This is a genomic window from Paraburkholderia sp. J10-1 (assembly GCF_905220165.1).
GTDB lineage: Bacteria > Pseudomonadota > Gammaproteobacteria > Burkholderiales > Burkholderiaceae > Paraburkholderia.
Genome location: NZ_CAJMYW010000001.1, coordinates 335,866 through 393,536, shown reverse-complemented (window position 1 = coordinate 393,536; position 57,671 = coordinate 335,866). Strand labels below are relative to the sequence as shown.

Sequence of the window (57,671 nt, the reverse complement as noted above, 5' to 3'; positions counted from 1 at the left end):
TCGTGCCTCTTCAGGCTTCCTCACGACGCGGACGCGGGACCATCCGTTCCCTTCGGCGGTCGCGTCTGAATGAGGAGAACTGACTGATCGAGGTTCGCCCGCGCACGGCGAAACAGATATCAGAGGCGCAGCGGAAATGATCGGGCCGATCCGCGCTATTGCTTAGAGGGAAACGTGAAGGACGAGAAGTCGGAAGATGGAATATATCGCTAGCTTACGCCTGTTTCGCACGATCGTGGAGGTCAAGAACTTCAGACGTGCCGGTGAGATGTTGGACCTTTCGCCATCAGTCGTTTCGAGGGCGATTGTGGCTCTCGAGGAGCGACTGGGCGCGCGATTGTTCCATCGTTCTACGCGCCAGTTTTCGCTCACGGACGCGGCGGAGCGGTTCTATAGCGGATGTTGTCAGATCCTCGACGACCTGGACAATCTCGAAGCTTCAACGGCGGGTCACGGCCGGGTGCCAACGGGCGTATTGCGCTTGGTCGCTCATACGACGGCTGCACTGACCTGGCTCGCGCCGCTGATCGCTGCGTTCAGGAAAAAGCATCCCAACGTCACATTGGATATCACACTGACGGAGCGCCCCGTTGACCTTACGGCCGATGGCTATGATCTCGGCATCGTGCTGCCGTTCATGCTGGCGACGGACCTGGCCGTAACACGACTGCTGCGGCGTCTGCCCCTGGCTATCGTTACCACGGAAGCTTATCTCCATGGGCGTCGCCGGCCGAGACACCCCGCCGACCTCGCTGAGCATGTGTTTGTCGCCGTTCCCCCATCGATGCACAAACCATCCGTCACTTTCCGCGTCGGTCAGCAAGACGTCGCTGTCCCGATCAACTACGAGATCGCGTCAAATAACCCGATACTCAATCGCGATATCGTGCTAGAGGGAGTCGGTATCGGCTTACTTCCGATCACGCTCGTCGATGAGTATATTCAGACCGGGCGGCTCGTGCGCTTACTCGAAGACTTCGAGATCAGTGACGACGCAGCGGAGATCAGATTGGCGTACATCGGTCGCGCACTGTTGCCCGCGAAAGTCAGGGCATTCATCGATCACTGCACCGGGTTCTTCGAGGCAGGCATGCAGGGGTGTGCTGCTGATCGCTGATAGCGGGGTGCGAAGTCGGGCGCGCCTCAGGCTCAGGTGTGTCCGCGCCATCTTGTCTATCTCGGCTATCGGCGTAATTGTGACGGGCTAGCATCCGGGAGAACCAGGGCCGTCGCCTCGCTTGGCCCCGGTGCCGGACTGGAGCTCCCTGTAGGAGCGCACTCATGCATAAGGTGTCCATCCTGGTTCTTGATCGCCGTCTCAACTGTTCAAAGCTAGCCGTTGCGGTGAAATTGGTTTTCGGAATGGCGCGCGGTTTGTTCCATTTTTCGATTTAACATAAGTAAAGTTATCAACCTCGAATTTGGGATGTGATTATGTCAACTGGGCGTCATATCGCGACCCGACATGCTTCCCGCGTTATGTTAATTTCGAGAGCCGTGATCGGGCACCTTCCTTAGTCGCTGCGCCTTCAACGCGGCATCCCGATTTCTACCGTGGCACCGATGATTTTGCGTCGCTACGCTTGTCCGCTCACGTCATCGACGCGGAGCTGCCCGATGGATCACTGGCGACTGGCATATCTCGGGATCCGGCAGGTACCGCGCGAGCTGAGCGAATTTGAGCTCAGCACATTCTTTACTTTTTCAAAACGCGAGCGCACTCAGATCGATTCGCGGCGCACCGATCTTTACCGGTTGGCCATCGCGCTGCACGTCGGTTTCCTGCGAATGACCGGTCGGCCGCTTGATTCTTACAGGCAGATCCCAACCATTCTCTGGCGACACCTTGGCCAGCAGCTTGGTGTCCAGCCGCCGGACGTTGGGACGCTGCGGTCGATCTACGACGGTAACTTCAAGACGCTGTCGGACCACCAGGGCTTCGCAAAAACCATCGTAAGTTTCCGGTCGATCGCCGAACATCAGCGTCGGTATGTAATTCGCTGGCTCAAGGAACAGCTTACCGGCCGCCCAGAGCGCGGCCAGCTAATGAGCGATCTGAAGCGCTGGTTTTACGAACATCGTATCGTCATACCGCCAGATCGCAGCCTGAGGCAGTTCGTCGTTCAGGCCGTACACGATATCGAGGACTCGCTGCACGGGACGCTTGAGCAGGCGCTCGGCATCGACAAGCTCGAAAGCTGGGCGCGTCTCCTGGCTCAGCCTCATGGAGACCACACGAGTCTGCAGCGATGGCTGTGGGCTGTCCCGCTTCGTGGCTCGACCCACCAGATGAGTGAGGTGCTCGACAAGATCAAGCTGCTCACGATGCACGGTGTGGCCAACGGTTGGCCAGCCGGGTGCAACGATGCGATCGTGCGGTATTACGCGCGGCGCTGCGCCAGCCGGCCACCTTCGATCAGCAAACGCATCGAGCCGCACGGCCGACGACTTGAAGCGGCGTGTTTCATGCGTTATGCGCTTTGTACCTCGACCGATCAGGTACTCACAATGTTGCGTCGCTGGGTGCTAAGAGTCGTCAACGATGCGTCACGTGACATTGAAACCGCTCGATTGAAAGCCGCAGACCAGCTTCGTGAATTCGCCCTCGCAGTAAAGGCACTCGCGACTGACGTATCGCTCTCGCGTGAAGATCTCGGCAGAGAGCTTTGCGTGCTGGCAGATCAGATCCTCCAACCACATCCACCCAGCCGCCGCAGCGAGATCCGTCAGTGTCTGCTCCGGAAGCGCTACTACGCGCGCAACCTGCTGATGCGTATCGTCCAGTTGCCGTTCGAGGCCGAGACTGCTCATCCGGTGCTGGATGCGATCATTTTGCTGCGAGGTCTCTACCGACGCCACGCCTACCTGTTGCCCGACGGCGTAAGCATCCGGCTTGGGCGCGCCTGGCGTGAATCGATCGAAGGTTACGACCGCCTGAAGGCGATGGTGGCTTTCGAATGGGCCACGCTTTTTGCGTTGCGCGTCGCTCTACGCAACGGCACGATCTTTGTCGAGCACAGCTTTTCCTTCCGGAGTCAGGCACATATGCTGATCCCGGCCGAAGAGTGGCGGACGAAGCGGAACAACTTGTATGGGCATCTTGGGCTGCCGCAGGACCCTCAGGAGTTTCTGGGTCCGGTTCTGGCCCATCTCGACCAGCGCCTTGATCTGCTGGATCGTGCAGCGGATGAAGGCAGGGTGCACATCGATACGGCGGTGCATCTCGATCCATTGGAAGCCCAGCCTGAAAACGTCGAAGCCGATCGCCTGCGACGCGCTATTTTTGAGGCCCATCCGCCCGGCCAGCTACCGGAGATCATCCTCGAAATCGACAGCGCAACGCGCTTCAGCTGGATCCTGCTTGGGCGCGAACCTCGATCGCGGGTCGAACTGCTCATGATGTATTCGGCTGTACTGGCGCACGGAACCTCGCTCTCGGCCGCGGAGATCTCCCGAATGGTCCCTGAGATTTCGCCGGCCGCCATCCGCCAGATGATGAAACGACTTGAGGATGAGAGAATGCTTCGGCTTGCTGCCGATGCGGTCCTCGAATTCATGCATGAGCATCCCGTCGCCGCTCACTGGGGCCGCGCCGATCTGGCATCCTCTGACATGATGTCGCTGGAGACGACTCGAACAGTATGGCAGGCGCGTGCCGATCCGCGGCGCCGCACCGCATCCATCGGGATGTACACGCACGTGCTCGATCGATGGGGCATCTTTTACGATCAGCCCATCGTGTTGAACGAGCGTCAGGCCGGCGCCGCGATCGAGGGAGTCGTCCGGCAGAGTGCAGCCGGCGACATCGCGCAGCTCGCAGTCGACACGCATGGCTACACTGATTTCGCAATGGGTCTGGCACGGGCACTAGGATTCGATCTATGCCCTCGCCTGTCACACCTTCGTGACCGACGGCTTCATGTCCCTCGAAACCATGAAGTCCCACCGCAACTGGCTGCGGTCACTGACCGCGATGTGAGGCTCGAGCTCATCGTGGATGTCTGGGACGAATTTGTCCGGATCGCCTCATCCATACGTTCCGGAAAATGTACTGCAGTCGACGCCCTGGCTCGCTTCGGATCAGCAGCGCGTGGGCAGGCCGTATATGAGGGCGGCGTTCACATCGGACGCCTGTTCCGAAGCATCTTTCTGATCGACTATTTTACGAATGCCCCGTTCAGGGCGGAGATGCAGCATGTCCTGAACCGTGGAGAAGCAGTCCACAACGTTCAACGCGCGATCCATATCGGCAAGATACCTGTCGAACTGGCACGCCGTCACGAATCACTCTCGGCGGTTTCTTCCGCGCTGACACTCCTCTCGAATATCCTGATGGCGTGGAACACCACCCACATGCAACGAGCCCTTGAAGAAATACTGGCTACGACGGGCAAGGCACTGGAATCTGAACAGTTGAGAAGAATCGCGCCGACACATCTGGAGGGGATCAACTTGCGCGGGACGTTCAATTTTCCGGTGGCTCGATACGCGCACCGAATCCTTCCGAGTCTCGAGGGTGATCCGCACGCTTCGACCGCAAGTCGCCGAGCCTGAACTGAAGTCCAAAACGCTGAATCGATAATGCAAACAGCGTCTGCAGCGCACGGGGTAGTCAGCAGGAGTTTGATTTGAAACGAAATTTATACAGGGCCGCAAGGCAGTCCCGCGCCAGGCATAGGTGTGCCTAACCGGAAATCTGCACGAAAATCAAGGGCACCCCAATATGGGTTTACGGAGCGGGACATTTTCGGTCGCGGGCGGGGCCGCCCGCGAAGGACTGCCGCGGGTGTCTTGCCGCCCAAATATCGTCATCCGAAGACGGGGGCGACGTGGTCGGGCAGGGGACGGGCGCCTGACTGGATCAAGAACGCAAAGAACCGCGACAGGTTTCTGATCTCGCCCTGAAGGACCGCTTCGGTGGCAAGGCAACGGGCAACCTGCCCACAAATTCGGAAACCCGACTAGTCCATTGAACCAATGAAATTGCACTGATCTAATAGTGCATGGGCAAAATGAATCTGAGTGAGACCGTGCGCGAAGAACTGATGTCGATGCAGCGCAGCCGCACGATGGCCGTTGGCCAGGTCAGGCGTGCGCGGTTGATCCTGCTGCTCGACGAAGGTGCCTCGCGCGCGGCGATCATGACTGAATTGCGATGCGATTCGCGTTTCATCACAACGTGGCAAACGCGCTTCACCAGTGAGCGTTTGGCTGGCCTGTTCGGCAGACATCTAGGCCGGGCGCCGCGACCTGACCTGGCGGGCCTTGAAGCGAGAGTGATCGACTACACGCTGCGACGCAAGCCGGCCGACGGCCCGACGCACTGGAACAGCCGCAAACTGGCGGCACAGTTGGGCATGGCCTTCATGACCGTGCAACGTATCTGGCGCAAGCACGACATTCGGCCACATCGTCTCGATACCCACATGGTGTCCAACGATCCCGACTTTGAGGCCAAGGCAGCCGATGTGATCGGGCTGTACCTGAATCCGCCGTTGCACGCCGTGGTGTTCTGCGTGGACGAGAAGACGGCCATCTAGGCGCTGGATCGCAAGGACCGGATGTTGCCGCTCTCGCCCGGGCGTGCCGAGGGTCATGGCTTTGAATACAAACGCAACGGCACCCTGAGCCTGTTCGCCGCATTGAATGTCGCCACCGGTGAAGTGCTGGGCAAAACTGCGCCACGCCATACCAGCGCCCAGTTTGTTGCATTCCTCGCCGAGGTGGTATCGGCCCAGCCACGCGGAAAGGAGATTCACGTGATCTGCGACAACGTGAGCAGCCACAAAACTGACGGCGTTCAAACATTTATGGATGACCATCCGAAGGTCTCAATACATTACACCCCCACATATTCGTCATGGCTGAATCAGGTCGAGAACTGGTTTTCCCGCATCCAGCGAGACGTCATTGCGCGTGGCGTATTCACCAGCACCAAGGATCTCGACAAAAAGCTCATGCGTTATATACGTCAATACAACAAGCAGGCACTCCCATTGAAATGGAAGTACTCCGATCTATCACGGAGAATCCGGTGCAATTCATCCGGGTCAATGGACTAGTTTCGCTATTCACACGCCGTCGGGACGAAGACTCTCGCTTTCGCAAAGGCGAACAGCTGCACAGTCGAGGCTGAGAGTTACGGTAGCTCCTGCGGGCGATTGCGCAGGAGGAGCGTGGTTCACGGCGCCAAACCCAATGGGTCATATCGACCCACAACTGCCCTTCGACAGAATGCAACCGCCAAGGCAGCTTCCAAACTGGAATAGCTGGCTCACGGCGTGCCGGGCACCCACTAACACGGAGACGGCGTCGAGGACCGGCCGGTTTCGGCGCCAACGGACATTCGAAGCGGCAGATAACCTTTTCTGCATTTAATCCGGGGGTATCAAGCTTCGGCCCACGCTGTAGATTCGACGCACGGGTCGAGCGCTTCAGCGATAGTCGATAGATTTTGACATCACCGCATCGCGTTCGGCCTTCAGAAGATCGATGAAGCGTGCTGCGAGGCTATCTGGTGGCCTCCCGCCCGGCCGGATAAGCATCGTCTCAATGGGCAAACGAGGCTGGAAGGGCCTCAGCACGATCGGCAAACCGGTCAATTCGCGGGCCGGCAGCGGGTCGACAATGGCGACTCCCATCCCTTCCGCCACAAGGCCGCACCGCGCTGCCGTGTACTGCGCCATCAGGACAAAGCGCGGCTCAATGCCCGCGCGCATAAATGACTCCTCAATCGACTGCTGGAAAATACCTGGGGTACCTGCGATCAAAGGGACGCCCACAAGATCGGACACGGTGATGGTCCGTTTGCGAGCCAAAGTGTGCCGCTGTGGCAGCACACACACCGCGTCGACGGTAAGGAAAGTTTCGCACTCGACACCGGGGTAGCCAGAGCGCGGCCGCACGAGGCCAATGTCGCACTGCCCAGTCGAAACCCGTGACCAGATCGTGTCGGGACTTGGCACATGAAGCGAGACACGCACTCCAGAACTCGCCAAATCTAATTTTCGGATCGCGCGTGGCACGAACCGGGAGGCTAGCGATGGCTGGCATGCCAGACGCAACAACCCGGTTCCGATTTCCCTTATTTGACGCCCCGCCTGAATTAGCTGATCGAGCCCGGCATAGGTACGCTCGACTTCGCGCAAGAATGCTTCTCCCTCCTTTGTCGGCAATGCGCTTCCATGCCCTCGTACAAATAGCGGAAAACCAAGGTCCTCCTCGAGCCGCGCAATTGCGCGACTGACATGAGGCTGTCCGACGCCAAGCGCTTGCGCTGCTCTCGTCATGCCTCCGTGACGCATCACGGCACGAAACAGGTCGATATGGGCCGGGTTCATCATGCCTCATTTGCATGGAAACTGTAAATTCCGGCATTTGACAGCATGTGCCGGCGTAGCGTCAAATCGCAGTGACGAATCCGGGAAAGGTAATCGCCGATGCCCAGCGTGCTCTTCTTTTCGACCCTCACCATTCTGGCTGGGGCCAGCGTGGCTGTTCAGCAGGTACTGAACGCGAGCCTCCGCGCCGCCCTGAACTCGGCCGCCTGGTCGGGCTTCGTGAGCTACTTCGTCGGGGTCACCTGCATGGCGCGCTGCTCGCGCTTGCCATGCGCGATCCCATCCCTTCTATGGCCGTAGCGGGGCGCATCCCCTGGTGGGCGTTTAGCGGCGGACTATTTGGCGCAATCTTCATCGCCCTAGCCATCTTGCTTATCCCGACGCTCGGAACGGCGACCTTTGTCGTCCTGCTTGTGACCGGTCAGATGCTCGCATCGGTGACGATCGACCATTTCGGATGGTTGGGCCTTCCGGAACACCCAATTGATCTTCCTCGTCTCATCGGGACCGCGCTCCTGATCGGGGGATGTGTGCTCATACGGCGGTAAGAGGGCACCATGAATCGACGCGAACATCACGACGCGCGTGAACCGTTTGTCCAGATCCGCGCAAGAGCTTCGGTCGACCACAGGCCAGAACCGTGCGGCAGATAAAAAACTATTGCTGAACACAGCCAGGAGGTTTCATGAGAGCCACACAAACTCTTACTCGCTATAAAGCCTGGGCGGACGAGCTATTTCTGTCAGTTGTCGCTTCCGTTCCCGCTGCAGAGCTTACCGCACCGCGACCAATCAGTTTTCGCAGTCTGATTGGGACGCTCAACCATTCGTATCTGATGGACTACGTCTGGAAGTGTCACCTGCTTGGCAAGCCTCACAATCTGACTACGCGCAATCCCGAGAACTGGCCGACATTCGAGGAATTAGCGATTAACCAACAGAGCATTGACGAGTGGTACATGAGCTACGCCGATGCGGCTACGGAGGACGAACTGGCAGAAACTGTGCAATTTGAGTTCATTGGCGGGGGTACAGGACGCATGACTCGTCGGGACATGGTTTTGCACGTCGTCAACCACACGACCTACCATCGTGGCCAGGCAGCGGCCATACTTTACACGCTCGACATATTCCCGCCAGCCACCGATATGCCGGTGTTTCTTCGGCAGCTGTCTGTGAGTCGCTGACAGCATTATTCGGTTTGGTGCCGGTCGCGGGTGTCGCAGCGATTCGCGCAACCAGAGGCTGTTATGTACGTTGCCTGAGAGATGGGGCAGTAGAAGGGGCAACGGTTAGCCGAAAAACGAAAAGCCAACGTTGTCGATAGGTACCCTTGCTAACTGAAAGCGGTCGTTCATACAACATCTGCAAGTAACTGGAAGTGGCCGCCATCTCCCAGATGTAGTCGTCCCTGGTCGACCCACTTCTGCCGGTCGAACCGGCCTGTCCCCAACGGCGGTTTCCAAAGTACAACTGCCGTTTGAGTGACAAGATCGGCCAGCCGAGTCCGAGCCATCGGCAAAGTGCTGAGTAGAAGCGATTTGCGGTCCGCTTTTACAGCCCGCGGACTCCTAATCCTTATGGCATGAGTTGGACTTCTACGCCACCCGTGGTCGTCGGCGGGGTGGGACACGGTTAATCCTGCCTGCTGACGGGAACTGGGTATCAGTCTTCCAGGCGATCCTCGGTCCTGTCACTCAGGCGGCCGCTTAATTCTGCACTTGTTAGTTGCGTGTGCAACGAATAACGAATAAGATCGGGATCCGCCGCATCGATAAGACAAAACAAGACGGGGACCAAATTGAGAAAACGGGGATTCGGGGCCGCACTGCTCGGCCTAGCGGTTGCTACGCCTGCGTTGGCCGATCCGGTCATAACGCAGTCTGCGACAGATCAAGCATCGGTCCTCACGGCGCAAGACGCTGCCGCCCGAATTAAGGACGCTTTGTCGAGTTGCGCCATCCCTATTCGATTAACTATCGCGCCTGCCATCCGCGTATCAGCAGTCCCTGCCATGCCTGTACGGATCGGTAACGGCCTGATGATGGCCGATACCATCAATGCCGTGACGCTGACCCTCAAGAAGGCATTGATCGAGCGGACGCTGGGCGCTGAGATAGCAGGATCTGGGCTATCGGTCCGGCGCTGCCAAACCTGCCGCGGTCACTAACCAGCGAAACGGCACGGACGCAAAGACCGTTCTGGCCGTCTGCGAAATTTTCTTAACGCGTCTTATGGAGTCACTTTGGAAAATAGATTATCGAAAGCGGTCGCCGCAACGTTTTTGACTATTGGATTTGCTTTGAGTTTGGGCGGATGTGCTATTTCGCCGGCGGCTCAACAGAGAGCAAGGGAAGACGCGGCATTAAACAAGGCTAAGGTATATCCTTCCAGTTCGGCCTACACTTTCGCATTGAAGATTCAACGAAAAGACGAGACGACTAGCCAGGATTCGGTGGAGACGATCGCCGCAACAAGCAAGCATTACGGCATTGGAAATGAGGTATTGCGCTTTTGGAGATTGGATGAGAAAGACGGTGCGCCGCTGTACGTGAATATTGTGGATATTGATTCAATCCATTTTGACGCCACTGGAAAGGCAACGTCGTACGTAACGCTCAAGGGCGACGGCGCGCGTATCCCGGTTGCTTCTCCTGCTTCGTTTTTCGCATGCGACCGTAGGCAGGCTAGAACTTGCACTCGCTGGGGAGGGGGCATCGGCTTGACAAAAGTGCGTGTACGTGTCCTCCATGAAACATTAGTGACCAAAGAGACGACGTATAAGGATTTTAATAACCTGGCGCAAAACGTATTTGATTGGGATCTTTTTCCAGCGCAAGGCTCAAAAATCGTTGATGTATCCGTGTTGAAATTTGCCGATATTTCAAAGCTTTATGATGATACCATCGTGGCGTCCGAGAAAGCTGATTGCATTAAAAAGCAGGCCGAATTTGAAAAAGAACACGCGCAGGCCAAGGTGCGTCAGGAGGAAATACTTGCGAGGTTGCACGCGATTTCGCAGCAGCGCTTCCTTACTGCTAGCGAGCAGGTCGAATACCAAAGAGCAATGAGAATTGACGATCAGCATTTCTCATCTTTTTCGGAGTGCCACGTCGAATAGTGTGGCAGGCCGCTCGAGGTTAGATTTACCGGCATTCAGGCCACGACTTTGTATTTGAGTACGCCTACACATATCGACGAGAACTCAGCGCCTCCCGGCTGTCATGTAGCCGGGAGTTCCGCGCATGTATCGTCCTTAACGTGACAAGCTCAACATAGCCGATATAACTGGTAGACCTATCAACGTCTTCCTGAACCGGGGCGCCGAAAGGTCGTTTCACCAGTAGTGGATCATTCCCAATGTCTTACCCATAGGGATCTCTTTGATTTTCGCGCCGGCAGCCCCCGCTGCTGACGCACGTGGCGCCAGCAAAGGTTCACTGTCGATCGGCGGCGTCAATCTCACCGAGCTTGTTGACGGCGGCTAGATAGCGGTAAGTGGCTGCATTGAGTGCTGACGTCAGCAGCAGGATTTCGCCAGGTCTATCAGGATCCGTTCCCTCGCGAGCGTGACGTTCAAATTGACCTCGTGCGGCATGCATGTCCCGGTATGCGGCACAGAACTCCTCAAGCGTGCGGCCCATAACATTCACCTAACGATGTGATGCACGAAAGTGTGCGCCTCGAATCACAAACTGATCGCCGACGGCCGGCAGAAAAAGAACACTCGTAGGCGAGGCATTACTGGTCCGGATTCGGCATTCGCCGCGTCGGCGGCTCGCCCTGCCTGGCAACGTTCTCGGCGTTCGGCTTCTCTGCACATTTCATGACTATTGCAAAGAATTCTTTCTTTCGACTTTCAAGGATTCTCTGGTGAGCAAGTGCACGCGGTGCTCAACCGGATGGGGAAGATTCGCAGAACCTGGTTGCGCACGCGGGATATATCTGCAATTATTTTTGTAGCCTTAAACACGCAGATGGTTTGCGAACATGGAAGGAAAAACCGGGTTTCGCGGGCCGCCGTGGACAGACCGGCGCATTATCGCCGCGGAGATGCTGGAGGCGGGGCAGAGCATCCAGCAGGTAGCGGCAGCACTTAAGCTTAGCCCTGCTACGGCTCGCCGTTATGCTGCCCTGTTCAAGGCCGGCGGCAAGCATTCGCTTTTACGGTTGAGAGACGTCGGGCGCCGCAGGCAGCTTACTGCAGAGGGTCTGAGTTGGCTCATCGCCGCGATCAAGCATGCACCTGCACTTCACGGATTTCCGACTCCACGCTGGACCAGGGAGGCCATTGTCGAACTCGTCGAGCAGAAATTCGGCATCCGGTACTCGCGGTCACACATCAACCGCCTGATTCGCGACCATGGGCTGCAGGAACACTTTTGAGCGTCGTGAAAACTTCCGACGATGAAGCCCGTACCGAACTGCTGTGCTTCCTTGTGGTGGGCCAGTTCTTCGCTTTTGCGCGTGAGGGCGTCTGGTTGCGCACGGATCATCAGATCAAACCAGCGCAGAGCTGGATGAGTTCAAACGGCGTAGAGTGCGACCGGCTTGAGCGCGCGAGGCTGGTGGAGGCTGCGCGTGTGATCGCGGAGCAGGAAAGTGCGCGTCCGTTTCCGAAGGATGTTGCCGATCTGCACAAGCTCTTCAACCTGCGCACCGGATGGTATCCCGACTACCGATCGCCCGTCGTCCAGCGAATGCACGCGCTTTGTACGGCCTGGTTGAAACCCGGGACCGGCAAAGGGCGAGGTACACGAAAAAAACTGCCACTTCCGGGGGAATGCGGCGGCCTTTAAGCACTGTCTTCCAGTGTTGGGCGTCGCTGGAGATTGCGGGGGTGTCGGCGCAACCGGATTGAAAAGGTAGCAGGCGAACCACAATTCGCCCATGTTCCCAAACTTTATTGGGGATCACAGCGTGGATTTTGTGGTTGGGCAGTTCACAACCTGGGTCGCCTGTCAGGCATCGGCATGAAAAAGCCCGCCGATTCCGGGGGAATACGGCGGGGCAAGGAATCGAGAGCCGTTGCGATGGCTCTCGAGGGCTGGGCGCGCTTCGGGTGACGCGCGCCCGGTAGTGAAACTAGCAGGCACGCTTGATGATGTCCATACGATGATTCGACATGATTGATAGGTGTATATAAATCAAGCGCTTACGGTCTTGCCTGTAAACCGCTTTGTACCAGTCTCTTGTACTGCTGCTGTGCCGGGGAGGATGCCGCGGCGGGTCCGTCTCGGGCGGATCCACGCGCGGAATTCCCGGCTACATGACATCAGCCGGGATTTGAATTCGGTGGTCGATTTCATTCGCGCGGCGCGGCAGTCGCTGCGTGGAGCTATCGCTGATTCCGAAGGTGCAGACCGGCCATGAAGAATCTCGCACGCACTCTGCCCATCTGAGTGCCCGCTCGCTCCTCATCAATAGGATGCCTACCAGCCAGTGATCGCCGTGTCGACTGATCTTTAACCGAGTCGCGCCGAAATGGCGCCGGAAAATTTAGCTAGAAAGATTCAAGCGAGCCTTAATCTCTTCGCGCTGGCGCTTAATTTTCCCTTTCAGAAGAAGAGTTGCGAATAGGCAAATCAACCCGCCCGGTACGATACTGTAAAGTTGATCGACCCCGTAAATCTTCCAAAAAATAAAATAACTGATAAAGAAAATAATATTAAGTGCCGTCATTAAGCGGCCCAGCGGAGTCTTACGCTCCACGGTTTTTATCTTTTTTACCTGAGCCCAGTCTGCAACCCCGTAATCACGGAGAGCCCGCCTTCTGGTAATTTTTCGAGAATAGATGCTAACAACCAGTGCGAGAACCACTGCAGCGCCGACCATTACGTACAATCCAATGTCCATCTCAATCACCCTTTATTTATTGATTTTATATAACGAACATATCCAAGATCACACAAAGCACTCCTTTAATCTCTTTGTCATCTTTTGCGAATATCACCGCGGCGCCGCAATTCTTCTGTCCGAGGCGATCCGATGAATTTCGCCGTTGTTACAGCGAAAAGTTAAGAAATCACACTCCGACGATATTACGAATAAAAGCTGGGAAGCTAAACCGCTGGTATCGATCTCGTAGCTGGTCATACTTAATCTTCAGGTTGAATGCTTTTGATTAGCTGCTTCGCATCGACGATGGTATTAACGCTATCGAGGTACTTAGCAAAAACGAGCTGGGGCACAGCCTTTTGATCCGTCGGGAACAACGCGAGTTTTTGCATCCTAACGTCCAGTTCTCGCACCCCGACGCGCTTAAGATGATCAGCCGTTGGTAGATCGCCGCCCAGATCTCCCAACGAGGTTTTCCAAGTCAGCCTAATGCTCTTACCAGGACTGGGAATTTCATCGCAGATATTAGGGTAGACGTCTTTTTCAAAGTAAAGGCTGTCGTTCGAAATGTGGATTCCTTTTCCATCTTTTCCGTAGATGGTCGTATCCAGTTTGAAGGGAACGTCGCCAGTAAACATATTTTGAAATGCCGTAAATATGTTTTTATCCTCGCCCTTAGCTGCGCACTTAAACGTACGGCTCGAATTATTAGTAACATCGAAGGAAATTTCGGCAAGAAGTTGCCCATCATCTCCCGATATGTAGCCTATTTCAGGTTTGGATGTGACAAACTTACCAAGGGCAGCATCCAATTCTGCAACTTGTGGAAAATCGGACGAAATACTGGTTATCACCTTCTGGGCAGCATCGATCTCGCCATTCGCCTCTCCCTCAACCAACTTCTTAGGTGTAGTGGTGCCGTATTTGGCGTAGATACTACTGATCTGCATGTTTGCAGCGTAGTGATTGAAGGCCCTCTGCTGACGCGGAGTCATCTTCGCAAACGCGATATTAATATCCTTCTGGTATTGCTCGTCCGTGCTGCCATCCAACGAAGCATTCACGCCAGAACCACAGCCAGTTAGAAGGCCACAAATCGTTGCGACAACCAATCCCCTCTTCATATGTTTCCCCGTTTGGTGGCAAGCGCGAGCACAGTGGTCGCGACCTATTTATTTAGTGCGATCGTAACACGAGCGCACCACATTCGCCTCATGTACAAACGGCAGCGATGGGTCGGCACCCGGCCGATAACTCGCTGTGGCCCATTTGGCAGTGCGATGTTTCGTCGGCGTCCAGCCGACGTAATGCCCGCCCCTCGGCGGGCAGCACCCGGTAGGGCGACGAATGCCTATCGGGCGCGCGAAGCGCGGATATAGGTAGGGCGTCCAGCCCGTGAATCCGAAATCTTCCCGCCGGCAGGGCGATTCATCGCCCGCGCAGCAAGCGGCCACGCCGCTTGCGTAGTCGTTTAGGTGTTTGTCGTTGGTGTTTCTGCAAGAAACAACGACACATGTGTGTGAGCGCGGAGCGGCGAGCTAGACGACGTAGCTTAACAAAATGAAGGGATGCAAAATGAACACAGTATCGAGCCGCGCTGCAGCGCTGCGGCGGCGGATCAGCAGGGGAGAGTCGCCGCGTCCGGAAACTCATGCTGTGCCAGTGCAGGCGACCGCACAACCGGCTGTGCGGTTGCCCGCCTAGGTTACGCGACCGCGCGGCAGCTTGCACGTGCGGTCTGGTGCAGGCAATTCTTTCCATCGCGCCTTGCCTTGGGCAGCGGGTTGTCGCAGAAGGCGTCGAAACAATAGAGCAGGCGGCGTTTCTCGATGCTCATGGTTGCGAGGTTGCAGAAGGTTTTCTCTACAGCAAGCCGCTACCGAAACGTGAAATTGCATCATTTCCCGCTATCTCAGTCCGGGCATTGCGCACGACGCATAACCGGAAGGGCGAGCGGGATGCACCCGCGTCGCCGACGAGATGCTCACATGGATCGAAACTCGTGCTAAACGCTTCACCTGTTCCTGACCGTTCAACTGCCATCAGATAGCGCAGCATCTGCCAGGATGGCCGATTCTTCAAGGTGCTGATGAGTGGCGTAGAAGTCGGCCGGCTGCCCCTCGTGCTGAAATTCAGGCCATCTGGCTGAGCGTCCTGCGAAAGCGCATGAGGGAGAACGCGAACAGCACGCTGCCGATCACGGCGAGCCACAGGAACGGCTGCCAGACTACGGCGATGCCCGCGCCGCGAAAGAGAATGGCCTGACCGAGTTCGACGAAGTGCGTGGTAGGCGCGACGAGCATGATGTTCTGCACGAACTGCGGCATGGATTCGCGCGGCGTGCTCCCGCCCGAGAGCATCTGCAATGGCAGCAGCACGAGCACGAGCAGCATGCCGAACTGCGGCATGCTGCGAGCGAGCGTGGCCATGAAAATGCCCATCGAGGTGGTGGCGAACAGGTGCAGCGCCGCGCCCGCGAGAAAGAGCGCGACCGATCCTTCAATGGGCACGTGCAGCGCGCCGCGCACGATGAAGGTAAGCGAAAGCGCTGCCGCCACGAGCACCACGAGACCCATGGACCAGACCTTTGCGAGCATGATCTCCGTGGGCGTGACAGGCATGACGAGCAGGTGCTCGATGGTGCCATGCTCGCGCTCACGGATGAGCGCCGCGCCCGTAAGGATGATGGAGAGCATCGTCACGTTGTTGATGATCTCCATGAGCGAGCCGAACCACGCCTGCGTGAGGTTCTGGTTAAAGCGCATGCGTACCGCGAGTTCGACGTCCGCTTCCTCGGAAGCGCGATAGCGGTTCGCGAAGGTGCTCACCTCGTCGCCGATCATCTGCTGGATGTAGCTGCTGCCCGTGAACGCCTGGCTCATGCGCGTGGCGTCCACGTTCAGTTGCACCTCGGCAGCGCGGCCTGCGAGCACGTCGCGCTGCAGGTTCGGCGGGATGCTGAGCACGAAGGTGTAGCGGCCCGCGTCCATGCCCGCGTCGGCCTCGGCGGGCGTGACAGGCTTTGGCACGAGGAAGTGCGGCGGGAAGAACGCCTCGATGATGCGTTGCGAGAGTGGCGAGACGTCGTGGTCGATTACGGCGATGGGCGCCATGTGCAGCGTTTCGGGCCGCGACGTGGCCGAGGAATAGATCATCGCCGTGAACGAGAAGACGATGAGGAGCAGCAGCATGGGGTCGCGTGCGAGGCTCCAGAGCTCCTTCACGCCCAGACGATAGATGTTGGCGAAATGGCGGCCCATGTCAGGTCTCCTGCTTCCTGAGCAGCGCGACAGTCACGCCGATCACGATGGGCGTGGCGAGCGCGAGCGGCCAGAACGACGGCCAGAGGTCGCCGAAATCGAGTGCCTTGTTGAACACGCCGCGGCTGATCGTGAGCATGTGGCTCGCCGGGTAGATCTGGCCGATCACGCGCCCCGCACCCTCCAGCGACGAGACAGGCGTGATGAGGCCGGCGAACTGTATGGAGGGCACCATCGTGCCGATCATCGTGAAGAAGAGCGCCGCGATCTGGCTCTTCGTGAATGTGGAGGCGAGCAGGCCAATGGCTGTGGCGCACAGGCTGTAGAGTACGGCTGCGCTGAACAGCGTGAGGAAACTGCCCTTGACCGGCACGCCGAACACGGTCACGGCGAGTAGTGTCATCAGCAGGAAATTGAGCAGCGCAAGCAGCACGTAGGGCGCCTGCTTGCCCAGCAGGAATTCGAGGCGCGTCACCGGTGTGACGTAGAGATTGATGATCGAGCCCAGCTCCTTTTCGCGCACCACGGCGAGCGCCGTGAGCATGGCGGGCATCATGAGCAGCAGCACCGGGATCACGGCCGGCACCATCGCGGGGAGGCTGCGCACGTCGGGGTTGTAGCGAAAGCGCGTTTGTACGGTGACGGGCGATTGCACCGCAGTGCCCAGGCGCTGCGACGCCTGTTGCAGGAGCCATCCCTGGTGCATGCCGAGCACATAGCCACGCACGGTCTCCGCACGCTGCGGATTTGCGCCATCGATCCAGACGCCGATCTGCACGGGCCTGCCGCGCGCCACGTCGCGCGCAAAACCGGGAGGAATCTCCAGCGCGACAGCGAGTTCGCCACTGCGCAGCCGGCGGTCCATCTCCGCATGGTTCGCAATGGGCGGCTGCTCGATGAAGTAGCGCGAGCCCGCCAGATTCAATTCGTAGTTCTGGGAAAGCGTGGTCCGGTCGTGATCGAGCACGGCAAAGTGCAGGTCCTCCACGTCCATGCTGATGCCAAATCCCATCACGAATAGCAGCAGGAGTGAGCCCGCGAGTGCCAGCGTGGCGCGCACGGGGTCGCGGCGCAACTCCAGTGCTTCGCGCCACATATAGCTGTAGGCGCGCTGGAAGCTGAAGCCGCGTTGCCTTGCGTGGGCTTCGCTCGCTGTGGCGGTCTCAGTGGCGTCCCCGGCCGCGTTCTCAGCCTGTTTTTCGCCAAGCGCGGCGAGCTCGCCGGACGCGCTGGCTTCCGTGCCCGCACCCGCATCGACGAGATACGCGATGAACGCTTCTTCGAGCGTCGCCGCGCCGCGCATTTGTGTGATGGCTCCGGGGGTGTCGCTCACTAGCACGCGGCCCGCGTGCATAAGCGAAATGCGGTCGCAGCGCCCGGCCTCATTCATGAAGTGCGTGGAGATGAAGATCGTCACCTGGTCTTCGCGTGCGAGCGCGATCAGCAGGCGCCAGAAGTTGTCGCGCGCCACGGGATCGACGCCCGAAGTCGGCTCGTCGAGAATCAGCAGTTCGGGCTTGTGGACCATCGCCACCGCGAGTGAAAGGCGCTGGCGCACGCCGAGCGGCAGGCTCTCGGGCAGCGTATCGAGCGCTTCGGCCAGATCGAAGCGTTCGACCATCTCGTTCACGCGAGCCTCGATCAGCGCTTCAGGTACGTGAAAGAGCCGTGCATGCAGCACGAGGTTCTGGCGCACCGTGAGTTCGCTGTAAAGCGAAAATGCCTGCGACATGTACCCCACGCGGCGGCGCGTGTCGAGGTCGCGCGGGTTCACTTCGTGGCCGAAGAGCCAGGCCTTGCCCTCGCTCGCTGGCAGCAACCCCGTGAGCATCTTCATCGTGGTGGATTTGCCGCAGCCGTTCGAGCCGAGAAAGCCGAAGATCTCGCCGCGGCGAATGCGAAAGCTCACATGGTCGACCGCGACGAAGTCGCCGAAGCGCATCGTCAGGTCCTTCGCCTCGATGGCGATTTCCGCGTGTTCGTCGGCTTCGAGCGGGACGATCAGCACCGGCTGATGACCGCGTTTCCTCGACTCGGGCAGAAGGGCGATGAAGGCCTCTTCGAGCGAAGCCGTGGTTGTGCGCGCAAGCAGTTCGGCTGGCGTGCCGGTCGCGAGAATCGCGCCGTCGTCCATCGCGATCAGCCAGTCGAAGCGCTGCGCCTCGTCCATGTACGCGGTGGCGACGATCACGCTCATCGACGGGCGTTCCTTGCGGATGCCGTTGATGAGGTCCCAGAACTGCGCGCGCGCAAGCGGGTCCACGCCCGTGGTAGGCTCGTCCAGAATCAGCAGGTCGGGATCGTGGATCAGCGCGCAGCACAGCCCGAGCTTCTGCTTCATGCCGCCCGAGAGCTTGCCCGCTGGCCGCGCGAGAAAGGGATCGAGGCCGGTGCTGCGCGTGAGCGCGTCGATGCGGCGGCGGCGCTCGTCTTCGTCGTGACCGAACAGGCGCCCGAAGAACTGCAGGTTCTCTTCGACCGAAAGCGTGGGGTAAAGGTTCTTGCCGAGCCCCTGCGGCATATAGGCGATGCGCGGGCAAACCTCGTCGCGGTGCTGCTTGCTCGCCATGTCGCCGCCGAGCACCCACACCGTACCTTCCTGCACTGCGCGTGCGCCGGCCACGAGCGAGAGCAGGCTCGACTTGCCCACGCCGTCCGGGCCGATGAGGCCCACCATGAGGCCAGCAGGCACTTCCTGCGTCACGTCGCGCAGCGCGACGGTCTTGCCGTAGCGCAGGCTGACGTGCTCGATGTGAACGGCAGGCTCGCTCATCATGGCACCCGGACCTGGAGGTTGGCGGGCCAGTCTTCGTCGGCGTCGAGCTTGACCCACGCCACGCCGGGCAGGCCGGTTTTCACATACTTGAGGTGCTGTTGCAGCAGTTCGGGGTCGATCTGCGCCTTCACGCGGAACATGAGTTTTTCGCGTTCGCTCTGCGTTTCCACGGTCTTGGGCGTGAATTGCGCCGTAGACGAGACGAAGGTGATGCGCGCGGGTATCACGTACTGGGGCGCTGCGTCGAGAATGATGTGCACGTCCTGGCCAAGCGCCACGCGGCCCGCCGCGCTGGTGGGCAGGAAGAAGGTCATGTAGACATCGGCGAGATCGACCATGTTGAGGACCCGGCCGCCCGCGCCGAGCACTTCGCCCGGCTGCGCCACGCGAAACTGCACGCGACCGGCGCGCGGGGCTCTCAGGTCGCTGTCGGCAATGTCGGCCTGCACGCGGTCGACGGTGGCTTGTGCGGCCTTGATGGCCGAAGCTGAGCCCGTCTGTTGCGCGCGAGCCGCGGTGACGGCCGCCGCGGCCGCTGCAACCTGGGCCTTTGCGGCGGCGACGGCGGCCTGCGCGCTCTTCACGCGGGCGCGGTCGTCGTCGAGTTCCTGCATTGAGGACGCGCCTTCTTTCGAGAGCTTTTCGGAGCGGGCGAGGCGACGGCGCGCGGCATCGAGCTCGCTTTCGCGCTGCTTGACGCCGGCTTCGGCGGCACGTTGATCGCTCTCGCGCAGCGCAACCTGCGCCTTGGCGCTCGCCTCGGTGTTCACGGCCTGCTGACGCTGCGCGACGGCCTCATTTCGTTGCGCCTGCAGCGTGTCGACCTGCATGTGCGCGAGTACCTGGCCGGCGGTGACGAAATCACCGTCGCGCACGAGCACGTCCCGCACGCGGCCCGCGAGCTTGGTGGCGACGTCGATTTCGGTCGCCTCGATACGGCCGTTGCCGCTCACGAAGCCGGGGCCCGGACCGCGATCCGAAAGCATGCGCCAGCCGAAATAGCCGCCCACCGCGAGCGCGATCACGATGACGGCGGGGATGAGTTTGCGCGCTGAAATCTGCATGACGGGAACCTCAATCAGGATGGGTTTTGCACGCCGCTGGCAGGCGTGGCTGGCATGAGAGTGGGCGTGGCGACATCGTTAGCGAAGCCACTGCCACCGAGTGCCGAGAAGAGCGAAACGCGGCTGGAAAGCAGCGCGCGCCGTGTTTCCACGAGCTGCTGCTGTGCGGCGAGCAGGTCGCGCTGCGCGTCGAGCACTTCGAGGAACGGCGAGGCGCCGTGGTCGTAGCGCATTTGGGCGAGGCGCGCGCGCCCGGCCTGGGCCTTCTCCGTCGCACGCAGGGCGTCCACCTGCTGGGCCAGCCACTGGCGTGCGGCGATGGCGTCCGCCACGTCGCGAAACGCCGATTGCACGGCCAGTTCATAGGACGTGACAGCCTGGTCGCGTTGTGCCTTCGTAACATCGAGATTCGCTTCGCGGCGGCCCATGTCGAAGATGGGCAGCGAGACGGTCGGTCCGAAGCTCCAGGCGCGGCTCGGGCCGGTGAACAGATTGTCGAGTTGCGTACTGGCGGTGCCGAACGATCCCGTCAACGTGATCTTCGGGAAGAACTCGGCGCGCGCCGCACCGATGTTCGCATTGGCCGCTCGCAACTGGAATTCGGCGGCGACGATATCGGGGCGGTTCACAAGCAGATCGGAGGGCAGGCCCGGGGGCAGGTCGGCCATCACGGCGTTGTCGTCGAGCGCGATCTCCCGGTGTGGCATCTCGACCGGCTTGCCGACGAGCACCTGCAAGGCGTTTACGCGCGTGGCGCGCTCCTGCTGAAGCTGGGTGCCGAGTGCGACGGCCTGGCGCCACAATGTTTCGACCTGCTTGAGATCGAGCCTGGAGGTCGCGCCCACTTCATAGCGGTGCTTGAAGATGCGGTATGACTTCTCGCGACTCGCGATCGTCTCGTTCATGAGCATGATGCGCTCGTCGAGTTCGCGCAGGCTCAGGTAGTTGTTAGCGACCTGCTCGATCACTGTGAGCGTGACGGCCTGGCGCGCGGCGTCGCTCGCGAGGTAGTTCTGCAACGCGGCTTCCTTGAGATTCGCCACGCGACCCCAGAAGTCAAGTTCCCAGCTTGCAAGGCCCACGCCCACCTGAAACTGGTTTCCCGTCACGGGGCGGCCAACGCCTGAGAGGTCGGCGGGCACGCGCGCCCGGGCAAGATCGGCCGAGACGCCGATGGTCGGAAACTGGTCGGCGCGCCGAATGCCATACATCGCGCGCGCTTCCTCCACACGCTGGATCGCGAGCCTCAGGTCGCGGTTGTAGTCGAGCGCTTCGCTAATGAGCGATTGGAGTGTGGGGTCGGTGAAATAGTCCTTCCAGCCGATGAGGGTGGCGCTGGTGGCGTTTTCACCGCCGGTGGTCGGGTTGCCATACGCGTCGGGGAACGTGGCCGGCACGGGCAGTGGCGGCTGCTGAAAGGGCGGCGCGAGCGAAACGCAGCCGGCCAGCAGGGCGACGAGCACCGCCAGAGGGATTTGCCTGGCGGTAACGATGGGCCAGCGCAGGTGTTTCTGACGGTCAATCATCACTGATAACTCCTTATGCGTGAGCGTGTGGTGTCCGTAATGGACCAGCATCAACGCGATGCAATGCCTGAGGCATCGTGCACCTCGCTGTTCGCGACGGTGCGGTTGGACCGAAATCTGTGTGAGGGTGCCGGGTACCGGCGGCAGCCGGAGGATGTCTGCCCGGGGCGCCAGGACGCCCAGGTGCCAAAGGGCACGAGCGAGTCCGCCATGCGGCACGGGCACGCCGCGAAGGCCGGCGCATAGGTGCGCGGGCATGCAACCGGGTCGCGAGCAACTTCACGATATGTGTGACGGGGTATGGCGTAACGAGTGCCTGGCCTGCGACCGCATAACACCCGTAGCGAGTAAGCTGCATGTAGCTTGACCTGCGTCGTGGCAGGCTGCGCGGTGTTGCGGCCGCGGTGCGCGGCGCGTCGCCGCAAGGCGCAACTTTGAGATGCCTTGCGAGTGCGTCCACTATTTCCGCAAGGACGGGCCCACACTTCAGAAGTAAGATCGCAGCGCACCGCGCCGGCGCACGTCGAGGGTCGCACAATGAAACGCGCCACCGAACGGACCATAGCTAAGGAACGCACACGGAATTGGCTGGAAGCCCCAGCCCTTGAGCGCATTGATGAGCGATATCTGTGAGGCGTCGACAACCAGTCGCTTTTCATCCAGCATCAACGTATTGATGCTGGTCCAGGGACTGCACATCGAAACCTTCGACATCACGCCGTCGACTGGGTCGGGGCGGGGCGCGACCAGCACGTCCCAGGTCTTCAATATCGCAGGCAGCCGGGTCGTATCGATATAGTCCGGGTTGATGAGTACCTTTCCCGGACACAGCGGATTGAAGCTGGAGTCAATATGCATCGGCTGGCGGCAGCGGGTTTCGACCTCGTGAATACGGAAGGCGTCACCGAGATGGCGCCGTAACCAGTTGATGCCGGCCAGATTCGTAACATTCGAGCGGGTGACGAACAGGTCACGACCACAGCGGACAAAATCGGCGGCATCAAACACGGGTTCGAACTCGTTGACGATATAGCGCAGCGGTTCCCCCTTTTCTGGAATACGGTAGCTGTAGTCGAAAAGTTCGTCGGTCAGTTGCGGCCGCGGCGCCGAGGTCCAGCGGGCACCCTTGTGGAAATACTCCTTGAAGAGGGTTCGGTAGGCGTCGCCCTCGAAGTAGCGGGAACGCCAGCACATGGGTGTCTCGATGATCTCGTCGCCGATTACCAGATATCCATCGCGTGGACAGGTAATGCAGAAGCCGCGACTGGACCAGGCAGTCGTGCGAAAGCGGGCGCGGTGGTTGACGATATCGGGACGGCGAACGCTCACGCCTTCGTCTTCCAGGATGCGGATGAATCCGTCGAGTTCGCTTTGAGCCCGTTTGATCATCCACCGTGGATAGCGTCGGCCGGCGACAAAGCGGTGAAGCCGGGCGGTGAAGCTCGGGATGTTGAAAGTCACGGTGACGTGATACGGAGGTATGACCGCGCCATCCAGCCTGCCGACAATCACTTCTTCAAGTGGGTCCCACTCATTCCACGAATTGACTGGCCTGGGTTTTGGAGGCGCCAGGTCGTGGGGGGGCGCGGCCGTGGCGAAAGCAGTCGACTGGGTATTCATCCTTGACTCCTTCACCGATCCCCTGGAAGTCGCGATTGCCGAAGAGCTTGCCGTGCGGGTTCGTTAGTGGACAGGGCCTGACTAGGCAACACAATTCGGCGCGCTTCCATGAGATGCCAGAAAAAGAGCCCCGGAAGCCCCAGCACGATATCGGGTACCCGCTTGACCAGCGAGAGCGCAAGGGCGATCTCCGCGGGTATGCCGTACGCCTGACCCAACAGTAGAAAACCGCCTTCCTGCACGCCAAACGCGCCAGGCACCGGAAAGGTGGCAGCGCGCACGGCCTGGCCGAGGCTCTCGAGGACCATCGCTTCCACAATGCTGGGTGAGGCACCCATGCATTCGAGGGCAATCCACACTTCCGCCGTTCCGGCAAGCCAGGCCACGAAGTGAGCGAGGATGGCGCGCAGGCTCGCCACAGGATTTTCGTAGAGGCGCTGCAGGTTCTCGTGGAGCTTCAGCTCGCCACTGAAAGGCGTCTTTGACCAGCGTCCAGCTGCAAGCATGGCGCGTTCGACCAGCGCAAAGAAACCGGCGCGCTGCGCCACGTAGAAGCCTCCAATGACGAGGATCCCGAGCATGATTCCGAACATCAGCCCACCCGTCAGAGAACGCCCACGACCGTCCGCCGCGAGGAGCACAAGTCCAGCGATAGTGAACAGCAACCCGGAAAACGACTGGATCAGAAGGTCCGCCAGTATTGACGCGCCTGCCAGGCCCCCGGACACGCCATAGAAGGTCAGAAGCCGTGCACCGACCACGTCGCCGCCGACCGACGCTACAGGCAGGAGCACGTTGATTGCCTCTCTCACCCAGCGAAGGACAACGAACAGTTCAAAACCCCTTCTCACGAGGGGGCGAACGATCTGCCCCCACGCAACACCGGTCAGTGCGATGATGATGGCTCGGACTGCCACGATTGCGGCAATACTCCAGCCCACCCGAGTCACAGCAGCCAGCACCTGCGCCGGGTCATTGAGGACGACGAGTGCGATGCCTGCCACGAGTCCGCCCATGCCGAGAATCGGGCCGACTACCACGCTGCCATTATTCGAAGGGGCATTATCTTTCATGCGAATCACATAAACTGCGTGCATTCTCCTGCGCCAGGTGTGGCGCTCGATTCAAATGCTGGCATTACGAATAAAATTTATGAAAAAATGAGGTTTTTTTCCAGTCTTGATTTTTCGGAATCGTGGAATCAATTTTCCAGTGTGGAATAAATTTTCCGAAATAGAGGTGCGCTACGCACGGCGTTCAGTGTCTGTCGAATATTCTGGATATCATCAAATAGCTTACAAATTCATTGCTCGTAAAACGAGTGTTTGTAAACGTAGAGAGACCGAAATGCCTACCGATCCCTCGTTTCTGTGTGCATCGTGCAATTTGTTGCTTAAGAACCCTCATTTCGATGTTACGCACGCCATGCACAAATTGGGCGATCCCGCCGATCTCGGTGGCGCGCAAATTCAGTATTACCTCTGCCCACGTTGCGAAGCTGAGTGGTGTTGTTCTCGCAATTCGTTTCGGAGCAAAGACGTCACCTGGATACTTCACTGACTTTAGGGCGTCTTGTGAACTGCGAGGCGATCAGCTAATGGGAAACGCATCCTTGCTTCCACGCTAGAGGTTTGCAAGCGCCCAGACGCTCAAAGGCGTTCTAAGTGAGGCAAATTTGAGTGCGCACGAATCGTAATCCATAATGTCTGTTACGTGAGTGCAGCACTTCTTATCACCAGATTCGTGTCCGATATGCATGTTTTCCATGTCGTTAGCAAACTGTCGACCTGACTTCGCAGATTGTGCTCATTCCAGAGCCATGCGCTGTACGCAACGGTCGGCACAGGGGTTTGTCATGCGATATCTCGCTGGAGCACTTCTTGCCACGCTGGCGCTATCGGCCTGCGAGGCCCCAACCTCGGGTTCCACGTTTAGTCCTGCCCAGGCACAGCAGGTGTTTGTAGTCGAGCTCGGTGTCGTTGAAACGGTGCGGCCCGTCAGTATCCAGCCCGGTCCAACGGGCATTGGCGCAATCACAGGCGCCGCGCTTGGAGGCATCGCAGCAGGCAGCAACATCGGGCGCGGCACGGGCGCAGTTGCGGCAGGCATAGGCGGCGCCGTGCTCGGCGGCGCGGCAGGCAATGCCGTGGAACAGCGCGTCACGCAGCGCGCGGGCCTCGAAATCGTCGTGCGGCTGGACTCGGGACAACTGATGTCGGTGGTCCAGGATGCGGACCAGCAGTTCGTTCCGGGCGACCGTGTGCGTGTGCTGCTCGGCAATAATTCGGTGCGCGTAACCCGATGAAGTGAACGTAGGTGGGTTGGTCTCTCGAAAAAGTGAAGTTCCGAACAAAGCGAGGAAACCGATGACCGATACCGGGCAAAAGATGAGTCGCCTGCAGTTGACGGCGATGGTAGTCGGGGGCATGGTTGGCGCCGGGATCTTTTCCCTGCCGCGGACTTTCGCCAATGCAACGGGGCCGGTTGGCGCAGCCATCGCGTGGCTCGTGGCGGGCATCGGCATGTACACGCTCGCACGGGTATTCCAGGCACTGGCTGAGCGCAAGCCGGATCTCGACGCCGGCGTGTTTGTTTACGCCAAGGAGGGTTTTGGCGATTACCCCGGCTTCCTCTCGGCATTCGGATACTGGATCGGCAGTTGCATTGGCAACGTCTCATATTGGGTACTCATCAAGTCCACGCTGGGCGCTTTCTTTCCGGTGTTCGGCGACGGCAATACGGTTGTCGCCATCGTTGTAGCGTCCATCGGCATCTGGCTCTTTCACTTCCTCATTCTTCGCGGCGTCAAACAGGCCGCGTTCATCAATACCATTGTGACGTTCGCAAAGGTCATTCCGATCATGGTGTTCATCGTGATCCTGCTGTTCGTGTTCAAGTACGGGACCTTCCAGCTCAATATCCAGTCCGCCGCGCAGGAGGGCGGCATCATCGGCCAGGTGCGAGCAACCATGCTTGTGACTGTCTTCGTTTTTATCGGCATCGAAGGCGCGAGCGTGTACTCGCGCTATGCCAGGGAGCGTGCGGACGTCGGTCGCGCGACAATTTTCGGCTTCGTCAGCGTGACAGCGCTCATGGTGCTCGTTTCGATGCTGCCTTTCGCCGTCCTGCCGCGCGGCGATGTAGCGGGCATGCGTCAGCCGTCCATGGCTGCGGTGCTCGAGAGTGTCGTCGGACCGTGGGGCGGGATTTTCGTAAGCATAGGCCTGATCGTCTCCGTACTCGGCGCGTATCTGGCGTGGTCGCTCATCTGTGCCGAGGTGATGTTCGCAGCGGCGCGCAATCAGGACATGCCGGCTGTATTCGCGCGCGAAAACGCCAACAACGTCCCGGCGAATGCGCTCTGGATCACGAACATCGTTGTACAAATCCTGGTAGCAAGTACCTATTTTTCGTACGACGCGTTCGCCCTGATGCTCAATCTTACGAGCGCGATGTCGCTGATTCCCTACCTGTTCGTCGCAGCCTACGGGTGGCTTGTCTCGAAACGAGGGGAGAGCTACGAAGTACGGCCCGAAGAACGCACGCGAGATCTCGCCTTCGCGTCGGTCGCCGTGATCTACACGTTGTTCATGATTATTGCCGGCGGCCTCAAATTCATTTTGCTATCGGCGATTCTATACGCACCAGGCACCGTGCTGTATTTCATTGCGCGGCGCGAGCGCAAACTGAAAGTTTTCCAGCGCACCAGTGACTGGGTCATTTTCTTCGTGGCGGCCGTAGGTGCCGTCACAGGCGTCGTCGCGCTGGCCACGGGCGCCATGGGGGTCTGACGAGAACGGGTGGAGAGCCATATGTCCAAGGCGAAAGGTGGTGAGCGCGAGAAGGCCGGGAAAGCCGTCGAGGCCAGCAAAGGCGGGCCGGGCAAGGCGAAGGAAGAAAGGACGCTCGGGGTGTATTCGGAAGTTGGGCAACTTCGCAAGGTGATGGTGTGCGCACCTGGCATGGCGCACTCGCGTCTCACGCCGAGCAATTGCGACGAGTTGCTGTTCGACGACGTGCTGTGGGTCGACAACGCGAAGCGCGACCATTTCGACTTTGTCACGAAAATGCGCGACCGCGGTGTAGAGGTCGTGGAAATGCACACCCTGCTCGCCGAAACCGTTGCCGTGCCCGAAGGCAAGAAGTGGATTCTCGACAATCAGATCGTGCCGAACCAGGTCGGGCTGGGTTTCATCGACGAACTGCGCAGCTATCTGGAAGGGCTCGAGGATCGCAAGCTGGCCGAGACCTTGCTTGGCGGCCTGTCGATCTACGACTTCCCCGAATCGCACGGCGGCGCTGCGCTCAAGGTCGTGCGTGAAGCGGCCGGGGCCACCGAATATCTTTTGCCGCCGCTTCCGAACACGCTGTATACGCGCGACACCACGTGCTGGATTTACGGCGGTGTGACGCTCAATCCGCTGTACTGGCCCGCGCGGCACGAGGAAACGATTCTTGCGGCGGCGATCTACCGCTTCCATCCGGACTTCGCGGGCAAGGTCAACGTGTGGTGGGGCGACCCCACTGAGGATCACGGCATGGCGACGCTCGAAGGCGGCGACGTCATGCCCATCGGCAACAAGACCGTGCTGATCGGCATGAGCGAGCGCACGTCGCGCCAGGCGATCAGCCTGCTCGCCGCCACGTTGTTCAAGAAGGGCGCGGCCGAGCAGGTCATTGTCGCGGCCATGCCGAAAATTCGCGCAGCCATGCACCTCGATACGGTTTTCACGTTCGCAGATCGCGACTGCGTGCTGATTGCGCCGGACTTTCTCGCGCGTACCCGCACCTTCACCTACCGGCCCAGCGATCACCCGGCGGGTGTGGAATTGCATCAGGAGAAAAAATCCTTCGTCGAGGTCGTGAGCGCCGTGCTCGGCATCAAGAAAATGCGCGTGGTAGAAGCGGGCGGCAACGACTACCAGCGTGAACGCACGCAGTGGGACAGCGGCGCGAACCTGGTTTGCACATCGCCTGGCGTCGTGTTTGCTTACGACCGCAACACGTATACGAACACGCTGCTGCGCAAGGCCGGGATCGAAGTCGTGAGCATCGTGGGCGCGGAGCTGGGGCGCGGGCGCGGTGGTGGCCATTGCATGACGTGTCCGATTGTTCGGGACCCAGCTGAGTAGCCGCCCGGATGCGACTCACCCTTCTGAAACGGGGCTGTCGTGAGGATCTCCTCGATTACAGACGCACGAATCTCTCACGATGAGGTGTGCGTGTAATCAAGATACAGGTTATCGAGGAAGCCTCTTGAGACTTCTTTCTGCCATGAAAAAGAATGCTATTTTCCCCATTGCCGGTTCAACTCTTCTCGTCGTAGTGGGACTATTTTGCATCATTGTTCCGCTGGCTACCGGGTCTCCTGTTGGGACGATTTTCATCGCGCGGATGCTGTTGATCTGTGGCTTCGTGCATGCATTGAATCTTTTCATAACGAAAGGCTGGAAACTCATCATTCGGAAGATTCCTCCAGTCGTCGTCCCGGTGCTTATCGGCGTCCTGATCCTCGTGAATGACAGTGCACGCGCGCGAGGTCTGACCGTGATGCTGATGATCTTCTTCGTTCTCGACGGCTTCTTCAAGGTCGTTGCGTCAGTCGAGCAGGATGCGAAGATCAACAACATAAGCCTTGCCAGCGCGATGCTGTCGATGCTGCTAGCCGTAACACTTGCGGCAAATTTTCCGAACGTTCCAGGCACATTGCTCTCTATATTTCTCGGCGTGGATCTGATTGCAATGGGCCTGGTGCCCCTTGCCGGACATTACCGAAAGCGCGTACAGACCTGACAAGGGCGCTTCGGTGCGCAGCCGCGCAATCGCGCGCTCAGTGACTGCGCGGAAACGAGATCGTGGCGCGCGCGCTGCCGTTGCCGCGGACGTTTACGGTCTGTCTCCTCGTAACGCCGCTATAGGTTGCGGTAACCGCGTAGCGGCCTGGCGGCAACCGCACGAGCAAGTACGGTCCATGCGTACGGGTATCGAGCACGCTTGCGCCGCTGGCGTTGGCGATCTGCACCTCGACGTCGGCGACGTAAGACGCCCCAGGGCCGGTGAACTGCAGCGACAGCGGCCACTGGCTGCGCGCCTGCCTGAGCGCAGTTGACTCGTCGCGGCCGACTCCGCCTGACACGAAGGAGACGTCGCCTTGTTGTTCCGTCGCTGGCATGCCGGTTCTGTGGATCTCGCTGGCGCTTGTGGGAGCGGCGGTCTGCGCGACAGCGCCACTTGCAAATGCGAGCGCAAGCGATGCAGCGAGCATGGCGGAGGAAATCCAGGGAGTATTGCGGTGCACACTTGTCATGACCACTCCTTGCTGTATTGCCGACTTCGGGCGAGCAACTAAACTGTCGGGTCCGTCGGACTGGATTACGACTGCAGGAAACCGGAGACGCGTTGCGTTCCGGATGACGGCCAGATCCATGGGTGGCGGTGGGACGCCGCCCGCGCAGGCCTCACAAAAGGTTAGCGTTTTTCCGCTCCCCGCGCGTTCCGCGTGTCGGTGACGGTGCGAAAATGAGTTAGTAGGCCGAATGAACTAGAGAGCGCCTGGTGTATTATCGAAAAGAACTGAATCAACTCAATCAGAAAGAGCATTGCAAACGGTTGCAGGTTTCTTTTCATCCACGTGGGAACATCGCGCAACCCCAGGAACGAGCATGAGATGCAGCGGCAGGCGACGACTCATCGGTACCCTGTTGGCAGTCGCCATCGGAAATGGCACAACCTATGCGAGTGCACAAACAAGTGCAAGCCCCCCTGTCGATGCGTCCGCGCACACTGGAGCGGTCGCGGCATCTACGCAGCGAGGCAGGTCGGATACGATGCTGGCCAGTGACGTCCGCCGTGCTCTCGTGCGGACACCGGGTCTGAATTCCATGAACATTCAAGTCCGGGTACGCAGTGGCATCGTTACGCTGACCGGATCGGTGCCACAACACTCACAAATCGCGCGGGCCGGAAACGCAGCAAGGTCAGTCCGCGGTGTGAGGGCTGTAACGAACCGGCTAACGTTACGATCTGGTCCTGGCGGCGGGCGCTGAGTCTCGAGCTCTTGAACTTTGACCGCAGTGGCACCACCGAGAGCGCCGGGCAGCAAACGGAGTATCGCTATGAAGAGGCCCGAGTCACCACAGCCGGTTTCAATGTTCGAAGCCCTGATTCCCATCGCTGGCCTCGTCTTCCTGGTCGGTCTGTCCTTCTATCTGTTCGGTGATGCAGGTGCAAACGGGCCAAATCAGGTGGCGCTTGTTGTCGCGACCATGCTTGCGGTATTCGTCGGGTGGCGGCGGGGTCATTCGCTCGCGTCACTGGGCGAGGCCGCGAACGCAAGCGCCAGTTCCGGGATCGGAGCCATTCTCATCCTGTTCGCGGTCGGCGCGCTCATCGGCACGTGGGCGCTCTGCGGCACCATTGTCGCGATGGTCTACTACGGGCTGAAACTGTTGAGCCCGGACTACTTCTACGTGACGGCGGCAGCCATCTGTGCCGTGATTTCGTTCAGTATCGGCACGTCATGGACTGTCGCAGGGACGATCGGAATTGGCCTGATGGGTATCGCCCAGAGCATGGGGCTCAGCCCTGCCATCACAGCGGGTGCGGTGATTTCCGGCGCGTATTTCGGCGACAAGTCCTCGCCGCTCTCAGACTCAGCGAACCTTGCGGCAGCGGCGGCAGACGTCGACCTGTACCGCCACGTGCGCGAGACCCTGCTGACCTCCATCGTCGCGATCATTATCACGCTCGCGGTGTTCTATCTGCTTGGCCGGCCGGGCGAATTCGATGCGAGCGCCGAAGTCGAGGCAATGCGGGGCGCATTTTACATCTCACCGGTGCTATTCGTGCCTCTTGTGCTTGTCGTTGTCCTGACGCTGTTCCGGCTGCCGCCGTTTACCACTATCTTTCTTGGCGCACTGGCGGGTGGTATCGTAGCCGTCTTCGTCGAGCCCGCGCGGGTCATCGCGTTTGCCGGCGCGCGAGAGGGCGTGCCTACCTGGATCGCGATGATCAAAGGCGTCTGGCTTGCGCTTGCGAGCGGCTACAGGTCTACGACGGGCAATCCCGAGCTGGATACGCTCCTTACTCGCGGCGGCATGGACAGCATGTTGAATACCATCTGGCTGATCATCACGGCGCTCGCATTCGGAGGCGTAGTCGAGAAGTGCGGTGCGATCGAACGTCTTATTACGCCGGTGGTCGACTGGGCAAAGAGTGGTGGCGCGCTGGTCGGATCGTTGGTCATGGCAACCATTGCGACGAATATCGTTACCGCAGACCAGTTTATTGCAGTCGTGCTACCGGCCCGGATGTTCAAGAACGCCTTTGCGTCACGCGGCTACTTGCCGATTGTCTTATCGCGCTCCGTTGGTGATTCGGCCACAACCACTGGCTCTCTGATCCCCTGGAACAGTTGTGGCGCGTACATGGCCGTGACGCTTGGCGTGCCTACGCTTAGCTACGCACCTTATGCTGTATTTTGTGTGGTGAGTCCGCTACTGACGGTAGCGATTGCATACGCCGGTATCCGTATGCCACGCGTCCCTCAGGTACCTTCGGCGACCTCCAACGACGAAGGGTCCAAAACGCCGGAATGCTGATGTTCCAGACAATGTCGGGGAGCGATGGGGCGCCCAGAGACGCCATCGCCTGCGCACGCCTATGATGAGAAGTCGACGCTACCTTGTGTGTATTTCATCACGCAGTCAACGTACGACATTAAGTTCGCAAACCTGACTGTCAGCAAGCAATCTCCGAATGGAGCCTCGCCGGCACATTTTGCTGGTCTGCCGTCTTGATGGTCATGAAGCGCATATGCATTCGAGAGACTTCTGCCGCGAGATGGCTTTCCTGGTCACCACGCACTCCATGCTATCGACACCATGTGCCTGGATGGTGTTCTTCGCCAGATCCACGCCGATACAGGTATTCGTGTCAGTGACTTTCCCTTTCCCAAATGGGTTGCCCAGCGCCAACCATCCTGGCATATTGCTAGGCCACGATACCGGGAAAGTTCCTGCTAATTCGGCGGTGTTCGCAACCGCTTCCGGACAGCGCCTGCCGCCAACTTCCAGGAGAACGGCAGGCTTTTTTCAACAGGCTTGTGGCTACGCGTGTAAGCCGGCTGCGATCTGAAGGAATATTTCCACGAGGTGAGGGTCAAAGCTCACTCCTCTTTCGCCGCTTATAAGCTCAACTGCTTCGTCGTGGCTGCGCGCGGGCTGATAGACACGGTCGTGTGAGAGTGCGTCGTATGCATCGGCAATCGCCGCGACTCGTGCAACGAACGGAATCTGCTTGCCCTTGAGACCACGTGGATAGCCGCTACCGTTCCAGCGTTCATGGTGAAATGCAGCCATCTCCCAGGCGGTCTGCACAAGGACCGGTGGAAACCTGCCCCGTGCGCGGCCAATCATGTTCGCGCCGACGGTCGGATGATGTTTGACCACGTTCAATTCGGAAACGTCAAGCCGCCCAGGTTTGCCCAGGAGCCGGGCGGGCATGGCGAATTTCCCGATGTCGTGAAATGTCGCCGACGCACCGAGAATTGCAGCGTAAGCGTCTGCGTTAGCCCGGTCGCACCCCTGTAGTTCAGCCTGCCTGAGCGCAATGGCGCGGACGTAGCGTGCTGTTCTCCGGCTGTGGGCAATGATCTCGTGAAGAACAGCTGCGTTGTCGTTCTGTCGCAGGGAACCACTAACGGACCGGAAGTGGCGCAGGGCTTCTCGCCAGACGCCGCCAAAGAGACTCGTAGTGAGCGTCGTCTCCCATGGCGCTATGCGCTCGTCCCGGCAAAGCAGTGCTGCTATTGCCAGGCTATTTCCGCGAGTCGTGAAATCGGCATCGTCGCTGCTCCTGCGCGCGCTCGCTGCTTTCATTTCATCTCCGTCCACGTCGCCGTCGCATCTTCCGGACGTTCATTCGGGATGGAGATGCATTCAACGCTGTGCTGCACGGCGGGCCACAACCTGCGCATGAATCTCAGAAAGTTCAGGACTTTGTGGGTCGTGTCGCTTGACGTCCTGTTCGTCCGCAAGCACGGCACACCTGCAATCTTATGACGCGACTTCCGGAGCGAGGCAAATCAGGGTCGACAATCTCTTCTTTCCTGGTTGGGCAGAAGCCGACGCACGACAAAACACCAATTACATCATTGCCGCGCTTCTGATGCAAAGCGGGCAAGGGGCCGACGAATCGGCTACCACGTCGACCGAATCGAAAATCGTTGCATCGTTCTACCACCGGCCGCTGCCAAAACATCTGAGACACGCGATCCGCGTTCCTGTTTTCGGCGATCCAGTCAGGCGCCAGACGATGAACGCGACTCTTATGACCGTCACCACACATAGCGCCCACCAACGTCGCCCCAGACCCCTTTGCGGCTTCCGCTCGCGGAGCCGTTGATCGAGAACCCGTAGCCGAACTGTCCGTACAGGCTCAAATGACTGGTGGCCTTTTCAGTGACACCTGCGGCGAAGTCCATGCGCGTGGATTGCTGGGCGAGCGGTACCTGGTCGACGCCGGAGTAGATCGTGGTCGCCCGTGCGCCCCAGTCCCGCCAGATATTGGCGCGCACGTACGGCTGCCATACCTGCCCGTTGGCGGCTTCGATCGTCCACTGCCCGCGCACGCCGAGCCGGCCGGTGACACCCGATGTCGAGCCCGGATCGACCGAACTGAGACCATCGTTCTCCTCGCTCAGACCAACGTGTTGCCAGATGATCTGCGCCTGGGGCTCGAGCACGAAACCCGGCCCAAGCGGCAGGCTGAACGGATAGCCCGTTTCGAGTGACGTGGCGAACCCTGATCCCGAGATCGGCAAGCGGGCATACTGCGTCGTCGCATCGCCGTCGTAATGGGTGCCCTGCAGTACCGCGTCGATGTACCATCCGCCGGCGCCGTAATGTGTCCAGTACACGCCGCCGGAATACGCGTTGAGGTTCACCTTGCCGGTGTGGTTCAACACATAGGCGGTCGCATCCGCGTTGGTGACGAGGCCGTCCACGTCGACGTTACCGTTGCCGTACGCGAAATAGACCCCGGCTGCGTCGTGGTGGCCGGGGATGAAACTGCCGCGCCACACGTCGAGACCCGCTTGCATGCCGAGCACCTGGCCGTTCGCGCGCGCATCGGTATAGGTCTGGTAGCGGTTGTCGACCTGCTGGCCGAACACCCGGACCCAGGCCGAGTGGGCGATCCCTGCGCTGCCCGTGCCGCCTCCGGCGTCCGTAAGCGTGTCGCCGATGCGCTCGTGCATCGTGCCGATCATGGTGAGGCCCAGTTGTCTCGCCAGCGGTTGCACAACCGCATAGGTGGCGATCTCCGGCCCCAAGATCGGGTATTCGCCTGGAGGCAGGACGGACGGTGGTGGGTCGAGAGGAAGAACTTCATCGTTCGGAATGGCGGGTTCCTCCTTCTCACCCTCCGGCCCGATGACCATATCGGAGCGCAGGAACCAGTCTTCGGGTTCGGAGCCGGTCGCACCGCCCCGAAAAAGGAAGTAGTCGAATGCGCCACCGCGCACTTCGCCGGCGAGCGTGAATTTTTGCTCATCCGTGATGCCGCCGTTGATTGCCTCCACAACCGGGATGCCGTCAGCTAACGTCATCGCTCCAGGACCGCCAGCGTTGGCGATCGCCAGCCTGGTCGTACCGGTGGCCACGCCTCCGTCGAGGATGAGCTTGTCCGAGGGCGAATTGTCGCCAGCGAGGAAGGTGTCGAGGGCAATGGTGCCGTTCTGGCCGACATAGTTGTTCGCGATCGCCACGGTTCCCGGATCACCGGAGACGCGAATGAGGCCCGCATTGACCACGCTCGCCACGTGCTGGTCGAAGCCGCGCAGATCCATCGTTGCGCCAGACTCGACGGTATAGTCCGAATTCGCGCTGAAGACGTTGGCCGCACCCGCCGCGAGCGTGCCGCCCGCGATCGTTGTCGGACCGGCGTACGTGCTCGCGCCGGTCATCACCGTTTCGCCGTTCAGGACATTGACCGTGCCCGTACCGGTGATGGCGGCTGGAAACACGTAGTTGCCGCTGGTGTCCGTGTGGTTGAATGCGAGCGTGCCCGTGCCGGAGCCGAACGTCAGGGTGCTGGCGTTGAGCGTGCCCGGAGCGACCGGCGCCGCGCCGGCGGCGGCGCCAATGTTCAACGTTCCGGTAGAGCCGGCATTCTCCGCAATGGAGACGGTGTTCGCGACAACCTGTGCGCCTTTCTCGATGGTCAGCGTCCCCGGGCCATATTGACCGACGGTGAGCGACGTGCCTGCATTGAGCCGCGAACCAGAGTCGGTCACGGTGACGGTGCCGGCACCTCCCTGAACCGGCGTGCTGCCGCAGAACGATGTCAGCCCCGCGCCGCACTGGCCCGCGATGAAAGTGCCGCCATTGCCTGTCACATTGACGGTTCCCTGGTTGGAGACCGTCATCGTTCCATTGCCGCGTCCTCCTACGATCAGGTCATTGTTCTGCACGCTAAGGGTCGCGCCCGAGCCGCTCACCTCCATCGAGCTCGCTCCCGCCAAGGCGCCCACGATTGACTTTCCACTGATCGTCACGATGCCGTTGGACTGGATCTGCATATCCGCCGTGCCGCTGGTACCGACGACCAGAAGCGGCGAGGTGAGCAACCCGCCGTTCGACACCACGATGGTTCCTGCCGATGGGGAGGCGCCACCCGAGGCCCCATTGAAAGCGAGATAGGTCCCGCTGCCACTCGTCGCCATGCCACCGTCGGTAATCGTCAACGTGCCGACGCTGCCCGGACTGACACCCACACCGAGAAAGGTTCCGGCGGAGAGGGAGCTGCCGGCTCCGCTGACGAGCGCTGTCGCGGTGGACCCGCCACCAATCTGCAGCGTTCCTCCCGGACTGGAGACCACGCCGCCATTCGTCACGTTCAATTGCGCGGGGCCGCCGTTACCGACGACGAAAAAGCCCGTGTTCGTGTAGCTCGAGCCGTGCCCGTCCACCGTGAGTATGCCGCTGCTGCCCGGGTTGTAACCGACGTAGCTCTGTGAGTTGCTGACAACAGTCCCGCCATCGCTCACCGTGAGTGTCCCGGAACCGTTGAACCCGATGTAGTACTGTGACTGGGGGTTCGTCGTCGTGATCGTCCCGCCATTCACGCTTACCAGGCCCGTGCTGCCAGCTGACTGGCCAATATGGAGACCACCTAACACGACGTTGGCGTCAGTCGGCACGGTGAACGTGCCGCCCGGCACGCCCCCAACCGTCCCGCTGTTGAATCCCGCGACGACGGTTCCGAACGACGTCGTGCCACTGGCTGCGGTCTCGGTGGTATTCCCGTCAATGTTAAGGGCTGCCTGAGCGAAGACAAAGCCGGGAATCAGCATGGCGCTGCAGGCAAGTACCACGACCGTAGTTCCGAGTGGCGTCGGGTGACCAAGGTGGGTCGATGGGCTTGAACCCGTGAACCGCCTGATCACAACCACAGCGGATCGTTGGATCCCGGAGCGTGACGCATTTTTATTGCGCCTACGTGGCGTTACCGTGGTTGTCGCACCGACATGCATAGAGAGCGACAATGCGTGCCGGTATAGAGGCTTTGGGCAACGTCTCATCTGCACCTCCAGATCCAGATGCTGCCTGTCCTGGGAAAAAACTCCGCAAAATGGAACATGTTTGCGGAGATGGGATCGATATTTGCCAACCTCGGATAAGTGAATTTCAGCCACGCAGGATGTAAACTAATATCCTCTTCTTAGACGTGCTTCTCATTATTGATTTATCCCGGCGGCTGTCAGGCCAATCCGCATATGAAGATTACTCGATGTTTGCACACACGACCATTTAAAATATACAGGGGATGTTATTAAACCAATGATGTACGATGGCCGATTAAGCAATCCAGATCAAATCGTAACGGGGTAACGATTGCAGAAAATTCGACCGAAAAACAGCTGCCAAACATATTGATGGCCATCGATAACCCTGCGCGAATAATTAAATTCGGGGCGCAACGACGACAATTTTCCAGGATGAATAGGAGGAAAGATAATTAACGATGATGGTCTAAGGCACAAGGCGGTACAAATATGCGACTTGCTTTGTGCGAAAAAATCCTCGAGCAAGGGGATCACTGATGCGGTTTCCGGTGATAATCCGGGCGTGGCTCTGCGACAATCCGGTCAGATTCATCGACGTATTCGTTGAAGAATCCAGGCTGGTTTCGTTGGGACTTGAAGGGCCCACGTCAGTTATCGCACGCCGGTCGTCTTACTTCCGACAGTCCTTGCGGTAGCAACGGTTCACGCCATGGATAGACCCACAGCCGGCAAGCGCCGATCATGGCCGAGACCTGCGGAAGCTCCGCAGTTCGCGAGCCAGGCTGCTCAGATGTGGCGGGGGGGAATTCAGAGAGCGGCATAAGTTGAGCGACTGGCCCCAACTGGCAAATCGCGGCTCATCAGCAGACGTTCTGCCAACCGAATATGACGCACCGCCGCCGACTGCTGCCTGAAGCAGTTGCCGAAGTCGACCAGACCCGAAGTGGCCCTCCAATACGTCGTCAAGACGGTCTGTTTTCGGACGCCAGCAAGATTGACAGGCTCGCGACGCAAGGGAAGCATTCGCTTATCTCGACGATGCGATAATCCGGCGCAGATCGGGTACTGCTTCGTGCCCAACAACCGTATCGCTTTAGTGCCTGTGAGTCGTCTGGAAGACAAATGGACAAATTCGACGCAATGCGCGTGTTTTTGCGCGTGGTGGAATCGGGGACCTTTACGAAAGCCTCCGAGACCCTCAACCTCCAGAAGGCCACCGTCACGCGACTGGTTAAGATGCTGGAAGACGATCTCGCTACGAAACTGCTTAATCGCACGACCCGGCGCGTCACCGTGACGCCCGACGGCTCGGCCTACTACGACCGGGCCGCGCGCCTGCTGGCCGATCTCGAGGAGCTGGAAAACTCCATGACCGGCGCCAGGTCCAATCCAAAAGGCCGACTGCGCATCAATCTTCCGCGTCCGCTGGCCCATTCGGTGGTCGTGCCTGCGCTGCCTGATTTTCTCGCGAGATACCCGGATATCGACCTGGAGATCGGTGCCAGCGACACGCCCGTCGACCTGTTCGCGGACAACGTGGATTGCGCAATCCGCATCGGAACCGTAACCGATCAATCGCTGGTGGCGAGACGGATTGCTCTCAGCCATTTCGAACTCTGCGCATCGCCGGATTACTGGAAAAAGCACGGCAAGCCGCAGCACCCGAGCGAGATTGATCTTCACCATACGGTGATCCACATGATCTCGGCGAGAACGGCCAGACCCTTCCCGATCATAGCCAGTCGCGGCAGCGAAACCGTCGATATCCAGGGCAGGAAAGCGCTCCTCTGCAACGATGTGTCGACCTGCACCGACCTTGCCAGAACCGGACTGGGCATCATCAGTGGCGGAACGTTCATGACCGCACCGCTGATTGCCTCGGGCGAACTGGAGAGCTGCCTCGCGCTTTGGCAGCTTCCGCCAATGCCGGTATCGATCGTCTATCCGCCGAATCGGCATATCAGCAACAAAGTGCGTGTTTTCGCGGACTGGGTCATCGAGCTATTTGCCCGGCATCCATCGCAGAAGTCGTCGTAATTCTGGTTCGATTCAGGGGGGTATTCGACAACAATCTTTTGACAAAGCAGGAGTTTCTCAGACGGGTCCAGGTTTTTAGACTGCTTTCGACGACGGGGCAACGCTCCGGTGTCCACATCCCACCCAGTTTTATGCGGAAGCAGATCTTGAAAACGACAGACACACTGCCGGATTTACAATCGACGCAGCCGGCGAATTTGCACATCCGTTTCTCCGCCGCGCTGACCCGGGGCACGACCGCCGGCGTGGCCGCTGGCGTTATCGTGCTGGTCCCGGTTTTAACCCTGCAGCTGGCGCGAGGCATCGGCGTCATTCCGGAAATGCAGCTGGCGGCCAGCAGCCTGATTGGCATGGCCGCCTACGGAGGCACCACCGGCCTTATTCTGGGTACCCTGCTTCACTTCTTTGTATCGGTCGTTCCGGCAATCGCCTACGCTCTGGTCGCGTCGCGCCTGCCGGTCGTGAACCGCCTGGCGTGGCTCGGCGGCCCGCTACTCGGCATCATCGTATTTTTTTTCATGGGCTTCGTCGTGTTGCCGCACAGCGCGTTCATCACACCTCCATCGGTATCGCCGATGCCCTTCATGCCGGCCCTGCTCATCCATATGTTCGGTCTCGGTCTGCCGATCGCACTGATCGTACGGCGCGGATGATTGCCGCCTGAATCGAGAAACGTCAAGCCGCCCATTCCATATCAAACAAGTAGCAATACCGAATTTATTCAACGTCACCTTCGAGCAAAAGGAAATACAAAATGATCGCCATTACTGGGGCCAATGGAAATCTTGGCCGACTGGTTGTCAAAGGTCTTCTGCAATCCGTCCCTTCCAGCCAGATCGTCGCGGCAGTCCGCAGCCCTGAAAAGGCCGATGACTTGCGCGCCCTCGGCGTCCAGATACACGAGGCAGACTACGATCGTCCCGAAACGCTGGTCGAGGCGTTCAAGGGTGTGGAGAAGCTGTTGCTTATCTCGGCGGTGCAGCCAGGGGAAAGATTCCGGCAACATCGGGCCGTGGTCGACGCTGCCAGGCAAACGGGTGTCAAGCTGATTGCCTATACCAGCCTGCTACGCGCCGACACGTCCGATCTGATTCTTGCCGACGAGCACAACCGGACCGAAGCGTATTTGAAGACCACTGGCGTGGACTTCGTGGTGTTACGCAATGGTTGGTACCTCGAGAACCACACCGGCGGACTTGCCGCAGCGATCGCTAATTCGGCAATCACCGGTAGCGCGGGGCAAGGCCGATTTGCCTCTGCATCTCGCGCCGATTATGCAGAGGCGGCGGTGACGGTCCTCACTCAACCCGGTCATGCCAACCAGACTTATGAATTGGCGGGAGACGAGGCCTATTCGCTGGCGGAACTGGCCGAGGAAGTATCGAAGCAGGCGGGCCGAACCATCGTGTATAACCACCTGTCTGCCGCCGATTATGAGGCCGCGCTGCTGGGCTTCGGGCTGCCGAAGATGATTGCCGATGTCGTCGTCGACGCCGACCTGAAGGCATCGGCAGGCGAACTGGATAGCGCCTCTCGCGATCTTTCCAGGCTTCTCGGACGGAGCACGACGACGCTGGCCCAGGCGGTGAAGGTTGCATTAAGGGGCTGATCTGGTACCGACACCAGGCTGGAAAACGAAGTGCTCCGAGCCGCTCAATGTCCCTCCGTGCCCCCCGCGACGAGCGGTGGTAGCGGGCAGTCGAGCGTATCGCAAATGGCGCGGAGCAGCTCCGCTTCACGGATGGTGACGTGCTGGTCTGCCACGATGCAAGCCGCACAGGCGACGACGATCCGGCGTTTGATGTCAGGGACGGATTGATTGAGCGTTTGCAGCGCCGCGTCGAACCCGGCGAGAGAGCATTCCGCTCGGGGCGGCAAGTGGTGGGTGGGGTTGCCGCCGATATAGCCGCGCATACCCGTATCGAAAGCGCGGGCGGCCTGGTCGGGTTCCGGCTGGCCTTTCCAGGCCAATAGCGCCAACACCGTCGCGACCGGCTGCACCAGTTCATGCGGTGAGCTTTGCACGGGTCGCGTCTGACGCTGAGGCAGATACTGGGCGTCGAGATGGCGATGCAGCACGCAGCGGAGCGTGTACTCGAAGAGGCTCAGCCGCTGGTCGGCATTGATCAGCACTTCGACCTGGGCGCGGAAAGTCCCGTGCTGCTGGGGCGACATCTGCCGCAGGGCTGGCAGGGCCAGGTCCAGAAGAGGCAGCCGATGCGTGTCCGGCAGAGCCTGGGCAGGGGCAACCAGCCGCAAGGTTTCGGCGAAGTCCTGCGGCTCAGAGCCTGCCTTCAGTTGGGTCAGCTGGCGTTCCCGCAGGTCCACCCGCGGGTCCATGAGAAGGGCGTAGACCAGGGCGCGAGCACTGAACGGCTCGCGGGCGGCGACCTGGAGCACGTCGGGCATGCCATCGTGCAGCGCCTGCGCGTAGCTGATCGCGTCCGGATCGACCTGTCCGACCCGGGACGCCGCTTCATCGGCGAACGCCAGGACCGGCAGCGGTACCTGCGGCAGCCCCGGTAACGTCGGAACTCCGGCGATCGGCGGGACGCGGCTGGGGCGGGGACCTTCGCGTTCCTCCCGATCGGCGCTGACCGGCTGGACCTCCCGGAACTGACCATCGAACTGGGGATCGAGCCGGCGGATGCGCTCGACGAGGGGTGGGTGGGTCGCCAGCAGTCCGGCGAGTCCCTTGCCGGCGAAGGCGTTGGCGAAAAACATGTGACCGGCCTCGGCAGCCTGGGGGTTCTCGATGCGCGACCCCTCGGCCAGTCCACCGATCTTCTTGAGCGCGCCGCCAATGCCGTCGGGGTTGCGTGTGAACTGGACAGCGCTGGCGTCGGCCAGGTACTCGCGCTGCCGGGACACCGCCGCCATGATCAGCCGGCCGAAGAACGCTCCCACCAGGCCCAGCACGAACACGCCCAGGCCCAGCAGGACCATGCTGCCGCGGGAATCCTGCCTGCCCGACGAGCGCCCGCGGGATGCGAACATGAGGCTGCGCCCGATGATGGACAATGCCATGATCCCGAAGATCAGGCCGATCAGCCGGATGTTGAGCCGCATGTCGCCGTTGAGAATGTGACTGAACTCGTGCGCCACCACGCCCTGCAGCTCGTCGCGGGTCAGGTAGTCGAGGCAGCCCTGGGAGACGGCGACCACGGCATCGCCCGGGGCGTAGCCGGCCGCGAAGGCATTGATGCCGCGCTCATTCAGAACATAAACGGGCGGCACCGGCACGCCCGCGGCGAGCGCCATCTCCTCGACGACGTTGAGGAGCCGCTTCTGCCGCGCGTCGGTGGTCGTGCCGGGCACCTCTACGCCGCCCAGCATCAGGGCCACGGCCTGTCCGCCGGCCGCGAGCTGTTTCACCTTGAACGCGCTGGCACCGCCGACTACGACGCCCACCCCCGGCGCCGCAAGCAGGAGCAACTCCGGCTGCCACCAGGACACTGGCTCGTGGGCGTCATACATGCTGAACACCACCAGCAGCGCGTACACCAGAGCGATCAGGATCACGATCGCCAGAACAAAATAGACCACCAGCTCGAAGGTCTTGCGTCGTGCCGAATCCTGCTGCTGAAAGAAGTTGGGGACCATGGTCGGCGTGGCCTTGGGAGAACAAAGCGCGCAGAGCCGTGGCGGTTCCGGGTTACCGGAACGACACCTTGGGCGCTGCGCGTTCGGCCTCTGCGGTTTCGAGCAGCGCCGCCTCCCTGAAGCCGAACATGCTGGCCACCATGACAGCCGGGAAGACCTCGCGCCGGATGTTGTACTCGGTAGCGGCGTCGTTGAACGCTTGCCGGGCGAAACCCAGCTTGTTCTCGGTCGAGGTCAGCTCCTCCTGCAGGGCGAGCATGTTCTGGTTGGCCTTGAGGTCCGGGTACGCCTCGGACAGGGCAAAAAGCCGACCCAGGGTGCCGCCCAGCTGGGCCTCGGCCTGGTTGAGCCCACTTATGGCTGCGGGGTCGCTGGGATTGGCGGCGACTTTCTGCTCGGCCGCCATCGCGCTGTTGCGCGCCTTGATGACGGCGTCGAGCGTCTCCCTCTCGTGGCTCATGTAGCCCTTGACGGCTTCGACCAGGTTCGGGATCAGGTCGTAGCGGCGTTTGAGCTGCACATCGATCTGGGCGAAAGCGTTCGCGAACCGGTTCCGGGCGACCACCAGCCCGTTGTAGATGCCCATTAGCCAGAGCGCGAGCAGTAGCGCGACCCCGAGGAGCAGGAGCAGGGTGATGACGATAGGACTCATTGGCGCTGACCTCCGACGAGAGAACTGCTGGTTTTGTCCATCGCACGCCTATCGAAACAGGATAAGTGAAATGGCATTTAATTCAATCGATTCGTGAAAGTGTTATAAAAAGACGGGTGTATATTCAAGCGTGCTGCATCAAATCCTTTCATCCCCCCGATCGTTTCGTTATGTGGTGACACTATCGCGCAAATTGCACGGAGATGTGCTTGGAAATTGTGAAATACGCAGTAGACTCTAAACGGATTCAGGTGCCACGAAGCCAGGACAGCATCGCCGGTTGAGTCGGTATGTCGCCTCAGTCATTCTGCTCAATCCATCGAGAGACTTTCATCATCATCGATGTGGCTATCTGGTACAGAACTCGGAATGACGATGTGTGCTGGTCTTGCGGGCCGAAAAGTGAAATCCACACGGCACACGGCCCATTCTTCCAGACGGCACAATCGACACCACCGGTTGACTGTGAAAGGCCGAGGGTGTGTCAAAGCTCGAAATTACTCGGTTTTCTGGTGTCGCTTTACCCTTTCAAACGTGCCGCGAAGCCGTTACAGCACGTTCTGATGGGTCGATCTTCGCGCCCGACGCCGAAGTTGCGCGTTTTGACACACCTTCGCTCCATGACATAGCCGCCAAGGAGCTGAGATGACAATCAAACTGAACTGGAAAACACCTTTATCGTTAGTCGTTCTGTCGTTGGCAACGTTGGGTAACGTTGCGCGCGCGGAAGGTATTCCGATTGTCACCGGCCAGCAATGGATAGCGTCGTCGGAAGCAGAAAAGAAAGCGTATCTCATCGGCATCGCTAATCTGCTGGACATCGAGCGTGCTTATGCCGGCACTGCGGCGAACAAGAGCGATATGACGCAGCGTTTCGGCAAGGGCATGCAGGGCAAGACGCTCGACAGCGTACGTCAGGGGCTGGACGACTATTACGCAGCCAATCCTACAATGGTCCAGCATCCGGTAATTGAGACCCTCTGGTTCCAGATGGTCGTACCCGGTCTGAAGCAGAACCAGTAAGGAGTACGATCATGAAGCGACCTGGATGGTTCGTAAGCGTCAGCGCCCTCGTTCTCGTAATCGGCTGCACGGATATGACTCCAAGGCAGCAGGGAACCGTGAGTGGCGCGGCAATAGGTGCGGCCGGTGGAGCGGGAATCGCGGCGATCGCGGGCGGGAACGCGTGGACCGGCGCGATTATCGGTGGCGCGGCAGGCGCTGTGGCCGGCAATATACATGGTGGCCATCAGTAAGCCCGCCAGCGGTCAAGCGAGGTCTGCAATCTTGTGTGTTACGTGTCAGGTTCGCTTACTATGCGGCCGCCTACGCGCTGATCCAGAGGCTCACCAATCCGCGGAGGCTAAGCCGCTGGTATTGCGAAAGGCCTGTCGGCGCTCGCACAGGTCGGTTGATTGCTGTTCCCAACGACGTTGCTTTCGTGGGTGGCCGCCTAGTATTTGACATAATAGAAAAGAGCAAAGTTTTGCTTTGCGCGCCCACAATTTTCAGGGAACACTTCAGTCGAACTGAGGCAATGCGTCGGGCTGGAATCGAGCTTGCGCCCGTATCCTTGCTATTCTGTGATGTACATCGCTTCGGTAAGCAAACGGACGAGGATCGTGGAAATAATTCCGTTGTGGAAACCGGATGTGTTGCCGCCGCCTTCGTCGAAGTCGATAAGACTGCTATCTGAGCGGACGTTCCAAACGCCGCGGTTGAGCACGCTCGCTGGCAGTTCACTGTCTTCTACACCCACACAGACTGCGTAGTCGATCCTGACGTTTTGACTTCTCGCAGTATCGCTACGCGGCGGGAAGGACAAATATAGCCGTTGATCGAATTGCTTATACCAGTCGGGTTCCCAAACGGTCGGGCCTCTGACAGCTAGCGAAGGAGTGTTTTCTTGCATGCAATCCTTATGGGGAGGATCCCCGCCGTCTACATAAATCGCCTGGTCGACTACCTGTCTTAAATACGGCTTATAGTGGCCAATCGCTTTGTTCCTAGCGGCGCTCGACGGGTTGCAGCTATTCACTAGCCCGACGAAATGTGCAGATGAGTAGATGAGGTTGGTCGCGCTGTCCTTCTCGCTCGTAATGTTCATCCACACAGGCCGTGCCGTCACTGGGTTTTTGCCTCCTTCTCCAAAGACCGGATCGTAGCAGTCCGCGCCGACCGCCGGGTTAAGTGTCACCACCATCGTATTGGGACCAAGGGGTTGGGCGTTTCCGCTTTTCAGTTCCGGCATAAACATTGACGCCATCATGCGGCCGCCCAGGGAGTGGCCCACCACCATCAATCGAGTTTCGCTATTTTGACCTCGTGCGGCATTCGCGATCTCAAGGAGGTTTGCTTTGAGAACGCCACGGGAGCCGATAGTGTCGGCGACCTCAGAGCGTCCGCTTATCGAAAGCAATTTCTGAATCGCGGACGTGTATTCCTCGCCACGCCACCCGACATAGATCCCGAGCACCTTCGGCATTTCGATCTTCTTGTCGATCGCCATCCGTTTGAGCTGGTCGACCTCACGTGCCATCAACAAGGGGAATTTGATGGCGTTATTTCTGGGGTCGCCGTTTGAAGTGTCCGCGTTATGGTGCCAACCATGGACATACACCAGGATAAAAAGTGGCCCTGGTTCCTTGCGAATCCAATTCAGCACTGCAGTCAGTTGTGCTCGGTCCTGCTGTTCCCCATCATCGTTGTACTCAAGCCACGCCTGGTTGTAGAAGACCTTCAAGAGTGAGGTCGACGTTGGCGAACATTGAAAATCGGCAAGCAGTTCAGGCGAGCCTTTGAGCGGTGGGCCATCGCTGGTGAGGCATGCGTTCCAGCCAGTGTCCTGAATGCCAACCTCGCGAACGGTCACCGCACGGTTCAACTCTTCGGGCGAGCAGTTGCCAGTTTTCCCGGGGCAGACCGCGTGATAGGGGACATCGGCAACTGTGCCGCACCCTTGGATCGACGAAAGTGCGAAAGCGGCTAACGCAAAAAGTATGGATCGCATCATCTTGACCACCCGCCGTGGATTGTCGGGTCGCGCATGCATTTCGCATAAACGCGAACGGTGTTGCGCGGCCACGGATTGACTTGCACGCTATTACGAATCATTGGGTGAGGTGGCCAAACAAGTATGTTAGGTGCTGCACATACACACCTTCCATATTGAGTGGGAGGTTGGTTTTCAAGAATCGCATGTGACGGAAGTTGTGAAGTACTATGCATTGGAGAGTCACGATCTACGTGATCGCGGAAATCTACAAAGCGGTCTGATGAGGTGGCCGCGCAAATTCAGACGGTCGCGTATGTACAGCGCGTGGGGCCTGAGCCCATGATAGCGCCGACAAAGGAACCCAGAAGATGGTGAAGAGAACGCGGCGCACGCACTCAGGCGCGTTCAAAGCGAAACTGGCGATGACTGCGCTCAAGAGCGAGCGGACGCTAGCCGAATAGGCATTGCAGTTCGACCTGCACCCGAACCAGATCCCCGAACGGAAGCGGCAGCTGCAGGAACGCGCCGCTGACGTGTTCGGTGCAGGTGGCACGGCGTCGAGCGAGCCGCAAGCCGATTTGAAGGATCTCAAAAGACTGCCCAAGCGAGCGAGGATGGATTGGTCGCGCGGAGACCGCCATTAGCAGATTGACTCAGTGGTGCATTGGCTGTGCTGCGAGCTGGTGTGCGGATATCCGAATTGACAACGTTCACAAACATTTGTAAGAATGCGATAAATAACCTTATGTTAAATATGATATGGAATACTAAATAATAATTGATTGCTTCCACTTCCTTGCGGCTCTCACTACTGCCCCGACATGTAATGCCGTTTCGCGTGCGCCTGCATGATGGCTGATCTCTAAGCAGAGCATCGCGCCTCGAGCCCGGTCAGTGGCTAAGCCATCAGAGGGCGAGGCCGTCTGTTGTGCCGGCCCGCATCCTTCCAAGACCGATTCACGCCTATGCGGTGTGATAGTCTTTTCTCCATTCTGGACAATTAATACCGGCCCCCTCGTTAGCGCGATAGGAACATATGGATACCGGAAGCAGCCCCGCTATTATCTCGGCCGCAGCAGGCATCTGCGGCGTTATCCTGGGCGGCATGATCACCGCTTCGAAGGAATGGTTGGTTCATCGATCTAGGCGAAAGACGGAGACAGCTTATCTCGCGGCGATCGTCGTTTCGCATCTCGACCGGTTCGCCAACGGATGCTTACATGTTGCGCTCGATGACGGCACTGCCTATGGCCAGCCCGCAGGTGAACAAGGGGAACACGAGCCCACAGTTACCGCGCCCAATTTCCAGCCCTTGGATATCGATGTCGAATGGAAGGTGTTGCCGCAAGATCTGATGTATGCAATTCTGCGCGTACCGGACCAACGAGAGCAGATCGAGAACCGCATCGCAGGTATTGGCGAGTTCGTTTCTAATCCCCCAGACCACATTGAATATTTTCAAGCGAGACAGGGCGGATATGCTCAGCTGGGGCTAGAAGTGTCCGACTTGGCGCTGCGCCTGCGCAGGTATGCCGATATGCCCGTCGAAAAACAGCGCTTCGACGAATGGAACCGGGACGACGAACTGAGAAGCATACTTCAGAGAATTGATGAAGCGCTGGCCGCTGCCGAACGCGGGGCCTAAGAAGAATTGCAAGACGTTTTGAAGCTTCTCGCTGTCAAACTGTTCTTTTGCACGATCTTTCAAGTATTGACGCCCCTGTTCGCGATTGCTCAGGTCCACTTGAGCGGATCGCGCAACATTGCGCAGCTCGGTCTGGCCGACGTGAGCGGCCATCTCGATCACCTCGGTTAACGCTGCGTCAAGGTTTGCGGGTTCAAAACCAAGCGTCACTCAGTCCTTCAGGTTAGAAAGTGCTACTTCTCGATATTTAACATAATAGAAATGACCGAATGTTAATTCGGAAAACTAAGTTCATCAGCTTGCTCGCATCGCTGGCGCCTTGCGTCTCCGTCAAGCGGCGAGTTCCCCAGGCGTCGGTGACGAGCGATTCGCCCTGCCGCGCGCCTTCACGTCTTACATTACCCCGTCCGCCAGTTTGACCAGATCGGATGCGCTGTCGCCCGACTGTAGCATGGCCGCGCTGAGACTCCCTTGCACTATGTATCTGCTATTTTCCTTGATTCGGCAGCACGGATCGTCGAAGTAAACTCCTATTTCGGAAGCAATTCATGCCCTTACTGTGTGCATTCTGGCATAGTGGCATGCATCCAATTCACCTAGGGGAAGGCTATGGCTACTCTTCAAAGCATACAAGCCAAGATTGCGAAACTTCAGTCACAGGCGGAAGCAATTGAGAAGAAGCAATCTTCCGATGTTCTCGGAAAGATTCGAGGGCTTATGGAACGGCATGGCGTCACGATCGGGGACATCGAGACGTACCTCGGCGGAAAGCGACGCGGCCGCCAGCCTGGTTCGAACGCCAAAGCTAATCAGAGTGCGGGAGCCGCTAAGTATCGTGACCCGAAGTCGGGGGCAACCTGGACGGGTCGTGGCCGAGCACCGGCGTGGATTGCCAATGTGAAGGATAGGACCAAATTCCTCGCAGGCGAAGCATTCGCCAAGGTTGGCGATCCTGCGAAGAAGGCTGCAAAGCCAGGCAACTACGTGCGGGGTCCGCAGCCCCCGAAATATCAGGACCCGAAGACTGGTGCCACCTGGAGTGGCCGTGGTCGCGCTCCGGCGTGGATCGCTGGGGCCAAGGATCCATCTAAATTCCTGATCGCCCAAAATTAAGTAACTGCTAATAGCGGACCGGATTCAGCCGTTCTGGCTGCGAAGGCGGCGGAGAGCATCTGAGTCCGCGGGTTGCAACGCAGGGCACTAAGAGCCATCTTCACTTGCTGCCAACCGGCAAAGCGATCGAATTAGGGCGGCTGCCTACACGTTCGTGAAATTGAATAGCCTGGACTGCTTGGGTCTTTCGATGATGTCCGTGTCGCTCATGTAACGTGCACGGTATCGTTGCTTTCCATCCACAGACCGGATCGTCGCATCACCTTCCGCGACAAGTGTAGCGAGCGCGTCCTTGTACATCGATGCGGTCGCTGGGGAGCCGTTACAGGTTTCGGCAAACATCTGCGAAAACGCCTTCGGTTCGGACTGCGAGAAAATTCGCCTCGCAAGCTGGACGACCAACTCCTTGTCGGACTTGTCTCGAGCGACGTCGTCGAACCGAAAGCCCCCGTCGAAGTCCTGGAGGAAACCCATGGTTTGCGGCGCGAGCATGTCGAGGCCGGCGCCGCCGTAGTGCACGAAGTGGTTGCTGTGTTGCCAGTGAACCTGCTTCATGACGTCTTGAGCTCGGTGATGCTGGGAAAGATGCACGAGCCAGAATTCGCCGTGTCCCGCTCCTGCGCCACGAATGAAAAAGGGGGTGAAGAATCCAGCACCACACCCGTCTACCAGAGCTTCGTAGAGAGCGGCCTGAATGAAGCGCCGCCAGTCTGCCTCGTTATTCTTAATCTCCTCGATTGACCTTCCGCCCAAGCGTTTGAAGATGTCAATCTGCAGGGTCGCTGAGATCCTTTGTGCAAGCTCGTCGTTGGTGTAGGTCGCGAAAGAAGACACATGGAAGGTCAGGACGACCTCGGCATCGCGTGCGTGAGCAAATATCTTCCGGATGAGCGGCGCAGGGACTTCAGCATAGCCGTATTGATCGAGGAAGAAGAGCGCAGTCCCGGCGAGTGGAGTGTGCTTCCTTATGCGAGCAAGGACTTCGTCTGCCGCGGCGCCGAACTCTGCCTGCATTAAATGGATAGTGCTACCGATCGCCCGCTCGTAGCCTTCCTCGCGCAGAACTTCGCTCAAGTGATTGAGCGCCTTCTTGTCCTTGTCGATGAAGACGAATTGCACATCGAAGTTGATGTGTTTTGGCCGGTCAAGATTTATCCTGAACGATGCTTCCTCGACGGCCTTGAGCATCCGTAAGGGCGAACCAAGCACGAGTTCGCCTGTACCCTTCAACTGGTACCGGCCGCCACCGCAGAAACCATCAATCAGTGTAATGCGGATATGTTCTCGTCCGCGGGCATTGAGAAGGCGTTGCTGGAAATAGCGGATCAGGTAGTCGACTAGAACTTGGTGTTTCGTCAGGCTATGTGCCTCGAGCTCGGCCGGACCGTTGCTCCAATCGTAGTGACGTTTTGCCAAGGTGAGAGTTTTCGGGAAGGGTTGGTGAGTTAAGCGACAGTGCGTGGAAATTGGTCCCAATGCTTGCCGGCCAGAACACGTCCTGCCTTGGCTTTCCCAATGCCAGCAACGGACACCTCGCTGCCATCTTGCCGAATGACACGGATGGGCGTGCTTTTCTTCACCACGTCCTGCACCTGATCAACCGGAGCCCAATGTCCCCATTGCTTGAAGTGAAACGGTACCTTCGCCTTGGCACATTGCTTCTGCAAGGCATCTGGCCAGATTGGATCCATCGGGCGAGCGTGCGGTCCCGATTCACCACCGGCGATTACCCAATCGACGCGATTGCCCTTTTCGTTTCGTATCAGGTAGGGCGAAAGGTCGATAGCGGACAGGAGTGGTTCGCAGGAAAGGAATCTCACGGACGGGGAAGAGAACTCCAGGAGGTACTTGATTCTCTTTTGTGCTGTGACCTGGTCCTCGACGGTGGTGCCAAGCCACACGTTCTTCGGGAACTCGTAACCTTTAGGCAACTGCTTGCGAACCAGGTGGATGCGCTTTGTGAGAAGCAGCCAGTCGAGATTAGGTGTTTGGCCAATTAGGTCGAGCAGACGCCCACGTTCAGCCACCAGGTCGGGCCGATTCTCGAAAACGTCCGCCATCGAGGCGCAGAAAACTCGTCGGCGAACCTTGTCCTTCGCAGCATTCTTATCCCACTTGATAGGCTCTTTCCAGTGGGCATCAGTGAAAAAGCGTCGTGGAGTGTGCGGGCCCCATAGCCCCTCGCCGAGGCGTTTTGCCCAGGTTTCCGCGTAGCAGTGATCGCAGGCCGCGGATACCTTGACACAACCCCACCATGGGTTGAAGGTGTGATGTGTCCATTCGATGCGAGAATCTTTTCCCATTGCCTGCGGCGTCAGTGACCTGGTGCCGTATTGTACTCGCCCGCAGCGCACTGCGAAGTATGGTGGGTGTCAACCCCACGCGTTGAGTCCACAACGAAACCCCAATTCACCCTTAAACTGAACGCGGTCCTGTAGATTGATATTGGACTGCGCGCAGCGTCGCGCTGTTTTTTTGCGGTGCAGCAAACATGATGGGTGCACCAACGCCGGAAGGCGTGCGGAGCAAATAACAACTCAAAACTGCGAGGGCAATGTGGAAGTCGAGGAGAAGGTCGTCCCAGACCCTGTCGATGGATTGCCGGCGATGGTAGTAGGGCGTTGGGTTACCGAAGAGAAACACCAGATCATTCGGCGATATATCGATGCGTCCTGGGGAGCGCGACAGAAGTTCACGAGTCAGCGGACATACATAGACCTTTTCGCGGGAACCGGGAGGGTAAAGATCAAGCACACCCAGTCTTTTCAGGACGGCGGCCCGCTCGCAGCCTGGCACATCGCTCAGCGGAAGCGAGGTGCGTTTACGGACTTCTTCATTGGGGACGCGAACCCCGAGTACCTCGCCGCATGCGATGCCCGCCTGCGCAGGCAGGACGTGCCACTTCAGTCTAAGGTAGGGCGCGCTCACGAAACCATCGATTGGGTCTTGCCGAAACTCAAGAAGGGTGGCTTTCATCTCGCGCTACTTGACCCGTACAATGCGGGTCATCTGCATTTTTCTATCATCGAGAAGCTCGCTGCGATGCCGACGATGGACATCGTCGTCCATCTCAGCACGGGGGACATCCAGCGCAACATCGCGAGCGGCCTTGAAGTGGCTCACTCGCCCTTGGATCACTTTGCGCCCGGCTGGCGGGACATCGTGCGGAAGATGAGTTCAAAGCATGCGATGCGGGATGCTTTCATCGGACACTGGAAGGAACTGGTGAGCGGGGCCGGGATGAGCGTTTGCGACACTATGTACCCTGTGCGCAACAGCAAGGAGTCGACCATGTACTGGCTGTGCCTCATTGCTCGACATCCGCTCGCCGATAAACTTTGGCGAGCAGCGTGTCAACTCGAAACTCGCAGTCTGTTCTGATTTGTCCTAATCCTGTGATTGATTGAGTATGGTAGACGCATAGAGTGCGAAATGGACGCCAACGATTGCTTTGGCCAGCCGGCCCCTCACGGCTAAGCTGCAGGTCTCGTCTTCGGTCCCTGCCTCCGCGCGGTCCGGCCACATGAACGGAATCACGACGAGGTATCTCGAAGTAGCAACTTGGCGCGCCTCGTCGGCCACCGCAGCATGCGCCCGAAATAGCCGGCTGGCACACATATGGTCGCGCCCGCAACGTCAAACCGTAGCGGTTACTCCAGTTCGAAAGGGCAGAAGATCCGTAGGTCTGCTCGAGTAACTTATCTCCCTTGGGGCAAAGCGGCCGTTTCGCCGGATCAGCGAGTGACTGTGCCGCGTCTGTCGCGGCGCGCGGGCTGGCAGTTGGTGCTCACCGCCGAAGTGGAAAAGGTCGCGCACAGCGACATTGCTCTTTTCAAAGTGCGGTGCAACCTGCTTGAGGTCGCCGGTGCGGGAGGTGAGTACGGACTTCGGTGCTGATGAGAAGAGAACGGACGACGGACTAGGACGAGAGGGAATTTGGGGCGGCCGTCACGCTTGTAGCCTGCTTTTTTGTGCTGGTACATGCTCCTTTTGTGCGCCATCAGGCGGCAGTTTTTGGATAGTTGCATCCAACTAGTTGGATGGCTTGGTCGCATTAGTGGGGCACAAGGTGAATGCGTCCGTAGCCTAGCGACTTTGGTTGAGCCCTTGACGGCATCATATGATTGGGTGAGCCCATCCAGATCGAAGTTAGCGACCACCGCGGGTTCGAGATCCGCATATGTTCCGCGATGAAAGCCGGCATACTGCAATAGCTTCTGCGCTAATCTGAATTTGTCGAGGTCGACATGAACACGCTAGCGGAAGGCGAATATGAATGTTTTACGTGCTCCGTTCGATTCAAGTGGAGAGTGTTCAGTATTACGAGAGAATGGGAGCGCGTGCACTTCGGAAAAGCGCTGCCGGAGATTGAGATTGTCGGTGCGGAAGGCTTGGAGTGTTACTGTTCCAAGCCTTGCTTGGCAAGGCGCCGCGATGAGGTGATGGTGCGCGAAGGGGTGCCGATTCGGTACCCGGATATAGTTCCTGTCGAACGCTGTGCCAAGTGCGGCGGGCCCGTCGACATGAGCGAGTTCCATCTTACTTACTCTTACTTACCTTGAGGATGAGTCCGTCGAGGAGGTGGCGTACGTCGTAAGAACAATCGACGTGAATTACTTGGCGGTTGTCTGCAATCGATGCCACCCGCGCGGGACCTTGCAATCGGCATGTGAAAGTGTCCTCGATTTCAATGCTCAACATGCTTGACTGCGCAGCACCTGCCCTCGAAGTACGTCATCGGCAAGAACGCCACGGATGTGCATGAGATAAAGGAGCCCGTCGCGCGGGCTCTAACTCCTCGTCGAACTGTCCTTCGACCAGATTCTGAGAGGCGACTGGCAGGCGCTGGCTGGCGGCTGGGCGCGTGGACGCAAAGACAAGGTAGCGTTCTTTGGGATCTGGTTACCCGAGAAGTGTGGGGGCCGCGCGGGAGAGCGCATGAAGGTCGCGTTCGGAGGCGGTATGAACGTGAGGCTAGCCGATGTCGCCGCCCGCCAATTCGAGTCTGCGCGCTCACTAAAGCGTGGTATAGCCGATTTTGGCTCGGATTCTGACGGTTGACCAACCCGACGCAGCGCGCAAGCTTGGTGATCGAGGCGCAAGCAGTCCACCGTGGTTCGACGCTCCTTAACGAGCGCTCGCCGAATCTTCGACTTAGACATTGGTTTGCTCCTTGTGACCCGCTTGGGCGATCTCAAGGTAAAGGGATAAACCACCGGCGCGCGATACTTTTCAAGGCAAAGCGCCTGCGCTCGCGCAACGTAATCCTGATGCAGGCCGACATTCGCCTGTGAATCTGTCGACGACCCTGACTCGGCTCAAACTGAGGCGGAGCGTCGGGCTGGAGGTTAGTTAGCAGTTGAGTTGCATGCGATCGACATCTCCGAGTTTGCTTGGATAAATTCTCATGGATCAGTTAATGAGGCCTGTTTTCGTCGCGCCAAATTTTGTTTGCAAGGGGTATTTCTCGGACCAGTTTTGTTTGCAAGGAATTTTGTTAGGTGTTTGATTCTTAAGGGAAGGCGTTCGCGCCCAGAGTTTGGAGGTCACCTAGGCTGCGGCTGGTAATTTTTACAATGCAGCGAAAGTGCGCTTGACGTGGGAAGGGCGTTGCGTGCAAACCCTCATGGCGTAAGGAGTCGAATAGCGAGGTCGATTTTCTAGGACAGTTTTATTTGCGAAGAATCGCGAGAACAACTTTGTTTGCAACAGATCAGATTTCGTTTGCCAATCACCAACGCGCCGCAAGTTCCTGCTCGTGAGCTACCTTGCATCGCCCTTGACTTCCATTTAGATGATGACTACCATCTAAACAACATCGAACCACAGAGCACGGGTCATCATGAGGAAGTCGAAGGTCGAAACGGCGCAAACGCGCGAGCGCATCGTGGAAGTTGCGGCCGGCGCGTTCAGGGCGAATGGCATCCACGCAACGGGCCTCGCCGACGTCATGGCCGCCGCAGGGCTTTCGCATGGCGGCTTTTATCGCCATTTCGAGTCGAAGGGTCAACTGGTGGCCGAAGCCTGCGAAGCGGGCCTGGCCGGCATCGTTGAAAATCTCGCCGCCGCAGCGGCCGGGGCCACGGGCGAGGACGCGTTCCGTGCGGTCGTGGACGCGTACATGTCCACCGGTCATCGCGATGCGCGCGCAAATGGTTGCCCACTGGCCGCCATGGGCAGCGAGCTGGCGCGCGCGGACGACGCTGCGCGTGCGGCGGCGTCACGCGGGTTCGACGCGCTCGTCGACATGTTGGCGGCGCGCATGGCAACGCCGGAAGAAGAGGCGGACCGGTCGCAGGCCGTGTTCACGCTAGCGGCCATGATCGGCGCGCTGACCATGGCGCGCATCATCCCCGATCAAGCGGCTTCTGCGTCGCTGCTGCAAGACGTCAGGCAACACATCGAAATGCTTTGAACGAAAACTGTCGCCAGAGAATGGCGATTCGATTCGCGCTCATATGTGCATATGCACTTGAAATGGAGAATTCATCATGCAACAGCGTAAGTTCCTGATTACCGGCGCCACCGGCAAAACCGGCGTGCATGTGGTGGGCAATCTGCTCGAAGCCGGACATGCGGTGCGCGCGATGGTCCATCGGGAAGACGCGCGCAGCGCTGCGCTGCAGGCCGCCGGCGCCGAAGTCGTGGTGGGCGACCTGCTCGATCACGACGATCTGATTCGCGCCACCGCAGGCGTGACGGGCGCTTATCTTTGCTATCCCGTGCGGCCCGGATTCATTCAGGGCACGGCGTATTTCGCAGACGCCGCCCGCCGCGCCGGTCTCGAAGTCGTGGTGGAAATGTCGCAGATCTCGGCGCGCGAACAGGCGAAAAGCCACGCAGCGCGCGATCACTGGATCGCGGAGCGCGTACTCGACTGGTCTGGTGTGCCGACCGTTCATATTCGTCCGACCTTCTTTTCCGAATGGCTGATCTTCCCTTGGGTGCGCGACACGATCGTCAAGGAAGGGCAGATCACGCTGCCTTACGGTGCGGGACGCCATGCGCCGATCGCCGCCGTTGACCAGGCCCGCTTCATCGCCACGGTGCTCGCGCAACCGCAGGCGCATATTGGCAAGACGTATGAGCTTTGCGGCCCGGTCGAACTCGACCACCACGGTATTGCCGAAGAAATCGGCAAGGTCATCGAAAGGAAGATCGTATATCGCCCGGGCACGCTCGACGAATATCGGGCGCATTTGCGGAAGTACGACTTGCCGGAGTTTGTGATCCAGCACTTCATTGAAGTCGCCGTCGACTACCAGAACGGCGTATTCGAAGGGACCGATAAAGTCATCGAGCAAGTTACCGGAAGGGCGCCGCAGACCGTCGAGGCATTCGTTCGCGCCAACCGCGAGCTTTTCCAGTCTTGATCCAATCGATCGTTTGATTACTTTGCAGAACTGATCCAGGAGATTGAAAATGAAGATCAAGAATTCCGTTGTGTTCGTTACGGGCGCAAGCCGCGGCCTCGGTCTGGCCTTTGCACGCGAGGCGCTCGCGCGCGGGGCCGCCAAGGTCTACGCAGGGGTGCGCAACCCGGAAGGCTTTCGCGAGCCCGGCATCATTCCCGTCAAGCTCGACGTGACCGATCCGGCTTCGGTCACGGCCGCGGCGAAGGTCGCGTCGGACGTGACGCTGCTTGTGAACAACGCCGGGATCGCGGAAATACTCGAGACGCCGCTTTTGGCAGAGGCGGAAGAACAGGCCCGGCGCATTTTCGAAACGAACTTTTATGGCGTTATTCGCACGACCCGCGCTTTCGAATCCATGCTTCCGAGCGATGGAAACGGTGGCGTCATCAACGTGCTCTCCGATGTTTCCTGGCGCGCTGTACCGTTCCTCGCGCCGTATTCCGCTTCGAAGGCGGCGGCGTGGAGCTATACGAACAACATCCGGTTGCATTTCAGGGCGCGCAATATCGGCGTGGTCGGCGTGCATGTCGGCTTTGTCGATACCGATCTCACCAAGGATTTCGACGTGCCGAAAGTCAGCCCCGCCGATGTCGTCCGGCAAGCCTACGACGCGCTTGAGGCGGGCGAAAGCGAAGTGCTGGCGGACGCGGGAAGCCGGGAGTTGAAGCAATCGCTTTCGGCTGCGGTGCCGGGCTACATCGACCCCGCGGTGCTGCAGGCATGAGCGGCAGGTGGCCGGTCAATCGCCGCTCGGCAAATCCAGCTGCGCGTCGAGCCCAATGATTCTCCCGTCCACCACCCGATTGCGCAGCACGAGCGTGCCGCCATGGGCGGCCGCCACGCTGCGCGCAATCGTGAGCCCCAACCCTGTGCCGCCCGGCGCATCGCTGCGACGCGAATCGACGCGGAAGTAAGGCTCGAACACGCGTTCGAGCAGCGCGGTGTCGGCAATGCCGGGCCCGTTGTCGCTGATCACCACGCGCACGCCATGCTCAACGTCGCTTACGGTGACGCTCGCTTCGCCGCCATAGCGAATCGCGTTGTCGAAAAGATTCTGCAGGCAGCGTTTGAGATTGCGCGCAAAGCCGGGAATGGGCGCATGCACGCTGCCCGTCACGCTCACATGATGGCCCTGCTCGCATGCATCGCTCGCGAGGCCTTCTAGCATCGAAACGAGGTCGATGCGCTGGCGCGGCTCGGTGATCTCCACACCCTGCACGG

The 57,671-nt window shown here is 59.2% G+C and carries 46 protein-coding genes and 3 pseudogenes (2 of these 49 only partly in view); 30 read left to right on the top strand and 19 right to left on the bottom strand.

Features of this window, described 5'->3' with window-relative positions; translation table 11 throughout:
* The 5 genes and pseudogenes from U5A65_RS01805 to U5A65_RS01785 form a co-directional block, all read left to right on the top strand.
* A protein-coding gene (locus tag U5A65_RS01805) for a TetR/AcrR family transcriptional regulator (protein WP_321945271.1) crosses the window boundary here: on the top strand, window positions 1-69 show its 3' end. Its footprint begins 588 nt before the window's first position; 69 of the gene's 657 nt are visible here — the last part of the coding sequence; its start codon lies off the left edge, out of view; it ends in the stop codon at window positions 67-69.
* A 127-nt stretch (window positions 70-196) separates the two neighbouring features.
* A complete protein-coding gene (locus tag U5A65_RS01800) occupies window positions 197-1,117 on the top strand; it encodes a LysR family transcriptional regulator (RefSeq protein WP_321945270.1) in 921 nt (306 codons plus the stop codon).
* Window positions 1,118-1,617: 500 nt separating this feature from the next.
* Window positions 1,618-4,554, top strand: a complete 2,937-nt coding sequence (locus U5A65_RS01795; RefSeq protein ID WP_321945269.1) for a Tn3 family transposase — start codon at window positions 1,618-1,620, stop codon at window positions 4,552-4,554.
* 168 nt (window positions 4,555-4,722) lie between these two features.
* Window positions 4,723-4,905: pseudogene (locus tag U5A65_RS01790) on the top strand (H-NS family nucleoid-associated regulatory protein); the annotation flags it as partial.
* 98 nt (window positions 4,906-5,003) lie between these two features.
* Window positions 5,004-6,062: pseudogene (locus U5A65_RS01785) on the top strand (IS630 family transposase).
* Between the two features lie 372 nt (window positions 6,063-6,434).
* Here U5A65_RS01785 and U5A65_RS01780 read toward each other — a convergent pair.
* Window positions 6,435-7,343: a LysR family transcriptional regulator gene (locus tag U5A65_RS01780; protein ID WP_321945268.1), complete on the bottom strand. Its 909-nt coding sequence runs from the start codon at window positions 7,341-7,343 to the stop codon at window positions 6,435-6,437.
* 96 nt (window positions 7,344-7,439) lie between these two features.
* Between U5A65_RS01780 and U5A65_RS40900 the strand changes: the two genes are divergently transcribed.
* The 5 genes and pseudogenes from U5A65_RS40900 (at window position 7,440) to U5A65_RS01760 (ending at window position 10,460) form a co-directional block, all read left to right on the top strand.
* Entirely contained in the window at window positions 7,440-7,640 is a 201-nt protein-coding gene (locus U5A65_RS40900; protein ID WP_415764032.1) for a DMT family transporter, read from the top strand.
* Window positions 7,610-7,888 carry a DMT family transporter gene (locus tag U5A65_RS01775; RefSeq protein ID WP_321945267.1) on the top strand — a complete coding sequence of 93 codons (279 nt, stop codon included), beginning with the start codon at window positions 7,610-7,612 and terminating at the stop codon, window positions 7,886-7,888. The genes U5A65_RS40900 and U5A65_RS01775 overlap by 31 nt, the downstream gene beginning before the upstream one ends.
* A 137-nt stretch (window positions 7,889-8,025) precedes the next feature.
* Entirely contained in the window at window positions 8,026-8,526 is a 501-nt protein-coding gene (locus U5A65_RS01770; protein WP_321945266.1) for a DinB family protein, read from the top strand.
* 827 nt (window positions 8,527-9,353) lie between these two features.
* Window positions 9,354-9,543 (top strand): annotated as a pseudogene (locus U5A65_RS01765) (IS256 family transposase); the annotation flags it as partial.
* 41 nt (window positions 9,544-9,584) lie between these two features.
* Window positions 9,585-10,460 (top strand): hypothetical protein, encoded by an 876-nt coding sequence (locus U5A65_RS01760; RefSeq protein ID WP_321945265.1) that lies wholly within the window; start codon window positions 9,585-9,587, stop codon window positions 10,458-10,460.
* Window positions 10,461-10,776: 316 nt separating this feature from the next.
* On the opposite strand, the gene U5A65_RS01755 is transcribed toward U5A65_RS01760, so the two are convergent.
* Window positions 10,777-10,983 (bottom strand): hypothetical protein, encoded by a 207-nt coding sequence (locus U5A65_RS01755; RefSeq protein ID WP_321945264.1) that lies wholly within the window; start codon window positions 10,981-10,983, stop codon window positions 10,777-10,779.
* Between the two features lie 346 nt (window positions 10,984-11,329).
* Between U5A65_RS01755 and U5A65_RS01750 the strand changes: the two genes are divergently transcribed.
* Both U5A65_RS01750 and U5A65_RS01745 read left to right on the top strand, forming a co-directional pair.
* The gene (locus U5A65_RS01750; protein ID WP_321945263.1) at window positions 11,330-11,725 is read left to right on the top strand and encodes a helix-turn-helix domain-containing protein; all 396 of its coding nucleotides are present in this window, start codon (window positions 11,330-11,332) and stop codon (window positions 11,723-11,725) included.
* Between the two features lie 5 nt (window positions 11,726-11,730).
* On the top strand, window positions 11,731-12,138 hold the full coding sequence (locus U5A65_RS01745) for a hypothetical protein (RefSeq protein WP_321945262.1): 408 nt from the start codon (window positions 11,731-11,733) through the stop codon (window positions 12,136-12,138).
* Between the two features lie 700 nt (window positions 12,139-12,838).
* Here the strand turns inward: U5A65_RS01745 and U5A65_RS01740 are convergent.
* Complete coding sequence (locus tag U5A65_RS01740; RefSeq protein WP_321945261.1) at window positions 12,839-13,195, bottom strand: hypothetical protein; 357 nt, start codon at window positions 13,193-13,195, stop codon at window positions 12,839-12,841.
* A gap of 242 nt (window positions 13,196-13,437) precedes the next feature.
* Window positions 13,438-14,301 carry a hypothetical protein gene (locus tag U5A65_RS01735; RefSeq protein WP_321945260.1) on the bottom strand — a complete coding sequence of 288 codons (864 nt, stop codon included), beginning with the start codon at window positions 14,299-14,301 and terminating at the stop codon, window positions 13,438-13,440.
* Window positions 14,302-14,828: 527 nt separating this feature from the next.
* Here U5A65_RS01735 and U5A65_RS01730 point away from each other — a divergent pair.
* The gene (locus tag U5A65_RS01730; RefSeq protein ID WP_321945259.1) at window positions 14,829-15,227 is read left to right on the top strand and encodes an EAL domain-containing protein; all 399 of its coding nucleotides are present in this window, start codon (window positions 14,829-14,831) and stop codon (window positions 15,225-15,227) included.
* A gap of 82 nt (window positions 15,228-15,309) precedes the next feature.
* Here the strand turns inward: U5A65_RS01730 and U5A65_RS01725 are convergent, their stop codons facing one another.
* The 6 genes from U5A65_RS01725 to U5A65_RS01700 form a co-directional block, all read right to left on the bottom strand.
* On the bottom strand, window positions 15,310-16,437 hold the full coding sequence (locus U5A65_RS01725; RefSeq protein ID WP_321945258.1) for an ABC transporter permease: 1,128 nt from the start codon (window positions 16,435-16,437) through the stop codon (window positions 15,310-15,312).
* A gap of 1 nt (window position 16,438) precedes the next feature.
* On the bottom strand, window positions 16,439-19,210 hold the full coding sequence (rbbA, locus tag U5A65_RS01720; protein ID WP_321945871.1) for a ribosome-associated ATPase/putative transporter RbbA: 2,772 nt from the start codon (window positions 19,208-19,210) through the stop codon (window positions 16,439-16,441).
* On the bottom strand, window positions 19,210-20,277 hold the full coding sequence (locus U5A65_RS01715) for an HlyD family secretion protein (RefSeq protein ID WP_321945257.1): 1,068 nt from the start codon (window positions 20,275-20,277) through the stop codon (window positions 19,210-19,212). The genes rbbA and U5A65_RS01715 overlap by 1 nt, the downstream gene beginning before the upstream one ends.
* 14 nt (window positions 20,278-20,291) lie before the next feature.
* Window positions 20,292-21,803, bottom strand: coding sequence for an efflux transporter outer membrane subunit (locus tag U5A65_RS01710; RefSeq protein ID WP_321945256.1), 1,512 nt, complete (start codon window positions 21,801-21,803; stop codon window positions 20,292-20,294).
* A 486-nt stretch (window positions 21,804-22,289) separates the two neighbouring features.
* The gene (locus tag U5A65_RS01705) at window positions 22,290-23,423 is read right to left on the bottom strand and encodes an amidinotransferase (RefSeq protein ID WP_321945255.1); all 1,134 of its coding nucleotides are present in this window, start codon (window positions 23,421-23,423) and stop codon (window positions 22,290-22,292) included.
* Between the two features lie 11 nt (window positions 23,424-23,434).
* Entirely contained in the window at window positions 23,435-24,520 is a 1,086-nt protein-coding gene (locus tag U5A65_RS01700) for a lysylphosphatidylglycerol synthase domain-containing protein (protein ID WP_321945254.1), read from the bottom strand.
* A gap of 758 nt (window positions 24,521-25,278) precedes the next feature.
* Between U5A65_RS01700 and U5A65_RS01695 the strand changes: the two genes are divergently transcribed.
* The 4 genes from U5A65_RS01695 (at window position 25,279) to U5A65_RS01680 (ending at window position 29,216) form a co-directional block, all read left to right on the top strand.
* Complete coding sequence (locus tag U5A65_RS01695) at window positions 25,279-25,728, top strand: hypothetical protein (RefSeq protein ID WP_321945253.1); 450 nt, start codon at window positions 25,279-25,281, stop codon at window positions 25,726-25,728.
* A gap of 61 nt (window positions 25,729-25,789) precedes the next feature.
* The gene (locus U5A65_RS01690) at window positions 25,790-27,214 is read left to right on the top strand and encodes a basic amino acid/polyamine antiporter (RefSeq protein ID WP_321945252.1); all 1,425 of its coding nucleotides are present in this window, start codon (window positions 25,790-25,792) and stop codon (window positions 27,212-27,214) included.
* A 153-nt stretch (window positions 27,215-27,367) separates the two neighbouring features.
* A complete protein-coding gene (locus U5A65_RS01685; protein ID WP_415764283.1) occupies window positions 27,368-28,555 on the top strand; it encodes an arginine deiminase in 1,188 nt (395 codons plus the stop codon).
* A 124-nt stretch (window positions 28,556-28,679) separates the two neighbouring features.
* Window positions 28,680-29,216: a DUF308 domain-containing protein gene (locus U5A65_RS01680; RefSeq protein ID WP_321945250.1), complete on the top strand. Its 537-nt coding sequence runs from the start codon at window positions 28,680-28,682 to the stop codon at window positions 29,214-29,216.
* 37 nt (window positions 29,217-29,253) lie between these two features.
* Here U5A65_RS01680 and U5A65_RS01675 read toward each other — a convergent pair whose 3' ends face one another.
* Entirely contained in the window at window positions 29,254-29,688 is a 435-nt protein-coding gene (locus tag U5A65_RS01675; protein WP_321945249.1) for a carboxypeptidase regulatory-like domain-containing protein, read from the bottom strand.
* Between the two features lie 397 nt (window positions 29,689-30,085).
* Between U5A65_RS01675 and U5A65_RS01670 the strand changes: the two genes are divergently transcribed.
* Both U5A65_RS01670 and U5A65_RS01665 read left to right on the top strand, forming a co-directional pair.
* Complete coding sequence (locus U5A65_RS01670) at window positions 30,086-30,469, top strand: BON domain-containing protein (RefSeq protein WP_321945248.1); 384 nt, start codon at window positions 30,086-30,088, stop codon at window positions 30,467-30,469.
* 102 nt (window positions 30,470-30,571) lie between these two features.
* Window positions 30,572-32,023, top strand: coding sequence for a Na+/H+ antiporter NhaC family protein (locus U5A65_RS01665; RefSeq protein WP_321945247.1), 1,452 nt, complete (start codon window positions 30,572-30,574; stop codon window positions 32,021-32,023).
* A gap of 507 nt (window positions 32,024-32,530) precedes the next feature.
* On the opposite strand, the gene U5A65_RS01660 is transcribed toward U5A65_RS01665, so the two are convergent.
* Entirely contained in the window at window positions 32,531-33,301 is a 771-nt protein-coding gene (locus U5A65_RS01660; RefSeq protein WP_321945246.1) for an HD-GYP domain-containing protein, read from the bottom strand.
* 458 nt (window positions 33,302-33,759) lie between these two features.
* A complete protein-coding gene (locus U5A65_RS01655; RefSeq protein WP_321945245.1) occupies window positions 33,760-36,777 on the bottom strand; it encodes an autotransporter outer membrane beta-barrel domain-containing protein in 3,018 nt (1,005 codons plus the stop codon).
* 1,335 nt (window positions 36,778-38,112) lie between these two features.
* On the opposite strand from U5A65_RS01655, the gene U5A65_RS01650 reads away from it, so the two are divergent.
* The 3 genes from U5A65_RS01650 (at window position 38,113) to U5A65_RS01640 (ending at window position 40,636) form a co-directional block, all read left to right on the top strand.
* A complete protein-coding gene (locus U5A65_RS01650; protein ID WP_321945244.1) occupies window positions 38,113-39,027 on the top strand; it encodes a LysR family transcriptional regulator in 915 nt (304 codons plus the stop codon).
* 146 nt (window positions 39,028-39,173) lie between these two features.
* Window positions 39,174-39,680 (top strand): hypothetical protein, encoded by a 507-nt coding sequence (locus tag U5A65_RS01645; protein WP_321945243.1) that lies wholly within the window; start codon window positions 39,174-39,176, stop codon window positions 39,678-39,680.
* A 101-nt stretch (window positions 39,681-39,781) separates the two neighbouring features.
* A complete protein-coding gene (locus U5A65_RS01640) occupies window positions 39,782-40,636 on the top strand; it encodes an SDR family oxidoreductase (protein WP_321945242.1) in 855 nt (284 codons plus the stop codon).
* 44 nt (window positions 40,637-40,680) lie between these two features.
* On the opposite strand, the gene U5A65_RS01635 is transcribed toward U5A65_RS01640, so the two are convergent.
* Both U5A65_RS01635 and U5A65_RS01630 read right to left on the bottom strand, forming a co-directional pair.
* Window positions 40,681-42,630, bottom strand: coding sequence for a M48 family metallopeptidase (locus tag U5A65_RS01635; protein ID WP_321945241.1), 1,950 nt, complete (start codon window positions 42,628-42,630; stop codon window positions 40,681-40,683).
* Window positions 42,631-42,682: 52 nt separating this feature from the next.
* Entirely contained in the window at window positions 42,683-43,282 is a 600-nt protein-coding gene (locus tag U5A65_RS01630; RefSeq protein WP_321945240.1) for a LemA family protein, read from the bottom strand.
* A gap of 645 nt (window positions 43,283-43,927) precedes the next feature.
* Between U5A65_RS01630 and U5A65_RS01625 the strand changes: the two genes are divergently transcribed.
* Together U5A65_RS01625 and U5A65_RS01620 are read left to right on the top strand one after the other, a co-directional pair.
* Entirely contained in the window at window positions 43,928-44,305 is a 378-nt protein-coding gene (locus U5A65_RS01625) for a hypothetical protein (RefSeq protein ID WP_321945239.1), read from the top strand.
* An 11-nt stretch (window positions 44,306-44,316) separates the two neighbouring features.
* Window positions 44,317-44,538, top strand: coding sequence for a YMGG-like glycine zipper-containing protein (locus U5A65_RS01620; protein ID WP_321945238.1), 222 nt, complete (start codon window positions 44,317-44,319; stop codon window positions 44,536-44,538).
* A gap of 320 nt (window positions 44,539-44,858) precedes the next feature.
* Here U5A65_RS01620 and U5A65_RS01615 read toward each other — a convergent pair whose 3' ends face one another.
* On the bottom strand, window positions 44,859-46,367 hold the full coding sequence (locus U5A65_RS01615) for a hypothetical protein (protein WP_321945237.1): 1,509 nt from the start codon (window positions 46,365-46,367) through the stop codon (window positions 44,859-44,861).
* A 946-nt stretch (window positions 46,368-47,313) separates the two neighbouring features.
* Here U5A65_RS01615 and U5A65_RS01605 point away from each other — a divergent pair.
* The gene (locus tag U5A65_RS01605; RefSeq protein WP_321945236.1) at window positions 47,314-47,922 is read left to right on the top strand and encodes a hypothetical protein; all 609 of its coding nucleotides are present in this window, start codon (window positions 47,314-47,316) and stop codon (window positions 47,920-47,922) included.
* Window positions 47,923-48,531: 609 nt separating this feature from the next.
* Window positions 48,532-49,035 carry an H-NS family nucleoid-associated regulatory protein gene (locus U5A65_RS01600; RefSeq protein WP_321945235.1) on the top strand — a complete coding sequence of 168 codons (504 nt, stop codon included), beginning with the start codon at window positions 48,532-48,534 and terminating at the stop codon, window positions 49,033-49,035.
* Between the two features lie 144 nt (window positions 49,036-49,179).
* On the opposite strand, the gene U5A65_RS01595 is transcribed toward U5A65_RS01600, so the two are convergent.
* On the bottom strand, window positions 49,180-50,451 hold the full coding sequence (locus tag U5A65_RS01595) for a three-Cys-motif partner protein TcmP (RefSeq protein WP_321945234.1): 1,272 nt from the start codon (window positions 50,449-50,451) through the stop codon (window positions 49,180-49,182).
* A 29-nt stretch (window positions 50,452-50,480) separates the two neighbouring features.
* Window positions 50,481-51,338, bottom strand: a complete 858-nt coding sequence (locus tag U5A65_RS01590) for a phage Gp37/Gp68 family protein (RefSeq protein WP_321945233.1) — start codon at window positions 51,336-51,338, stop codon at window positions 50,481-50,483.
* A gap of 304 nt (window positions 51,339-51,642) precedes the next feature.
* Here U5A65_RS01590 and U5A65_RS01585 point away from each other — a divergent pair, with 304 nt between their 5' ends.
* The 4 genes from U5A65_RS01585 (at window position 51,643) to U5A65_RS01570 (ending at window position 57,174) form a co-directional block, all read left to right on the top strand.
* A complete protein-coding gene (locus U5A65_RS01585) occupies window positions 51,643-52,416 on the top strand; it encodes a three-Cys-motif partner protein TcmP (RefSeq protein ID WP_321945870.1) in 774 nt (257 codons plus the stop codon).
* A gap of 2,461 nt (window positions 52,417-54,877) precedes the next feature.
* The gene (locus U5A65_RS01580; RefSeq protein ID WP_321945232.1) at window positions 54,878-55,450 is read left to right on the top strand and encodes a TetR/AcrR family transcriptional regulator; all 573 of its coding nucleotides are present in this window, start codon (window positions 54,878-54,880) and stop codon (window positions 55,448-55,450) included.
* Window positions 55,451-55,526: 76 nt separating this feature from the next.
* The gene (locus U5A65_RS01575; RefSeq protein WP_321945231.1) at window positions 55,527-56,408 is read left to right on the top strand and encodes an NAD(P)H-binding protein; all 882 of its coding nucleotides are present in this window, start codon (window positions 55,527-55,529) and stop codon (window positions 56,406-56,408) included.
* A gap of 49 nt (window positions 56,409-56,457) precedes the next feature.
* Window positions 56,458-57,174 carry an SDR family oxidoreductase gene (locus U5A65_RS01570; protein ID WP_321945230.1) on the top strand — a complete coding sequence of 239 codons (717 nt, stop codon included), beginning with the start codon at window positions 56,458-56,460 and terminating at the stop codon, window positions 57,172-57,174.
* A gap of 15 nt (window positions 57,175-57,189) precedes the next feature.
* Here U5A65_RS01570 and U5A65_RS01565 read toward each other — a convergent pair whose 3' ends face one another.
* Window positions 57,190-57,671, bottom strand: partial view of an ATP-binding protein gene (locus tag U5A65_RS01565; protein ID WP_321945229.1) — the end only. Its footprint extends 967 nt past the window's final position; 482 of the gene's 1,449 nt are visible here — the last part of the coding sequence; its start codon lies off the right edge, out of view; its stop codon occupies window positions 57,190-57,192.

What these genes read in the sequence shown, in the direction of transcription:
- U5A65_RS01710 (WP_321945256.1), bottom strand. Translation starts at nt 21,803, where the DNA reads ATGATTGACCGTCAGAAACACCTGCGCTGGCCCATCGTTACCGCCAGG.
- U5A65_RS01630 (WP_321945240.1), bottom strand. Translation starts at nt 43,282, where the DNA reads ATGAGTCCTATCGTCATCACCCTGCTCCTGCTCCTCGGGGTCGCGCTA.
- U5A65_RS01650 (WP_321945244.1), top strand. Translation starts at nt 38,113, where the DNA reads ATGGACAAATTCGACGCAATGCGCGTGTTTTTGCGCGTGGTGGAATCG.
- U5A65_RS01725 (WP_321945258.1), bottom strand. Translation starts at nt 16,437, where the DNA reads ATGGGCCGCCATTTCGCCAACATCTATCGTCTGGGCGTGAAGGAGCTC.
- U5A65_RS01795 (WP_321945269.1), top strand. Translation starts at nt 1,618, where the DNA reads ATGGATCACTGGCGACTGGCATATCTCGGGATCCGGCAGGTACCGCGC.
- U5A65_RS01715 (WP_321945257.1), bottom strand. Translation starts at nt 20,277, where the DNA reads ATGCAGATTTCAGCGCGCAAACTCATCCCCGCCGTCATCGTGATCGCG.
- rbbA (WP_321945871.1), bottom strand. Translation starts at nt 19,210, where the DNA reads ATGAGCGAGCCTGCCGTTCACATCGAGCACGTCAGCCTGCGCTACGGC.
- U5A65_RS01600 (WP_321945235.1), top strand. Translation starts at nt 48,532, where the DNA reads ATGGCTACTCTTCAAAGCATACAAGCCAAGATTGCGAAACTTCAGTCA.
- U5A65_RS01770 (WP_321945266.1), top strand. Translation starts at nt 8,026, where the DNA reads ATGAGAGCCACACAAACTCTTACTCGCTATAAAGCCTGGGCGGACGAG.
- U5A65_RS01605 (WP_321945236.1), top strand. Translation starts at nt 47,314, where the DNA reads ATGGATACCGGAAGCAGCCCCGCTATTATCTCGGCCGCAGCAGGCATC.
- U5A65_RS01780 (WP_321945268.1), bottom strand. Translation starts at nt 7,343, where the DNA reads ATGATGAACCCGGCCCATATCGACCTGTTTCGTGCCGTGATGCGTCAC.
- U5A65_RS01640 (WP_321945242.1), top strand. Translation starts at nt 39,782, where the DNA reads ATGATCGCCATTACTGGGGCCAATGGAAATCTTGGCCGACTGGTTGTC.
- U5A65_RS01685 (WP_415764283.1), top strand. Translation starts at nt 27,368, where the DNA reads ATGGTGTGCGCACCTGGCATGGCGCACTCGCGTCTCACGCCGAGCAAT.
- U5A65_RS01590 (WP_321945233.1), bottom strand. Translation starts at nt 51,338, where the DNA reads ATGGGAAAAGATTCTCGCATCGAATGGACACATCACACCTTCAACCCA.
- U5A65_RS01670 (WP_321945248.1), top strand. Translation starts at nt 30,086, where the DNA reads ATGAGATGCAGCGGCAGGCGACGACTCATCGGTACCCTGTTGGCAGTC.
- U5A65_RS01750 (WP_321945263.1), top strand. Translation starts at nt 11,330, where the DNA reads ATGGAAGGAAAAACCGGGTTTCGCGGGCCGCCGTGGACAGACCGGCGC.
- U5A65_RS01730 (WP_321945259.1), top strand. Translation starts at nt 14,829, where the DNA reads ATGCTGTGCCAGTGCAGGCGACCGCACAACCGGCTGTGCGGTTGCCCG.
- U5A65_RS01705 (WP_321945255.1), bottom strand. Translation starts at nt 23,423, where the DNA reads ATGAATACCCAGTCGACTGCTTTCGCCACGGCCGCGCCCCCCCACGAC.
- U5A65_RS01660 (WP_321945246.1), bottom strand. Translation starts at nt 33,301, where the DNA reads ATGAAAGCAGCGAGCGCGCGCAGGAGCAGCGACGATGCCGATTTCACG.
- U5A65_RS01655 (WP_321945245.1), bottom strand. Translation starts at nt 36,777, where the DNA reads ATGCTGATTCCCGGCTTTGTCTTCGCTCAGGCAGCCCTTAACATTGAC.
- U5A65_RS01800 (WP_321945270.1), top strand. Translation starts at nt 197, where the DNA reads ATGGAATATATCGCTAGCTTACGCCTGTTTCGCACGATCGTGGAGGTC.
- U5A65_RS01580 (WP_321945232.1), top strand. Translation starts at nt 54,878, where the DNA reads ATGAGGAAGTCGAAGGTCGAAACGGCGCAAACGCGCGAGCGCATCGTG.
- U5A65_RS01665 (WP_321945247.1), top strand. Translation starts at nt 30,572, where the DNA reads ATGTTCGAAGCCCTGATTCCCATCGCTGGCCTCGTCTTCCTGGTCGGT.
- U5A65_RS01690 (WP_321945252.1), top strand. Translation starts at nt 25,790, where the DNA reads ATGACCGATACCGGGCAAAAGATGAGTCGCCTGCAGTTGACGGCGATG.
- U5A65_RS01570 (WP_321945230.1), top strand. Translation starts at nt 56,458, where the DNA reads ATGAAGATCAAGAATTCCGTTGTGTTCGTTACGGGCGCAAGCCGCGGC.
- U5A65_RS01735 (WP_321945260.1), bottom strand. Translation starts at nt 14,301, where the DNA reads ATGAAGAGGGGATTGGTTGTCGCAACGATTTGTGGCCTTCTAACTGGC.
- U5A65_RS01775 (WP_321945267.1), top strand. Translation starts at nt 7,610, where the DNA reads ATGCGCGATCCCATCCCTTCTATGGCCGTAGCGGGGCGCATCCCCTGG.
- U5A65_RS01635 (WP_321945241.1), bottom strand. Translation starts at nt 42,630, where the DNA reads ATGGTCCCCAACTTCTTTCAGCAGCAGGATTCGGCACGACGCAAGACC.
- U5A65_RS01740 (WP_321945261.1), bottom strand. Translation starts at nt 13,195, where the DNA reads ATGGACATTGGATTGTACGTAATGGTCGGCGCTGCAGTGGTTCTCGCA.
- U5A65_RS01585 (WP_321945870.1), top strand. Translation starts at nt 51,643, where the DNA reads ATGGTAGTAGGGCGTTGGGTTACCGAAGAGAAACACCAGATCATTCGG.
- U5A65_RS40900 (WP_415764032.1), top strand. Translation starts at nt 7,440, where the DNA reads ATGCCCAGCGTGCTCTTCTTTTCGACCCTCACCATTCTGGCTGGGGCC.
- U5A65_RS01695 (WP_321945253.1), top strand. Translation starts at nt 25,279, where the DNA reads ATGCGATATCTCGCTGGAGCACTTCTTGCCACGCTGGCGCTATCGGCC.
- U5A65_RS01755 (WP_321945264.1), bottom strand. Translation starts at nt 10,983, where the DNA reads ATGGGCCGCACGCTTGAGGAGTTCTGTGCCGCATACCGGGACATGCAT.
- U5A65_RS01625 (WP_321945239.1), top strand. Translation starts at nt 43,928, where the DNA reads ATGACAATCAAACTGAACTGGAAAACACCTTTATCGTTAGTCGTTCTG.
- U5A65_RS01675 (WP_321945249.1), bottom strand. Translation starts at nt 29,688, where the DNA reads ATGCTCGCTGCATCGCTTGCGCTCGCATTTGCAAGTGGCGCTGTCGCG.
- U5A65_RS01575 (WP_321945231.1), top strand. Translation starts at nt 55,527, where the DNA reads ATGCAACAGCGTAAGTTCCTGATTACCGGCGCCACCGGCAAAACCGGC.
- U5A65_RS01700 (WP_321945254.1), bottom strand. Translation starts at nt 24,520, where the DNA reads ATGCACGCAGTTTATGTGATTCGCATGAAAGATAATGCCCCTTCGAAT.
- U5A65_RS01620 (WP_321945238.1), top strand. Translation starts at nt 44,317, where the DNA reads ATGAAGCGACCTGGATGGTTCGTAAGCGTCAGCGCCCTCGTTCTCGTA.